The 56,922-nt window shown below is 69.7% G+C and carries 52 protein-coding genes (2 of these 52 only partly in view); 22 read left to right on the forward strand and 30 right to left on the reverse strand.

What is annotated here, in order from left to right:
- Both BWO91_RS19185 and BWO91_RS19190 read right to left on the reverse strand, forming a co-directional pair.
- Window positions 1–783: the 5' portion of an SDR family oxidoreductase gene (locus BWO91_RS19185; RefSeq protein ID WP_079003717.1), read on the reverse strand. It extends 297 nt beyond the left edge of the window; 783 of the gene's 1,080 nt are visible here — the first part of the coding sequence; it begins with the start codon at window positions 781–783; the stop codon falls past the left edge of the window.
- 130 nt (window positions 784–913) lie between these two features.
- Window positions 914–1,852 (reverse strand): phosphodiesterase, encoded by a 939-nt coding sequence (locus BWO91_RS19190; protein ID WP_240555602.1) that lies wholly within the window; start codon window positions 1,850–1,852, stop codon window positions 914–916.
- A gap of 179 nt (window positions 1,853–2,031) precedes the next feature.
- Here BWO91_RS19190 and BWO91_RS19195 point away from each other — a divergent pair, with 179 nt between their 5' ends.
- Window positions 2,032–2,799: a DUF1353 domain-containing protein gene (locus BWO91_RS19195; RefSeq protein ID WP_079003720.1), complete on the forward strand. Its 768-nt coding sequence runs from the start codon at window positions 2,032–2,034 to the stop codon at window positions 2,797–2,799.
- 94 nt (window positions 2,800–2,893) lie between these two features.
- Here BWO91_RS19195 and BWO91_RS19200 read toward each other — a convergent pair whose 3' ends face one another.
- The 5 genes from BWO91_RS19200 to BWO91_RS19220 are packed head-to-tail and all read right to left on the reverse strand — an operon-like array spanning window position 2,894 to window position 8,045.
- Complete coding sequence (locus BWO91_RS19200; protein ID WP_079003721.1) at window positions 2,894–3,673, reverse strand: ABC transporter ATP-binding protein; 780 nt, start codon at window positions 3,671–3,673, stop codon at window positions 2,894–2,896.
- Window positions 3,670–4,488, reverse strand: coding sequence for an ABC transporter ATP-binding protein (locus BWO91_RS19205; RefSeq protein WP_064294086.1), 819 nt, complete (start codon window positions 4,486–4,488; stop codon window positions 3,670–3,672). The genes BWO91_RS19200 and BWO91_RS19205 overlap by 4 nt, the downstream gene beginning before the upstream one ends.
- 38 nt (window positions 4,489–4,526) lie before the next feature.
- A complete protein-coding gene (locus BWO91_RS19210) occupies window positions 4,527–5,408 on the reverse strand; it encodes an ABC transporter permease (protein WP_064294085.1) in 882 nt (293 codons plus the stop codon).
- Window positions 5,405–6,478 carry an ABC transporter permease gene (locus BWO91_RS19215; protein WP_240555603.1) on the reverse strand — a complete coding sequence of 358 codons (1,074 nt, stop codon included), beginning with the start codon at window positions 6,476–6,478 and terminating at the stop codon, window positions 5,405–5,407. Before BWO91_RS19215 ends, BWO91_RS19210 begins: the two co-directional genes overlap by 4 nt.
- Window positions 6,462–8,045 carry an ABC transporter substrate-binding protein gene (locus BWO91_RS19220; protein ID WP_205847554.1) on the reverse strand — a complete coding sequence of 528 codons (1,584 nt, stop codon included), beginning with the start codon at window positions 8,043–8,045 and terminating at the stop codon, window positions 6,462–6,464. Before BWO91_RS19220 ends, BWO91_RS19215 begins: the two co-directional genes overlap by 17 nt.
- 174 nt (window positions 8,046–8,219) lie before the next feature.
- Between BWO91_RS19220 and BWO91_RS19225 the strand changes: the two genes are divergently transcribed.
- Window positions 8,220–8,780, forward strand: a complete 561-nt coding sequence (locus BWO91_RS19225; protein ID WP_079003723.1) for an Lrp/AsnC family transcriptional regulator — start codon at window positions 8,220–8,222, stop codon at window positions 8,778–8,780.
- Window positions 8,781–8,813: 33 nt separating this feature from the next.
- Here the strand turns inward: BWO91_RS19225 and BWO91_RS19230 are convergent, their stop codons facing one another.
- Window positions 8,814–9,197, reverse strand: a complete 384-nt coding sequence (locus tag BWO91_RS19230) for a hypothetical protein (RefSeq protein WP_079003725.1) — start codon at window positions 9,195–9,197, stop codon at window positions 8,814–8,816.
- Window positions 9,198–9,372: 175 nt separating this feature from the next.
- On the opposite strand from BWO91_RS19230, the gene BWO91_RS19235 reads away from it, so the two are divergent.
- Both BWO91_RS19235 and BWO91_RS19240 read left to right on the forward strand, forming a co-directional pair.
- On the forward strand, window positions 9,373–10,791 hold the full coding sequence (locus BWO91_RS19235) for an aminopeptidase P family protein (protein WP_079003726.1): 1,419 nt from the start codon (window positions 9,373–9,375) through the stop codon (window positions 10,789–10,791).
- A 131-nt stretch (window positions 10,792–10,922) separates the two neighbouring features.
- Window positions 10,923–12,401, forward strand: coding sequence for a SulP family inorganic anion transporter (locus BWO91_RS19240; RefSeq protein WP_079003727.1), 1,479 nt, complete (start codon window positions 10,923–10,925; stop codon window positions 12,399–12,401).
- A gap of 21 nt (window positions 12,402–12,422) precedes the next feature.
- Here BWO91_RS19240 and BWO91_RS19245 read toward each other — a convergent pair whose 3' ends face one another.
- On the reverse strand, window positions 12,423–12,767 hold the full coding sequence (locus tag BWO91_RS19245; RefSeq protein WP_276207382.1) for a type II toxin-antitoxin system PemK/MazF family toxin: 345 nt from the start codon (window positions 12,765–12,767) through the stop codon (window positions 12,423–12,425).
- Window positions 12,764–13,021 carry a CopG family ribbon-helix-helix protein gene (locus BWO91_RS19250; RefSeq protein ID WP_079003729.1) on the reverse strand — a complete coding sequence of 86 codons (258 nt, stop codon included), beginning with the start codon at window positions 13,019–13,021 and terminating at the stop codon, window positions 12,764–12,766. The genes BWO91_RS19245 and BWO91_RS19250 overlap by 4 nt, the downstream gene beginning before the upstream one ends.
- 201 nt (window positions 13,022–13,222) lie before the next feature.
- On the opposite strand from BWO91_RS19250, the gene BWO91_RS19255 reads away from it, so the two are divergent.
- A complete protein-coding gene (locus BWO91_RS19255; RefSeq protein ID WP_079003730.1) occupies window positions 13,223–14,305 on the forward strand; it encodes an NYN domain-containing protein in 1,083 nt (360 codons plus the stop codon).
- A gap of 91 nt (window positions 14,306–14,396) precedes the next feature.
- Here BWO91_RS19255 and BWO91_RS19260 read toward each other — a convergent pair whose 3' ends face one another.
- A complete protein-coding gene (locus tag BWO91_RS19260; RefSeq protein ID WP_079003731.1) occupies window positions 14,397–15,680 on the reverse strand; it encodes a M18 family aminopeptidase in 1,284 nt (427 codons plus the stop codon).
- A 63-nt stretch (window positions 15,681–15,743) separates the two neighbouring features.
- On the opposite strand from BWO91_RS19260, the gene BWO91_RS19265 reads away from it, so the two are divergent.
- Window positions 15,744–17,108: an LssY C-terminal domain-containing protein gene (locus BWO91_RS19265; RefSeq protein ID WP_240555605.1), complete on the forward strand. Its 1,365-nt coding sequence runs from the start codon at window positions 15,744–15,746 to the stop codon at window positions 17,106–17,108.
- Window positions 17,105–17,602, forward strand: a complete 498-nt coding sequence (locus BWO91_RS19270; RefSeq protein ID WP_079003732.1) for a DUF2809 domain-containing protein — start codon at window positions 17,105–17,107, stop codon at window positions 17,600–17,602. The genes BWO91_RS19265 and BWO91_RS19270 overlap by 4 nt, the downstream gene beginning before the upstream one ends.
- An 8-nt stretch (window positions 17,603–17,610) precedes the next feature.
- On the opposite strand, the gene BWO91_RS19275 is transcribed toward BWO91_RS19270, so the two are convergent.
- The 3 genes from BWO91_RS19275 to BWO91_RS19285 form a co-directional block, all read right to left on the reverse strand.
- Entirely contained in the window at window positions 17,611–18,828 is a 1,218-nt protein-coding gene (locus tag BWO91_RS19275; RefSeq protein WP_079004074.1) for a DUF429 domain-containing protein, read from the reverse strand.
- Between the two features lie 125 nt (window positions 18,829–18,953).
- Entirely contained in the window at window positions 18,954–20,501 is a 1,548-nt protein-coding gene (locus tag BWO91_RS20360; RefSeq protein WP_240555607.1) for a trypsin-like peptidase domain-containing protein, read from the reverse strand.
- Between the two features lie 143 nt (window positions 20,502–20,644).
- Window positions 20,645–21,226: a TetR/AcrR family transcriptional regulator gene (locus BWO91_RS19285; protein ID WP_079003734.1), complete on the reverse strand. Its 582-nt coding sequence runs from the start codon at window positions 21,224–21,226 to the stop codon at window positions 20,645–20,647.
- A gap of 93 nt (window positions 21,227–21,319) precedes the next feature.
- Between BWO91_RS19285 and BWO91_RS19290 the strand changes: the two genes are divergently transcribed.
- Window positions 21,320–21,943, forward strand: coding sequence for an NAD(P)H-dependent oxidoreductase (locus BWO91_RS19290; protein WP_079003735.1), 624 nt, complete (start codon window positions 21,320–21,322; stop codon window positions 21,941–21,943).
- Here BWO91_RS19290 and BWO91_RS19295 read toward each other — a convergent pair.
- Window positions 21,918–25,451 carry a TM0106 family RecB-like putative nuclease gene (locus BWO91_RS19295; protein WP_079003736.1) on the reverse strand — a complete coding sequence of 1,178 codons (3,534 nt, stop codon included), beginning with the start codon at window positions 25,449–25,451 and terminating at the stop codon, window positions 21,918–21,920. The two genes, BWO91_RS19290 and BWO91_RS19295, sit on opposite strands and share 26 nt — an antisense overlap.
- 212 nt (window positions 25,452–25,663) lie before the next feature.
- On the opposite strand from BWO91_RS19295, the gene BWO91_RS19300 reads away from it, so the two are divergent.
- Window positions 25,664–26,056, forward strand: a complete 393-nt coding sequence (locus tag BWO91_RS19300) for a (deoxy)nucleoside triphosphate pyrophosphohydrolase (protein ID WP_079004075.1) — start codon at window positions 25,664–25,666, stop codon at window positions 26,054–26,056.
- Window positions 26,057–26,074: 18 nt separating this feature from the next.
- Here BWO91_RS19300 and BWO91_RS19305 read toward each other — a convergent pair whose 3' ends face one another.
- From BWO91_RS19305 to BWO91_RS19315, 3 genes are all read right to left on the reverse strand, one after another.
- Complete coding sequence (locus BWO91_RS19305; RefSeq protein WP_079003737.1) at window positions 26,075–26,950, reverse strand: hypothetical protein; 876 nt, start codon at window positions 26,948–26,950, stop codon at window positions 26,075–26,077.
- A gap of 109 nt (window positions 26,951–27,059) precedes the next feature.
- On the reverse strand, window positions 27,060–27,893 hold the full coding sequence (locus BWO91_RS19310) for a siderophore-interacting protein (protein WP_079003738.1): 834 nt from the start codon (window positions 27,891–27,893) through the stop codon (window positions 27,060–27,062).
- Between the two features lie 63 nt (window positions 27,894–27,956).
- Window positions 27,957–29,435, reverse strand: coding sequence for an MFS transporter (locus tag BWO91_RS19315; protein ID WP_079003739.1), 1,479 nt, complete (start codon window positions 29,433–29,435; stop codon window positions 27,957–27,959).
- Between the two features lie 136 nt (window positions 29,436–29,571).
- Here BWO91_RS19315 and BWO91_RS19320 point away from each other — a divergent pair, with 136 nt between their 5' ends.
- On the forward strand, window positions 29,572–30,207 hold the full coding sequence (locus BWO91_RS19320; protein ID WP_158596626.1) for a uracil-DNA glycosylase: 636 nt from the start codon (window positions 29,572–29,574) through the stop codon (window positions 30,205–30,207).
- 98 nt (window positions 30,208–30,305) lie between these two features.
- Entirely contained in the window at window positions 30,306–30,518 is a 213-nt protein-coding gene (locus BWO91_RS19325; RefSeq protein WP_079003740.1) for a hypothetical protein, read from the forward strand.
- Window positions 30,519–30,590: 72 nt separating this feature from the next.
- Here BWO91_RS19325 and BWO91_RS19330 read toward each other — a convergent pair whose 3' ends face one another.
- The 3 genes from BWO91_RS19330 to BWO91_RS19340 form a co-directional block, all read right to left on the reverse strand.
- Window positions 30,591–32,048, reverse strand: a complete 1,458-nt coding sequence (locus BWO91_RS19330) for a catalase (RefSeq protein WP_079003741.1) — start codon at window positions 32,046–32,048, stop codon at window positions 30,591–30,593.
- A 115-nt stretch (window positions 32,049–32,163) separates the two neighbouring features.
- Window positions 32,164–32,610: a Fur family transcriptional regulator gene (locus BWO91_RS19335; RefSeq protein ID WP_079003742.1), complete on the reverse strand. Its 447-nt coding sequence runs from the start codon at window positions 32,608–32,610 to the stop codon at window positions 32,164–32,166.
- A gap of 157 nt (window positions 32,611–32,767) precedes the next feature.
- The gene (locus tag BWO91_RS19340; RefSeq protein ID WP_153303561.1) at window positions 32,768–33,379 is read right to left on the reverse strand and encodes a TetR/AcrR family transcriptional regulator; all 612 of its coding nucleotides are present in this window, start codon (window positions 33,377–33,379) and stop codon (window positions 32,768–32,770) included.
- A gap of 94 nt (window positions 33,380–33,473) precedes the next feature.
- Here BWO91_RS19340 and BWO91_RS19345 point away from each other — a divergent pair, with 94 nt between their 5' ends.
- Window positions 33,474–34,247, forward strand: a complete 774-nt coding sequence (locus BWO91_RS19345) for a lysophospholipid acyltransferase family protein (RefSeq protein ID WP_079003744.1) — start codon at window positions 33,474–33,476, stop codon at window positions 34,245–34,247.
- Window positions 34,248–34,358: 111 nt separating this feature from the next.
- A complete protein-coding gene (locus BWO91_RS19350; protein ID WP_079003745.1) occupies window positions 34,359–35,279 on the forward strand; it encodes a hypothetical protein in 921 nt (306 codons plus the stop codon).
- Between the two features lie 10 nt (window positions 35,280–35,289).
- Here the strand turns inward: BWO91_RS19350 and BWO91_RS19355 are convergent, their stop codons facing one another.
- Window positions 35,290–36,372 (reverse strand): alpha/beta hydrolase, encoded by a 1,083-nt coding sequence (locus tag BWO91_RS19355; protein WP_167620532.1) that lies wholly within the window; start codon window positions 36,370–36,372, stop codon window positions 35,290–35,292.
- Window positions 36,373–36,566: 194 nt separating this feature from the next.
- On the opposite strand from BWO91_RS19355, the gene BWO91_RS19360 reads away from it, so the two are divergent.
- Together BWO91_RS19360 and BWO91_RS19365 are read left to right on the forward strand one after the other, a co-directional pair.
- Window positions 36,567–36,740, forward strand: coding sequence for a CsbD family protein (locus BWO91_RS19360; protein ID WP_064294062.1), 174 nt, complete (start codon window positions 36,567–36,569; stop codon window positions 36,738–36,740).
- A 96-nt stretch (window positions 36,741–36,836) separates the two neighbouring features.
- A complete protein-coding gene (locus BWO91_RS19365) occupies window positions 36,837–37,100 on the forward strand; it encodes a GlsB/YeaQ/YmgE family stress response membrane protein (protein WP_079003747.1) in 264 nt (87 codons plus the stop codon).
- A gap of 295 nt (window positions 37,101–37,395) precedes the next feature.
- On the opposite strand, the gene BWO91_RS19370 is transcribed toward BWO91_RS19365, so the two are convergent.
- The 3 genes from BWO91_RS19370 to BWO91_RS19385 all read right to left on the reverse strand — a co-directional run bounded on the left by BWO91_RS19370 (window position 37,396) and on the right by BWO91_RS19385 (window position 40,031).
- Entirely contained in the window at window positions 37,396–37,947 is a 552-nt protein-coding gene (locus tag BWO91_RS19370; protein ID WP_079003748.1) for a type 1 glutamine amidotransferase domain-containing protein, read from the reverse strand.
- 109 nt (window positions 37,948–38,056) lie between these two features.
- On the reverse strand, window positions 38,057–38,998 hold the full coding sequence (locus BWO91_RS19845) for a G5 domain-containing protein (protein WP_153303562.1): 942 nt from the start codon (window positions 38,996–38,998) through the stop codon (window positions 38,057–38,059).
- Between the two features lie 88 nt (window positions 38,999–39,086).
- Complete coding sequence (locus BWO91_RS19385) at window positions 39,087–40,031, reverse strand: J domain-containing protein (RefSeq protein ID WP_079003749.1); 945 nt, start codon at window positions 40,029–40,031, stop codon at window positions 39,087–39,089.
- A 150-nt stretch (window positions 40,032–40,181) separates the two neighbouring features.
- Between BWO91_RS19385 and BWO91_RS19390 the strand changes: the two genes are divergently transcribed.
- Window positions 40,182–40,433 carry a type II toxin-antitoxin system Phd/YefM family antitoxin gene (locus BWO91_RS19390; protein WP_064294058.1) on the forward strand — a complete coding sequence of 84 codons (252 nt, stop codon included), beginning with the start codon at window positions 40,182–40,184 and terminating at the stop codon, window positions 40,431–40,433.
- Window positions 40,434–40,438: 5 nt separating this feature from the next.
- Window positions 40,439–40,696, forward strand: a complete 258-nt coding sequence (locus BWO91_RS19395) for a Txe/YoeB family addiction module toxin (protein WP_064294057.1) — start codon at window positions 40,439–40,441, stop codon at window positions 40,694–40,696.
- A gap of 20 nt (window positions 40,697–40,716) precedes the next feature.
- Here the strand turns inward: BWO91_RS19395 and BWO91_RS19400 are convergent, their stop codons facing one another.
- Together BWO91_RS19400 and BWO91_RS20365 are read right to left on the reverse strand one after the other, a co-directional pair.
- Window positions 40,717–42,342 (reverse strand): DUF7059 domain-containing protein, encoded by a 1,626-nt coding sequence (locus tag BWO91_RS19400; protein ID WP_079003750.1) that lies wholly within the window; start codon window positions 42,340–42,342, stop codon window positions 40,717–40,719.
- A complete protein-coding gene (locus BWO91_RS20365) occupies window positions 42,305–45,901 on the reverse strand; it encodes an efflux RND transporter permease subunit (protein ID WP_079003751.1) in 3,597 nt (1,198 codons plus the stop codon). The genes BWO91_RS19400 and BWO91_RS20365 overlap by 38 nt, the downstream gene beginning before the upstream one ends.
- 256 nt (window positions 45,902–46,157) lie before the next feature.
- Here BWO91_RS20365 and BWO91_RS19410 point away from each other — a divergent pair, with 256 nt between their 5' ends.
- Window positions 46,158–46,538, forward strand: coding sequence for a hypothetical protein (locus BWO91_RS19410; RefSeq protein ID WP_064294055.1), 381 nt, complete (start codon window positions 46,158–46,160; stop codon window positions 46,536–46,538).
- Window positions 46,539–46,557: 19 nt separating this feature from the next.
- On the opposite strand, the gene BWO91_RS19415 is transcribed toward BWO91_RS19410, so the two are convergent.
- The 3 genes from BWO91_RS19415 to BWO91_RS19425 form a co-directional block, all read right to left on the reverse strand.
- Window positions 46,558–47,130, reverse strand: coding sequence for a hypothetical protein (locus tag BWO91_RS19415; RefSeq protein WP_079003752.1), 573 nt, complete (start codon window positions 47,128–47,130; stop codon window positions 46,558–46,560).
- Window positions 47,131–47,139: 9 nt separating this feature from the next.
- Entirely contained in the window at window positions 47,140–49,182 is a 2,043-nt protein-coding gene (locus BWO91_RS19420; protein ID WP_079003753.1) for a primary-amine oxidase, read from the reverse strand.
- A gap of 61 nt (window positions 49,183–49,243) precedes the next feature.
- Entirely contained in the window at window positions 49,244–50,722 is a 1,479-nt protein-coding gene (locus tag BWO91_RS19425) for an APC family permease (RefSeq protein WP_079003754.1), read from the reverse strand.
- Between the two features lie 212 nt (window positions 50,723–50,934).
- Between BWO91_RS19425 and BWO91_RS19430 the strand changes: the two genes are divergently transcribed.
- From BWO91_RS19430 to BWO91_RS19445, 4 genes are all read left to right on the forward strand, one after another.
- Window positions 50,935–52,425: an APC family permease gene (locus tag BWO91_RS19430; protein ID WP_079003755.1), complete on the forward strand. Its 1,491-nt coding sequence runs from the start codon at window positions 50,935–50,937 to the stop codon at window positions 52,423–52,425.
- Window positions 52,422–53,147 (forward strand): IclR family transcriptional regulator, encoded by a 726-nt coding sequence (locus BWO91_RS19435; protein ID WP_071262006.1) that lies wholly within the window; start codon window positions 52,422–52,424, stop codon window positions 53,145–53,147. The genes BWO91_RS19430 and BWO91_RS19435 overlap by 4 nt, the downstream gene beginning before the upstream one ends.
- A gap of 76 nt (window positions 53,148–53,223) precedes the next feature.
- A complete protein-coding gene (locus BWO91_RS19440; RefSeq protein WP_079003756.1) occupies window positions 53,224–54,903 on the forward strand; it encodes a DHA2 family efflux MFS transporter permease subunit in 1,680 nt (559 codons plus the stop codon).
- Between the two features lie 134 nt (window positions 54,904–55,037).
- A protein-coding gene (locus tag BWO91_RS19445) for a DUF6049 family protein (protein ID WP_079003757.1) crosses the window boundary here: on the forward strand, window positions 55,038–56,922 show its 5' portion. The gene runs 455 nt beyond the window's last position; the window shows 1,885 of its 2,340 coding nt (coding positions 1–1,885); its start codon is at window positions 55,038–55,040; its stop codon lies beyond the right edge, outside the window.

A 56,922-nucleotide genomic window follows, 5' to 3' on the forward strand; every position in this document is an offset into this window, starting at 1 on the left:
CAGGCGCGGCCACATCCAGCGCCAGCGGAAGACGTCGCCGTTGACGATGTTGAACGCCTCGTCCGCACCGGCCGGTGAAGTCGCCGCCCACAGCATCTGCTCGGCGAGGAGTCCGGCGTCGGTCATGTCGGTGAGGCCGTTCCACTGGGTCTCGGAACCGGGGAACACGAACGGTCGGTCGAGTCGCTTGCAGAGCGCCGCCTGCACCGCGAGCGTGGACGCCATGTTCATCGCGTTGCCCACCGCATGTCCGATCACGGTGTGGGAACGGTGCACCGACCAGGTGAAGCCCGCTCGCGCAGCCGCGGCGAAGAGCTCGTCCTCCTGCTCGTAGTAGAAGTTGGGCGTGTCGAGTCGCTCCTCGTCCTCGTGGAACGGGGTGTCGGGCATCTCTCCCGCCGCGTAGGCCTCGAACGGGCCGAGGTAGTGCTTGAGGCCGGTGACCAGGGCGACGTGCTGAACGGGCTCGGCGGCGAGGGCGGCGAGCAGGTCGCGGACCATGCCGCCGTTGACCCGGATGTTCTCGGCCTCGGTGTCCTGACGCGACCAGGCGGTGAAGAAGACGTGGGTGACACCGGTGCCGCCGAGGGCGTGCGCGAGGTCGTCCGCGTCCCGGAGGTCGGCCGCGACGTGTTCGACCTGCGGGTGGGCCGCGGGCGCGCGGCGAGAGAGGGCGAGGATCCGCCAGCCGCCGTCCTCGAGGAGCTGCGACACGATCGCGGAACCGGTGATGCCGCTGGCGCCGACGACGAGTGCGGTGCGGGGTGCTTCTGGGGAGGTCATCCGTCCACGATAGGCGCGTCCGACCGGGGAGGCTCCCGGAACGGCGGACCCGCCGGGTTGCGGTACCCTGCCGCGGTGCGGCCCTTCGACAGGCTCAGGGACCCGAAGCAAGCTCAGGGATCGGTCGTCGTCAGACGAGGACGCCGATCGGCATCGTCAGCGGCGGCTCCGGCTGCACCGGCACCGTGTCCGACACGGGCAGCTCGATGCCGTCGCGAGCGAGCAGGCGCGCACTCTCCTCGGCGTCGATGTAGTGCAGCGGCGGGGTCTCCCCCAGCGGCACCACCGAGTGCAGGACCGTCTTGCCGTAGACGTGGACGAGGTTGAACGCCCGCGCGCCGTCGCGACCACGCGTCCCGCCGACGGGCACGTTGAGGTCCTGCGTGTAGCACGTGGCCGACGCGACCGACACCGGGATGCCCGCGAAGGTCGCGGTCGACGAGTAGTGCAGGTGCCCGGCGATGATGCTCCGGACGTCGGACCCCTCGAGCACTTCGGCGAGCTTCGCCTGGTCGCGCAGCTCGACGCTCACGGCGAGGTCGAGCACGCTCGGGACGGGCGGGTGGTGCATCGCGAGGATCGTGCCGTGAGGCGCCTTCGTCGAAAGCTCCTCGGCGAGCCAGTCGAGCTGCTCGTCCGACACCTCACCGTGGTGGCGCCCGGGGACGCTCGAGTCGAGGGTGATGACGCGGAGGCCGTTGACGTCGTAGACGCGGTCGACCGGTCGGGTGGTCGGCACCTCACCGAACAGCCCGGCCCGGAACGCCTGGCGGTCGTCGTGGTTGCCCATCACCCAGATGATCTGCGATCCGAGGCGCTCGGCGACCGGCTCGACGATCGAGCGGATGCGGTCGTACGCGTCGGGTTCGCCCTTGTCGGCGAGGTCACCCGTGAAGACGATCGCTTCGGGCCGACCGCCGGACGCCTCGAACTCGGCGAACAGGTGACGCAGGTGCGTCTCGCTGTCGACACTGTCGTAGAGGCTCCCCCCGCCGGCGAGGAGGTGCGTGTCGCTCACATGGAGCAGGAAGTGATCGGGCCTCGGGTACTCGGCCGTGCGAAGACTCACGTGACAACTCTCGTTCGAGCGATGCTCTCCGAACCGCATCGCAGCTGTTTGACCATCTGACCAGACTCGGTTGAACGGCGACGGAACGCCACGCTACGACGCGGGAAACTCGTGAGCAAGGTCAGGAGCCGACATCCAGGGGACTCACACCTGACGGTGGGCTGCGGGAGGATGTCCGCATGCCCTACCTCGACGACGATGAGCAGCCGCTGCAGCGGATCGATCTGGCGCAGATCCCCCCGACCGGACGCCGGTTCCGACTCGAGCGGCGGATCGGGTTCCAGGAGCACGCCCCTGACGGTCCCGTCGTGTGGGCACCGGCGTCCGACGACGGGCACGACGGCGACCGCGCGGAGGGATGGACCGACCTCGCGTCCGTCCCGGGCGTCCTGTGGAGCTTCATCGGCAGCTACGGCCGACAGTCCGCGCCGGCCGTCGTGCACGACCACCGCGCGCTCCTCGCACTCGGGCTCCCGGCGGACCAGGCACTCGAGCAGCGGTTCGAGGACGATCGACAGTTCCGCGTCGGACTCCGCCAGCAGCGGGTGCCGCTCCTCCGGGCCTGGCTCATGTGGGCCGTCGTGTCGGTCGAGCGGTACGTCAGGCACGCTCCAGGCGTCGCCGCCGTGCTGATCGGGCAGTCGGTCCTCGGGGTCCTGGCCGTCTGGGTCGCGACGATCGGACTCGTCACGCCCGTGCTCGGCGCTCCGACGCCCGGGTGGCTCGGCCTCGCGATGGCACCCGCGGTCCTCGCCGTGTGCTGGCGGGAGGAACGGAGACTCCTCGTCTGGCTGCCGTACGCCGGTGCGCTCCTCGGTCCCCTGCTCCTCGTCCAACTCGCAGCGGTCGGGGCGTTCCGCCTCATCGAACTCCTCGTGCGGGAGACCATCGACCGCCCGTTCATCGACGACTCCCCCGGCCCCGTCGGCCCGCCGACCCTCCGCTGACCGGTTCCCTGTCTCAGGAACGCCTCGGCGTGTCGAGCGCGGGGGACCCGACACGCCGAGACGCTCCTGAGACAGGGACGGAGCAGGGGTCCGGTCAGGCGCCGGGGAGGGTGCCGAGTCCGTCGACGACCGGGATCGCCGCGAGCAGCCGCTGCGTGTAGGCGTCCTGCGGGTCGGACCAGACGCGGTCGACCGGACCGTGCTCGACGATGCGACCGGCGCTCATGACCGCCACGTCGTCCGCGATGACCCGGACGACGGACAGGTCGTGGCTGATGAAGAGGAGCGCCGCACCCGTCTCGACCGCGAGCTTCCGCATGAGCTTCGCCACCCGTGCCTGCAGGGAGGCGTCGAGCGACGCGATCGGCTCGTCACCGATGAGCAGCTCGGGACCCGCCGCGATCGCCCGGGCGATCGCGATGCGCTGCCGCTGGCCGCCCGAGAACTGGTGCGGATAGCGGGTGCGGCTGGCTGCGTCGAGCTCGACGTGCTCGAGCAGCTGACCGACATCCCACGCGTCGCGCACCGGGTTGACCCGGAGGCCGTCCTCGATCTGACTCCCGACCGTGCGGCGCGGGTTCAGCGAGGCGTACGGGTTCTGGAAGACCATCTGGATCCGCAGCAGCTCGGGTGCGCGCTTCCGGAGACCCAGCTTGCCGATGGGTGTCCCGTTGAACGTGATCGCGCCACCCGAGGTCGGTTCCAGCCCACAGACCGCTCGTGCGAGGGTCGACTTGCCGCAGCCCGACTCCCCCACCAGGCCGAGCACCTGTCGCGGCTCGAGGTCGAAGCTCACGCCGTCGACCGCGTTCAGCGTGCCGCGACCGGGCAGCTTGTACGTCACATGGACGTCGTCGAGGTGCAGCAGCGTCATGACGCCGCCTCCGTTCCCGTGTCGGGCAGCGCGTCGATGAGCGCCTTGGTGTACTCGTGCTGCGGAGCGGTGATGACCTGGTACCGGCTGCCGTGCTCGACGATCTCGCCGAGCCGCATGACCGCGATCGTGTCGGCGAGCGCCGACATCACCCCGAGGTCGTGGGTGACGAGGATGATCGCGATCCCGAGCTCGTCGCACAGCTTCCGCAGCAGGCGGAGGATGCCGGCCTGGACCGTGACGTCGAGGGCCGTGGTCGGTTCGTCGGCGATGAGCACGGAGGGCTCGCACATCAGCGCCGAGGCGATCGCGATGCGCTGCAGCTGTCCCCCCGAGAACTGGTGCGGGTACTTGCGCAGCGCCGCCTCCGGGTTCGGGACGGCGACGAGGCCGAGCATCTCGAGCGCCCGCGCGTGGGCGGCCGCCTTCGAGGCTCCCGTGTGGTGCCGGTAGTGGTCGACGAGTTGGGCCTCGACCGTGAGCATGGGGTGCAGGCTCGCGGTCGGGTCCTGGAAGATCATCGCGATCTCCGTGCCGCGGTACCGGTTCATGGTGCGCTGCTTGAGCCCCACGAGTTCGGTGCCGTCGAAGCGGATGCTGCCGCCGAGGTCCGCTCCGGCCGGCAGGAGCCCGCAGATGGCGAGCCCGGTCATGGTCTTGCCGGACCCCGACTCACCGGCCAGCCCGGTGATGCGACCGGCGGGGACCTCGAGGTCGATGCCGCGGAGGATCTGCTTGGTGGCGGCGCCGCGACCGAAGCCGAGCGTGAGCCCCTCGATGACGATCCCGCCGCCACCGCCTGCTGCCTGCGTCATGTCGCGTCCTTTCGGGTCGCCCGCACCGCGTGCGCCGCTCACAGTGCGCGCCCCTGCACGGCTTCCTGCGACCGGGGGTCGAGGGCGTCGCGAAGGGCGTCGCCGAGGAAGTTGAAGGCGAGCACCACCGTGAGGATGGCGAGTCCCGGGAAGACGGCGATCCACCAAGACGAGAAGTTCTGCACCCCGTCGGACACCATCGCACCCCAGTCCGGCGTCGGCGGGACGGCACCGAGACCGAGGAACGAGAGACCCGACAGCAGCAGGATGGCCGTGCCGACGTCGAGCGTGGCGAGCACGACGACCGGCGACACGACGTTCGGCAGGATGTCCTTGCCGAGCGAGGTGAACGGCCCGTTGCCGAGCAGACGACCGGCGATGACGTACTCGGCTCCCCTGGCTCCGATGACGAGTGAACGCGTCACGCGGGCGTACGCCGGCCACGACACGATGAGCATCGCGATGACGGCGTTCGTGAGGCTCGGGCCGAGCGCTGCGGCGATGACCATCGCGAGGATGATCGTCGGGAACGCGAACACGAGGTCGGCGATCCGCATGATGGTCTCGTCGAGTGCCTTGCCGAAGTAGCCCGCGATCGCGCCGAGCAGCGAACCGATGAGCATCGCGAAGATCACGAGCATGAGGGCGAGCGGAATCGAGACCTGCGCGCCGCTGACGACCCGGGACAGGACGTCGCGGCCCACCTGGTCGGTGCCGAACCAGTGCGCGGCACTCGGGGCCTGCAGCCGGTCGAAGTCCTGGGCGAGCGGGTCGAACGGCCGGATCCACGGCGCGAGCAGCGCGACGAGCAGCCAGAAGAGCACGATGACACCACCCGCGACGGCGAGCGGAGTGCGCAACTGCTTCGAGATGCGGAGGCGGCCCCTGCGCTTGGTCTGGACGGCGAGGACGTCGGTCATGCCACCCTCACTCTCGGGTCGATGAAGCCGTACAGCACGTCGACCAGGAAGTTCAGGCCGATGTACACGAAGCCGACGATGAGCCCGACGCCCATGATCGCGGGCAGGTCGAGCTTGGTCGCCGCGGAGTACGCGTACTCGCCGAGGCCGTGCCACGAGTACACCTTCTCGACGAGGACCGTTCCGGACAGCAGCGATCCGAAGGCGACGCCGAGCACGGTGATGATGGGGACGAGCGCACCGCGGAGCACGTACCGGGTCACGACGACGTGGCCGGGAAGGCCTTTCGCCCGCGCTGCCCGGACGTAGTCGAGGTCGAGCACCTCCAGGATCGCCGACCGCGCGAACCGGGTGAGCAGGCCGATCGTGTAGAGCGCCAGGACGGAGGCGGGCAGGATCAGGTGGGCGATGGCGTCGCCGAAGGTCGACCACTGGCCGGCGAGCAATGCGTCGACCGTGTACATCCCGGTGACCTTCGGTGGCGGGATCGCCGCGGGCGAGAGCCGCCCGGAGCCCGGGAACCAGTGCAGCTGGGAGAAGAACACGAAGTAGACGACGAGTGCGAGCCAGAACGACGGCACCGAGATGCCGATGAGACTCACGACCCGGATGACCTGGTCGGTGATCGTCTTCCGGCGCAGCGCGGCCCACATGCCGAGACCGACGCCGATGACGATCGAGATGACGATGGCGGTGAGCGCCAGTTCGGCCGTGGCCGGGAAGGCGCGACCGAGTTCGTCCGCGACGGCGCCCCGGGTCTGCTGCGAGGTCCCGAGGTCACCCTGGAACAGGTTCGCGACGTAGGTGACGTACTGGACGGGCAATGGCTTGTCGAGGCCGGCGTTCTCGCGGAACTGCGCGACGATCGTCGGGTCCGCCGCGGCCTGCTCACCGAGCGCCGCCTGCACGGGGTCCGCGGGCACGAGGTTGGTCAGCGTGAAGGTGACGAGCGTCACCCCGAACATCAGGAGGACCGTGAGTCCGAGCCGGATGCCGAGGTAGCGCGCGAGCGGGTGGAGACCCGCTCGCGCGCTGGACGTCGTCGGCGCGACGCTACTTGATTCCGGCAAGGTCGACGGTCCACGTCGGGTTCAGCGGAACCTCGGTGATCGTGGTCGCGGTGACCACGTTCTGCGCCGGCTGCAGGAGCGGGATGAACGGTCCGCTCGCGTTCTGCGCCTTCTGGAGGTCCTGGTACGCGGCGGCACGGGCGTCCGTGTCGGTCGCGGCGAGCGCAGCGTTCGCGAGGTCGGTCACGGTCGGGTCGGCGCCTGCCGGCCAGCCAGCGCGGAGGCCGACGAGCTCACCCGGCGTGAACGCGAGGTAGTTCGACGGGTCCGGGAAGTCCGGGCCCCAGTACCAGAGACCCACGGTCTCCTTGCCGTCGCGGTAGGCGTCCAGCTCGGTGGCGACCGGAGCCGGGGCCAGCGTGATGGTGATGCCGACCGACTTCAGCTGCGCCTGGACCGACTCGGCGATGCTCTGGAGCGACAGCCCCTGCACCGTGATGTCGTTCGGGAAGTTCAGGGTGACGGCTTCGCCGGCGTACCCGGACTCCTTGAGCGCAGCCTTCGCCGCATCGGCGTCGAACTGATTGCCGTCGGCGGCGTCGAGCGCCCCGTTGAAGATCGAGGGGATGAAGCCACCGGGACGGACGGAACCGTCGCCCGCGAGGTCGACGATCCTGTCGTAGTCGATGCCGAGCTTGACGGCCTCGAGGAACTTCGGGTTGCTCGTGATGTCGCTGATCGCGGGGTCCTGGTTGAGCATGAGGAAGATCATGTAGCGCGAGGGGTTCGCGATGATCTTCACCTTCGAGTCGTCGAGCTCGGAGACCTGGTCGGGGTTCAGATCGAGGGCGACCTGCGAGTCACCGGCCTCGACGTTGAGCTTCTGCGTCGGGCCCTGCACGTTGCGGAGGACGACGCGCTCGTACGCGGGCTTGGTCCCCGTGTACTCGGGGTTCGCCGTGAAGACGACCTGCGAGGCGGCGTCGAAGGACTCGAGCTTGTACGGGCCGGAGCCCGCGGACGTCGTGTTGAGGAACGACTCGGCCGCATCGTCGGCGGTCGCGCTGCCACCGTTCTCCTCGACGACCTTCTTGTTCACGACACCGAGGGCCGGGTTCGGAAGGATGAACGGGAGGGCGGGGTTCGGCGTCGCCGAGGTGAGCGTGAGCGTCGTGTCCGAGGTCTTCTCGATCGTGACGCCGTCGAGCAGGAAGGACGGGTTGCCCTTCACGCCCTGGACGCGCTGCAGCGAGAACACCGCGTCGTCGACGGTCACGTCGGAGCCGTCGGAGAACTTCTTGCCGTCCTTCATCGTGAGGGTCATCACCGTGTTGTCGGCGTTCATCTCGTAGCTCGCGAGGCCGTCGACGGGCGCGGTGACGTCGTCGTCCTTGAAGGTGAGGAGGGTCTCGTAGAGCGCCTTCGCGACGATCGAGCCGGTGGTCTCGTACTCGCGGTTCGGGTCGGCGGTCTTGAGGTCGAAGGACGCGTCGACGACGAGCGACTTGCCCGCGCTGTCATCGGAGCCGCCTGAGGGGGAACAGGCGCTGAGCGCGAGGCCGGCGGCGAGGGCGAGGCCGAGGGCCGCCATGCCGCGCCGGCTGGTGCGGCTGAAGGATCGTGACAAGGTGGAGCTCCTTATCTGGTTGGAGGGATGAGCTGAAAGTAGTGCGATACGCGATCATTCGTCAATCCACAAGCCGTTATCAAAGAAGAAATATCTCGATTTCGCAGTGAATCTGCCATATCCTCTCAATCGACCGCCAGGACCACCGCCGAATCTGGACGTTTGGAGCAATCGATGCAACTCGACGACACCCACATCCGCATGCTGGAGCTGCTCCGGGAGGACGGGCGGGCTTCGGTCGCCGCTCTCGCGGAGGAGCTCGGGATCTCCCGTTCGAACGCCTACTCGCGGTATGAGGCCATGCTCCGCGCCGGCGTCCTGAAGGGGGTCCACGCGGAGATCGAGCCGGCGACGGTCGGGCTCGGCGTCGCGGCGATGGTCTTCATCACGCTGCGCCAGAGCCAGTGGGCCGACTTCCGCGCGCGGCTGTCCTCGGTCCCGGAGCTCGAGTACTTCGCCGTCACGACCGGCGAGCACGACGCGATGATGCTGATCCGGGCCCCTGACGTGGCGGCGATCCACGAACTGGTCGCCACCCGGCTCGCACAGTGGCCGTCCATCAAGGCGACGACGACCGTGTTCCTCATGGACGAGGAGCGGTCGAACGTGTCGCTCCGCATGACGAGGTCCGAGCGCACGAGCGTCGAGGACTCCGGCGAGCGCTTCGGCATGACCCGGTTCGTCCGGACGAGCGACGAGCGCGCCCAGCGGGTGCCGGAGCGACGCGGACGCTGACCCGCCGGCGGTGGCGTGCCGACCCCGACCGGTTCAGGCGGCGACGATCTCCCGACAGATGCTGACATGAGCCTGTCCGTCCGGACCGATGAAGTCCTCGGTGAGGATGAACGAGCCGTCCTCCGCGCGGGAGATGATCGAGCTCGCCTCGCCGCGCGTCGTCAGGTCGCCGGCACGGTTGCGGTGCACGAACGAGATGTCGATGCGTTCGCCGGTACGCACCCCGCAGAACCGTCCGATGGAGACGGTGTCACCGACGTATTCGCCCCACAGCACGCCGTGCGTCTCGTGGTAGACGAATCGCGTGGGCGCGTCGGCGTCGACGACGCTCGCGGACGACGACACCATGTCGAACACCTTCGCATCGAGGTTGAAGTCGAGCGTCGAGCTGGTGCCGGTGTCGGCGGTTCCTGTCATGCCGTCATTCTGCGGAGGCGTCCGAACGGGTGTCAACCTGCCGACGATCCGTCCATCCCGTCCATCACCTGAGCCGGTCGGGCAGGACGAAACGATGGATCGGACCCCATGGGCGGGATGTTCCGCTGGCTCCGGAGGTCGCAGCTTGACGGCGTCCACCGCGGGTGGCTTACTGATGTCCATGTGTCCAGACAGCCTGCAGTTCCGCGACCCCCGCACCCAGCCACTCCCCCGGGACGACGCGTTCCGCGAGTACCTCGCGACGGGCTGGGGTGCGGTGGATCGCTCCGTCGACCTCGCCGAGGGTGCCGGCGCGGCCGCCGGACGTCACCGCGACGCCATCAGCGCGCAGTTCCCCGGCCACTGGCTCGTGGTCACCGCGGGACGCGCCGTGACGCGCGCGAACGACACCGAGTTCCCGTTCCGTCCGGACAGCGACTTCGTGTGGCTCACCTCCTGTCAGGCGGAGGGCGCGGTCCTGGTGATGCGGCCGACCGCCGGTGGGCACGACGCGACGCTGTACCTCGCCGAGCCCGTCGGTCCCGGTGAGGAGGCGTTCTACGCCGACGCCATGCGCGGCGAGCTCTGGATCGGCCCGTCCGCCGGACTCCCCCAGTGGGCGGAGGCGCTCGGCATCGAGGTCCGCTCCCTCGAGGTGCTGGACGAGTCCCTCGCGCTCCTGCCCGCCGACGCGCTCCGCGCAGGCGCCCCGGAGCCCCGGGTCGACGGTCGATTCGCGGCGTCGCGAGCGCTCCTCATCGCCCTGTCCGCCGCGAAGCTCGTCAAGGACGACTGGGAGATCGCGCAGCTCCGCGCCGCCGTGGACGCGACGGTCGGCGGGTTCCGCTCGGTCGTGCGCGAACTGCCCGCCGCCATCGAGTTCGGCGGAGAGCGCTGGTTGCAGTCGACCTTCGAGCGCCACGCCCGCACGTTCGGCAACGGTGTCGGGTACTCGACCATCATCGGCAGCGGACCACACGCTCCCACGCTGCACTGGACGCGCTGCGACGGTCCGGTCCTCCCCGAGCACCTCATCCTCATGGACGCCGGCGTCGAAGCCCGCTCGCTGTACACCGCCGACGTCACGAGGACCTTCCCGGCGAGCGGGTCGTATTCCGCGGCCCAGCGCGAGGTCCACGACCACGTCGAGCGGGCCCACCGTGCCGCGATGTCGCAGGTCGGCCCCGGCCGCTCGTTCATCGACATGCGGAACACGGCGTACGAGCAGATCGCCACGAGCCTTCGCGACCTCGGCATCCTGCAGGTGTCGGTCGACGAGGCGATGTCGCCGAACGGCCAGCAGCACCGCCGCTACCTGCCGAGCGGCACCGGCCACCACCTCGGACTCGACGTGCACGACTGCGCCCGCATCGGCGACGAGCGGTACCTCGACGAGCCGCTGCAGCCGGGCGCCGTCCTGACGGTCGAACCAGGTCTCTACTTCCACGCGAACGACCTCACCGTGCCGCCGGAGCTGCGCGGCATCGGCGTCCGCATCGAGGACGACCTGCTCGTGACCGCCACCGGACACGAGGTCCTCTCCGCGGCACTCCCGATCAGCGCGGACGGTCTCGAGGCCTGGTTGCGGAGCTGACCGACGGTTCGCAACTCAGGACGGTCGCCGCGTGTCGCGGCCCTTCCGTTCGGTGCTACCAGCGACTCGCCCGGTGCGTCCTGCGTTGCGAACGAGCCTAGGCTTGCACGGTGAGTCAGCCCGACGCCCCCATGCGCACCGCCGTCCGCCCGAGCCCCGGCGTCCTCGCGACCCTGCGGAACCCCAGGGCCTTCAGCGTCGAGATCCTCGCCGGGATCGTCACGACGTTGGCGCTCATCCCCGAGGTCATCTCCTTCTCGATCATCGCCGGCGTCGACCCGAAGGTCAGCCTGATCGCCTCCGTGGTCCTCGCGCTCTCGATGTCGATCCTCGGCGGGCGTCCGGCGATGATCACGGCCGCCGCGGGCGCCGTCGCCCTGGTCGTCGCGCCGCTCGTCAAGGAACACGGCGTGGAGTACCTGCTCCCCGCGGTGATCCTCGCGGGCCTCATCCAGATCGTGTTCGGCGTCACCGGTCTCTCCCGACTCATGCGGTTCATCCCCCGCTCGGTGATGATCGGCTTCGTCAACGCGCTCGGCATCCTCATCTTCGTCGCCCAGGTCCCCCACCTGCTCGGTGTCCCGTGGCTCGTCTACCCGCTGTTCGTCATCACGGTCCTGATCGTCCTCCTGCTCCCCAAGCTCACCACCGCGGTGCCGGCGCCGCTCGTCGCCATCGTCGTCGTCACCGCGATCACGATGATCGCGCACGCCGCCGTGCCGACCGTCGGCGACCAGGGCGACGTCTCCGGCGGCCTCCCCGGGTTGACCGCGCTGCTCGTGCCGCTGAACCTCGAGACGCTCGGCATCATCTGGCCGACCGCGCTGAGCGTCGCGTTCGTGGGGCTCATGGAGACCCTCCTCACGGCGAAACTCGTCGACGACATCACCGACACGACGTCGTCGAAGGGGCGCGAGTCGTGGGCCCTCGGCGTCGCCAACATCCTGGCCGGGTGGTACGGCGGGATCGCCGGCTGCGCGATGATCGGTCAGACGGTCGTGAACGTCAAATTGGGGCGCGCTCGGACGAGGATCTCCACCTTCGTCGCCGGCGTCTTCCTCCTGCTGCTCGTGACCGCGCTCAGCCCGGTGATGGCGCAGATCCCGATGGTCGCGCTGGCCGCCGTGATGATGATCGTCGCCATCAAGACCGTCGACTGGCACAGCGTGCGCCCGGCGACCCTGCGACGGATGCCGATCCCCGAGACCGTCGTGATGGTGTTGACCGTCGCGGTGGTCGTCATCACGCACAACCTCGCGATCGGCGTCGCTGCAGGAGCCGTCCTCGCGATGGTGCTCTTCGCGCGGCGCGTGGCCCACGTGATCCGCGTCCGTCGGGTCCTCGCGGAGGACGCTACCTCCGTCCGGTACAGCGTCATCGGCCCCCTGTTCTTCGGCAGCAGCAACGACCTCGTCGAGCAGTTCGACTACGCGGCCGATCCTGCGGACGTCGTCGTCGACTTCACCGCCTCGCAGATCTGGGACGCCTCGAGCGTCGCCGTCCTCGACGCCGTGCAGGAGAAGTACGCCGCGCACGGCAAGCAGGTCGTGTTCACCGGACTCGACGAACGCAGCTCGGCCTTCCACGGAAAGCTCACCGGCCACCTCTGAGCCGATCGCTCCGGCACCACCTCAGAGGTGCAGCACTCGACGGAGCCCCGCGTCCAGATCCAGTGACAGGGTGAAGGGCACCCTTCCGGCGGCCGGACCGAGGTCCTCCTCATCGAGGGTGAGCAGCTGCGTGGTGTTCACGACGGAGTCCTTCGGCAGACCGGAAGCCGTCGCAGGGAGGAAGACGTTGCCCGGGAGCTCGGCGAGCGCCGTGTTCGACGTGACGACCGCGACGATCACGGTCCGGAGTGCGCTCCGCGTGTAAGCATCATGTTGGACGACCACGACCGGCCGGCGGCCGGCGGGCGCACTCCCCCGCTCACGAGGACCGAGATCGACCCACCGGATGTCGCCGCGGCGGATCACCAATCGTCTCCCACGGTGACTGCGGCAAGGCGGTCGCGCCCGGCCGAGGCGACGACCCGTGCTTCCTCCGCCGAAGCGACTCCCGCATGCCGCAGCGCGGTGTCCACTGCGGCCGTGACGCCGGCGGCTCCGGTCTCGTCGAGATACCGACTCGCCGCCGCCGCGAAGAACTCGGACCGGTTGACACCGAGCTCGGCGGCGCGAGCTTCGACGCGGGTGAACAGTTCATCGGGCAATGAGATGGCGGTCTTCACAGGAGAAAGTATAACTGGGTATAACCCCGTGCGCGACCGTGAATCGCTGATGGTGTGTGCGTGGCTGAGCATGCGGCCACGGTACGCGGACCCCGTCGTCCCAGGCCGTGTCGCTGCAGAGGTGGGGGAAGGCGCCTCCGCAAGCCGGGCTGTGGAGGACTGAAGTCGCGGATTCGCAGGCCGCCAGAGGATGATGGAGCCATGGCAGAAACCGGAACGCCCAGAGTCGCGGTCTACATCGACTTCGACAACATCGTCATCTCGCGCTACAACCAGCTCTACGGGAAGGCGGCGTTCAGCCGGGATCGCGCCCGTTCACATGTGCCGTCCGCCGCTCCGGAGGGCGACGAGATCTCCGAGCGCCTGCAGGCCGCTCGGGTCGACGTGGGCGCCATCCTCGACTACACCTCGTCGTTCGGGAACATCGTCATCAGCCGTTCCTACGCCGACTGGTCCGAGCCGGTCAACTCCGCGTACCAGAAGGACCTCGTGGACCGCGCGGTCGACCTGACGCAGATGTTCCCCACGACGAAGGCGATGAAGAACGGTGCCGACATCCGCCTCGCCGTCGACGTCGTCGAGGACCTCTTCCGTCTCCCCGACCTCACGCACATCGTGATCGTCGCAGGCGATTCGGATTACATCTCACTCGCCCAGCGCTGCCGACGCCTCGGACGCCACGTCATCGGGATCGGTGTCGCAGGCGCGACGAGTCGTGCGCTCATGGCGGCGTGCGACGAGTTCTCCGACTACGACGACATCCCCGGGATCGTCCGCCCGGTCGTCACGCGCACGCCCCGCACCCCTGCCGCCGTCGAGAGCACGGCGGAGGTGTCCTCTGAGGCACCGAAGTCCGCACCCAAGTCCGGAGGGCGTCGTCGCGCCTCGTCCGGGTCCACGCCGACGGCCGAAGCACCGGCCGCCCAGACACCTCCGCGGATCGGCGGCCTCTTCACCGAGCCGGTGTTCAGCCACCGCGACGCCGACGACCTGGACGACTCCGACGACGAGACCGCGGACCCCTCCGGTCCCGACGCACAGCGCGCGGCGACCGAGCTCCTGGTGCGCGCACTCCGCCTCGTGCACGCCAAGAACGACGACGAGGACTGGCTGCTGAACGCCGAGGTGAAGAACCAGATGATCCGCATGGATCCGGCGTTCAAGGAGAAGCCGCTCGGCTACCGCTCGTTCAGCGACTTCATCAACTCGCGCTCGGACCTCGTCGAGGTGAACCCGGACGCGAGTCCCGACGGACGACGTCTGCGGCTGCGCGAACTGGGTTGAGCCCGGGCCCGCCGCAGGAGATCAGCCTCGCAGCAGGACCGTCCGCCTTCGGGCGTCCTGCTCCCGCGAGGATCTCCTGCTGCGGCGGTGCTCAGGCGCCCCGGAAGAACGCCTGGACCGCCGCGCTCAGAGCGGTCGGATCGTCGATGTGGCACAGCTCGCGGGCGGAGTGCATCGACAGCAGCGGCGTCCCGACGTCGACCGTCCGGATGCCGAGTCGCGTCGCGGTGAGCGGGCCGATGGTCGAGCCGCACGGCACCGTGTTGTTCGACACGAAGTCCTGCGAGGGCACACCTGCGGCGGCGCAGCTCCGGGCCCACAGCGCGGCCCCAAGGGCGTCGGTCGCGTAGCGCTGATTTGCATTGATCTTGAGGAGCGGACCGCCACCGGCGATCGGCCGGTTGGCGGGGTCGTGGCGTTCCGGGTAGTTCGGGTGGATCGCGTGGCCGGCGTCCGCTGACAGGCACCAGGAGGCCGCATAGGCCTGGAGCCGTTCGGACACCGTCGCCCCCAGCGACGCACCGATGCGGGTGAGGACGTCGTCGAGGAACGGACCGCTGGCGCCGGAGGTCGAGGCCGAACCGAGCTCCTCGTGGTCGAAGGCGGCGAACACCGTGATGTGTGCGGCGTCGTCCGTCGCTCCCCCGTCACTCGCGGCCAGCAGCGCCGCGAGTCCGGCATGGACCGAGGTCAGGTTGTCCATGCGTCCGGCGGCGAACAGCTGCCCGTCGAGACCGAATCGCCGGGGCTCCTGGGTGTCGGCCACGAGCACGTCGTACCCGGCGATCGCGGTGGGATCGATGCCTGCGATCGACGCCAGATGCGCGAGCACGTCGGCGTGGCCGAGGTCACCGACCCCGTACACCGGCTGCAGGTGGCGCTGGCGATCGAGGACGAGGCCGTCGTTGGCGCTTCGGTCGAGGTGCACGGCGAGCTGCGGGATGCGCAGGAACGGGCCGGTCCGGACGAGGTGCACGGTCCCGTCGAGCGTCACCAGGCGTCCGGCGAGTTCGAGTTCGCGGTCGAGCCAGGAGTTGAGGAGCGGTCCGCCGTAGACCTCCACCCCGGCCTGCAGCCACCCGTGGGCGCCGGTCGTCGGCTTCGGCTTGAGCTTGAAGCTCGGCGAGTCCGTGTGCGAGCCGAGGATGCGGAACGGCGTCGTGGCGTGCGCCTGCTCGGGCTGCACCCAGGCGATCACCGCACCCTCGCGTTCGACGAAGAACCGGCCGGCGCCACCGTCCCAGGACTCCGTCTCGAGCCGCCGGGTGAAGCCGGCCGCCGTGAGGCGCCGAGCGCTCTCCGCGACCGCGTGATACGAGGTGGGCGAGGCGACGATGAAGTCGGCGAGGTCGGTGATGTGGGCGACGGAGTCCATCCCACCATCCTCCCACCACCCACGCACCCGGCACGTGGATGCACCAGGCCCTACCCTGGACGGGTGACGAAGACCCGCAGCGACCTCATCGGGCCCGCAAGCGGCCTGTCCGAGGATCGTCGCGGACGGATCGCACGCATCGTCGACGGTTGGTTCTTCGCCTTCGGCACGGCTGCGGCCGTCTTCCTGGCCTACGTGCTGCTCACCGAGGCGTTCGCCCGCGGTTGGGCCCAAGCCTGGTTCATCCTCGTCATCTACCTCGTCATCGCCTACCTGATCCTCCCCCGCCTGCACACCGTGCTGTCGCGCGTCTACCTGCCCGACTACTTCATCGGACGCACTCGCACGCGCGAGGGCATCCTCGGTGATCCCGTGAACCTCGGCCTCCGGGGTCGGGAGGAGCAGATCCATATGGCGATGCTCTCGGCGGGCTGGACGCTCGCCGACGACCTCGGCCTGCGCGCGAACCTGCGGATCGTGACCTCGACGCTGACCAGGCGCAGCTACTCGGAGGCGCCCGTCTCGTCGCTCTACCTGTTCGGTCGCCGCCAGGCGTTCTGCTACCAGCAGGAGGTCGACGGCAGTCCGGGGAAGCGGCACCACGTCCGGTTCTGGCCGACACCAGCGGGCTGGCTGCTCCCGGGCGGATACCAGGCGGATTGGTTGGCCGCCGGGACGTACGACCGATCGGTCGGGATCAGCATCTTCACGCTGCAGGTGACCCACCGGATCGCCGACGATGTCGACGACGAGCGCGATCACATCGTCGCGTCGATCGCGGCGGCGGAGGTCGGAGCGACGACGTCCGTGATCGAGAACTTCTCCACCGGCTACCACTCACGGAACGGCGGAGGCGACGCGATCGTCACCGACGGCGACCTGCCGATCATCGATCTCAGCGCGGTGGTCGTCCCGCCGGCGGCGACCTTGCCGGCCGCCGACGCTCCCCCGACGCGCTCCCTCATCCGGGCCGGCGACCCGCGGCCCCTGGACACCACCGTCGGCGTGGTCCTGATGGTCGTCGCGGCACTGTCCACCGTGCTCTCCGGCGTCCTCCTCGTCTCCGATTGGAAGCAGGTCATCTCGGAGGCCCGTGCGACGGCCGCGACGGCTGACGACGTCGTCCTCATCCCGTGGGTCGTCGGGGCCGTGCTGGCCCTGTCGGCCGTGGTGACGCTCTGCTACCTCGTCCTCGCCTGGCGGGTCCATCGGGGAGGCAACCTCGCGCGCCTGCTCGCCATGACCTTCAGCTCGACGTCCATCGCCACCCTCGCCGCGAGCTATGTCGCCGGCGCCGGCGGATTGACGCTGCAGACCAACCTGATCGGCTTCGCGGTCGACTGTTCCATCATCCTCGCCCTCTCCGGAACCGAGGCCCGTGACTGGGCCCGTGGGCGACAACGACGCACCCGGAGGACGAAAGCATGACCGACGCACCCGACCAGACGGACGAGGGGCCACGCCCCGCCACCTCGCTCAAGCGCGCGCTGCTCCTCGGCGCAGCCATCATCACGATCGTCGCCGGGCTGACGGTGCACTGGTCGGTGGCAGCGGCCTGGGCGAACCCCGTGACCAACGCGCTCTACACGGTCCTCGTCGCGCTCCTGCTGGCCTTCGCCGCCCCACGGCGTCCGCTGTGGCAGATCGCCCTCGGCGCGTTCGGCTTCTCGGCGGCGATCGAGTGCTTCCAGGCCACGGGCGTGCCGTCCGCACTCGCGGACCAGTGGCCGCCCTCGGCGCTCGTGCTCGGCACGACGTTCATCCCGACGGACTTCATCTCCTACGCCCTGGGCGCGGCGGCGTTCCTGTTCCTGTCACTCGCCATGTCGCTGGTGATCCGCTGGGTTCGCAACGACATCCTCGAACGACGCGCACGCGCGGACCGGGAGACACGGCGCCGATCGGACTCAGGACCCGCCTGACCAGTCCCCTAGCCGCGAGTCGTCTCCCCGTACTGGACGTGTTCGAGGTCGAAGACGGCCTCGGCCAACGCCGACCTCGCCGCTTCGAACTCGACGTCGTCGGGGTGGCCCACCACCCGGGCATGCTCGAGGTGCCAGGTGGCACTGCGCAGGAGTTCGACGGTGGTCGGAGCGGGGGAGGGCGCTCGCGTCGAGGCCGCGGGTGGGACTTCGGCGTTCGCCGCTCCGCCGGGGACGAACTCGATCGTGTTCGATTCCGCCGGAGTGTCGTCCTGAGCGTATGCCTTCTTCTTCATATGTCCTTCATCGGGGTCGTGAACTGTTGTGGCTTGCCGGGCGATGGGCTCCGATAGCGGCGAAGATGCCAGCGGCGGAGCCGATTTGAAATATGCTGATTTAGGAATGTTCTGCTTGGGGCGCTGTTCAGGTCGCGCCATGGCGAGGAGCGTGGGGACACGCCCACGGTCGTCCGGAGCATCCGAGGCACCGAGGACCTGGAACCGTTCCAGCCCCCAACGGGACCAGGCGGACGCCGTCCACGCGCAGATGGCCGCGTCGATGAGGTCCTCCCGATGCTTGTGCGCCGATTCCTTCAGCGGCGACGGTTCCGCGGCGAGGAGCGCCGTCACCGGGTGGGTGTCGAGGTAGAGTGGCGGCGTCGCCGAGGTCAGCGCCTGCAGGCTCGAGACGAGGTCGTCACAGACCTCCGCGCGGCGTCGCCGTCGCTCGGCGACAGGGAGACCCGGGTCGAGGCGTTTGTACCGGGGCCGCGCATCCGGGTACCCGAACTCCTCGGCACCCACCAACGTGGTGTGGGGATAGGCCTCGAAGAACACGACGGCATCCGCCGCCGGCGTGCTCAGTCCGTCGAAGTACTGGAACCCCGCCGCCTCCAGCGCCGTGAAGAGCGCGACACCACCGAGCGCGGGCAGGCCGAGGTTCGACGGGTAGGCCGAGACCTGCCAGCGCCCGTACCGCTGCCCGACCTCACGTTCACAGAGACGCATGCCGGTCTCGTTCTGGACGAGCAGAGGGGCGTCGACCGCGATCACGGAGCCCGGTGAGGCGGTGGCGACGATCCAGGCGACGACGGCGTCGATCCCCACGGCCCACCCGGCCTCGATGACCGTCCCGGTCTCGTCGATGCACACCAGTCCCGACTCGTTCGCCGCGCGGGAGCCGGTCCCCTCGCCCCAGGCGAGGTCGACTCCGAGGAAGCGGGTCACGAGCGGTTCCTTCCGGTGCATGCGGCGAGGCACCGCCTCCCGAGCCTACTGGGCAGACGTCGACGACTCCTCGGATCCGGCGGCGGGCCGGAAGTGAGGAGCCGTCGAGCGTCCCGAGCGCTCGATCAGCCGACCGGGCCCTCGATCAGCGTCACGTCAGCGGTCTGGGAGGTCCCACTCGCCGTGGTCCAGGTGACGGAGACCGTCTGGCCGGGTTCGAGCGTGGCCATGGTCGCCGTCAGGGTCTGAGCGGAGTCGATGGCGGCACCGTTGATGCCGGTGATGACGTCGCCGGCTGCGAGGCCGATCGACGCCGCGGGCGTGTTCTCGATCACCGAACCGACCACGGCACCCGGCACGGTCTGGGCTGCGCCGGATGCGGCCAGACCGATCCCGATGAAGGCCGGGTAGCCGATCGAGACGGTGTCGGTCTCGACGCCGGTGCGGATCTGGTCGACGATGGACAACGCGTCGTCGATCGGGATGGCGAATCCGTCGATGTCGGTCCCACCGGAGGAGGCAGCGGTGTCGACGCCGACGACCTCGCCCTCCGAGTCGTAGAGCGGCCCGCCGGAGTCGCCGGACTGGATGTCCGCGTCCGTCTGGATCAATCCGGTCAGCTGCTTGCCCGCCCCGGTCGTCTCATCCTGGACCGTGATGTCCTGCTCGAGGGCGGTCACGGACCCGTCCGCAGCGCTGGGGGTCCCACCCGTGCCGCCGGCGTTCCCGACCCCGGTGACGGCGTCACCGACGGCTGCGCCGCCGTCGTCGTCGATCGTGACGGTGTCCAGCCCCGAGGCGCCGTCGAGCTGCAGGAGCGCGACGTCGTTCGTGGCATCGGTCCCGACGACGCGCGCGTCGTACTGCTCTCCGGTCGCCACGACGGTGACGACGATGCTCGTCGCTCCCGCGACGACGTGGTTGTTGGTCAGGATCTGGCCGTCCGCGGTGAGGATCATCCCGGTTCCTGCGGCGGCGGCCCCCTGGTAGGCCAGCTCGGTGTCGATGTCGACGACACCCACGGACTCCGCGGCGGTGGCGCTCCGGGTGTTCGCCGTCGCGGCATCCGGCGTCGCCTGCTGTGGCCCTGGCCCACCGGGAGCGCGGAAGCTCTGACCGCCCTCGTCCGGCACCGTCTCCGTCACCTGTGAGGAGGCGGCGACACTCTGGAACGCGCCGGCCGCCAGCGAAGCGAGGCCGAGACCACCGGTCACGAGGGACACGACCGTGGCGGCCGTCGCGGCGGCGATGATCCACCCGATGGGCTGCTTCTTCGCCGGGGTGCCGGTGGTCGACGGCGGCTGGGGGATCGTCTGCTGTCCGTACGGTCGGGGCTGCCAGGTGCCGGAGGGGGCGTACTGGCCCTGGCCGGCGGCGTACGGACCGTACTGACCCTGTGGGCCCTGGCGATGACCGGGCCACGCGTGACCGCTCGTCGCGTGGGGAGCCGTCGCGTAACCGAAGGGCGTCGTGGGCTCGCGTCGCGGACCACCCGCGGCCGTGTTGCCGGGGTAGCCGGCCGGGGGAGTGACGTCCACACCCGGCTGGGGCTGGTACGAGCCGGTGGGCGGCTGGTACGGATCGGGAGCGGGGGACGACTGCGGCGTCTCCGCCGGTCGGGTGCCGTCCGTTGGACGCGGCTCAGGGCGTTCCGGGTCTGGGGTGTTGTTCACGGGGATTCCTCTCGGCGGGGGTGCTGAGATCATCTGACTCCCGCAATCCGAGTGAATCGTCTGGTTCGACCATGAACGACCTTTGAGCTTCCCGACCGTTTCCCGGATGACGATCGTGTAGAGGCTCCATGCGGGACACCACCTCAGGGTCGCGTGAGCAACGCCTCCAGCGCGGGTCGGGCCTCAGCCTCGGAGATGTGTCCGGCGACGACGAGTTCCGCGAGCCCGTGGACCGCGGCCCAGACCGCCGTGGTCAGAGCGGCGATGACCTGCGGCTCGGCACCGGGGGCCAGCGACGCCGTCGTCTCGGCGAGCAGCGCCTCGACGCCACCGATGAGTGGCGCCATAGCCTCGCTGGGTGAGCCGGGGACACAGACTTCGGGGTCGTAGATCAGGCGGAACCGCTCCGGATGCTGCGCCGCGTAGTGCACATAGGTCGAACCGATCCGGACGGCCGTCTCCTGTGGGTCTCGACCCGCCGTCGCCTGCCGCTCCTCGCGCATGGCGTCCAAGAGCTCGGCCATGCCGCGTTCGCTCAACCGTTTCAGGAGCGCGGTCCGGTCGCCGAAGTGGTGGTACGGCGCGTTGTGACTGACTCCGGCGCGACGTGCGACCTCTCGCAGGCTCAGCGTGGCATGGCCGTGCGTCCGCATGAGTTCGAGCGCAGCGTCCTCAAGCGCCGGCCCGAGGTTGCCGTGGTGGTACGCCGTCGTCGATCTTGACACAAGCAACATCGTACCCGTACCGTCGGTTCCGACCAGAAGTGGACAGTGTCCACATTCTTGGCACTGTCCAGACCTACAACTGATGGAGAACTGATGCCCACCCTCGTCATCGACGGACACCCGAACCCCGGGTCTCTGTGCGCCGCCCTCGCCGCGAGCTACGCGGAGGCGCACGGCGACGCGACCGTCCTCGCCGTGCGCGACCTCGCGTTCGACCCGAACCTCCGCCTCGGGTACACCCGCCGTCAAGACCTGGAGCCCGACCTCGAACGAGCGTGGGAGCAGATCCTCGCCGCGGACCACCTCGTGATCGTGGCGCCGGTCTGGTGGGGATCGGTGCCGGCGCTGCTCAAGGGGTTCTTCGATCGCCTGCTGCTTCCCCGTCGCGCCTACCGGACCAAGGACAACGGTCTCCCCGAGGGACTGCTCGCCGGCCGCTCGGGGCGGGTGATGGTCACGACCGACTCGCCGTGGTGGTACCTCCCGCTCGTCGGCGACACGACGGTGAAGCAACTCCGCACCACCACCCTCCGGTTCTGCGGGGTCAAGCCCGTCGCCGTGAACCGGTTCGGTCGGGTGAAGGATTCGACCGTGGAGCAGCGTCGGCGGTGGCTCGCGAAGGCGGCACAGAACGGTCGTGCCGACGCGGCGCGACGGAGTTCTCGTTCCTCCGCTGCGGCCGCAGAGCTGGTCAGTGGCCGTCGACCAACCGGATGAAGGCACTGAGCTCGGCGACGCCCTCCGGCGTGACCGGCAGGTACTCGGTGAGTGCGGGGGAGTGCACGAGGTACGCCGCCCACTGGGCGCGGGAGATACCGACGTTCAGTCGGTTCTTCATCAACAGGAACGACATGCCCCGCGGGACGTCGGCGGGGGAGGACGCGGCCAAAGAGACGATCGCGATGACGGCCTCCTGACCCTGGAACTTGTCGACGGTCCCGACGCGCACCGCGTCGAACCCGGCCGCGTCGAGCGTCGCTCGGACGACGGCGACGTGGGCGTTGTAGGGACAGACGACGATGATGTCGGCCTCGCTCACCGGGTCGTCGATGCGGCCGGCATCCGGATCGGTCCAGCGGAGCCCGATGGTCGACCGGACGAGCTCGGCGACGCGGTCGGCCTCCTCCTGCGAACTCGTCGCGTTTCCGACGTGATGGACCGGGACGACGTGCAGCCCCGGCGCACGACCCTCCAGACGACGCTTCGTCGTGGCCGCCGCTGAGCGCAGCTCGCCACCGTATGACAAGCGCGAGACCGGCTCGGTGACCGCGGCGTCCATCCGCCAGGTCTCGTGGAGGAAGTAGCCGAGTTCCGGAGGGAGGACGTCGCGACCGTCGGCCACGAATCCGAGGGCCGAGGTGTCGATCGGTTCGGGATGCGTCCCCTGGCTCACCTGCGGCAGCTGCTGCGGGTCGCCCAGGAGCAGGAGGTTCCGCGCGGCGACGCTCGCCGCGATCGTGTAGGCGAGCGAGAACTGACCGGCCTCGTCGACGACGAGCAGGTCGAGCGACCTCCGGTCGAACCGGTTGTGGTTGCTGAAGTCCCAGGCCGTCCCGCCGATGACGAAGCCGCCGGTCTGCTCGGCCATGAACGCGCCATGACCATTGGCCGGGAGGACGGTGTAGCCGCGCTCAGCATCCGGGTCGGCACCGGATCGCAGGGTCTTCGCCACGAGCGCGGGGGAGAGCCCCGCCTTCACCACACGCTCGAGGAGGTTCTCGACGACGTCGTGCGACTGCGCCACGACCCCGATTCGCCAGCCGTGCTGCTGCACGAGGGCCGTGATGACGTGCGAGGCGACGTAGGTCTTGCCGGTTCCGGGCGGCCCCTGGACGGCGAGCACCGAGTCGTCGAGGTCGAGCAACGCGGCGGTCACGTCCTCGATCGTCCGCCCGTCTCCGCGGTGGGGGAGCGGCTCACCCGAGCTCGTGCGGGGCGGCCGTCGCCGCAGGACGTCGACGACGCCGTCGTCCGGCCACCCTGGAGCGGCGTCGAGGACCGCCTGCCCCCACTCGGCGATCGCATCGACCTGTGTTCCGGGTCGCGGGGGAGGAGACGGCGTGAGCGCGACCGGCAGCTCCGTGTAGGGCTCACGATCCGTCTTGAGCGTCTCCTGGATGAGCAGGGAGTCGTCGTCGACCTCGAGGACAGTGATCTGCCCGGCCGGTCGCGAGCCGGGCTCGGCGCGGGGGAGCGTGTACGGTCCCGGGTGGTCGTAGACCGCGAACGGGTCGGCGCCGACCTTCACACTGCTGCCGGGGGCCCATCGGCCGCTGAGTCGCATGTGACGGCGGTCGCTGCGCTGCCGTCCCTCGCGGAACCAGTCGCGCTCGACGACTCCCGAGGTGACGGTGAAGACGTTCCGGGTGTCCTCCCATTCGTCGCGCGCGGCGATGAGTCGGGAGAAGTGCTCCTGCCAGAACGACTTGTGCTCGCGCCGGTGGTAGTCGATGGCGGCCGCCGCGAGCGCATACGCGGTGGCGTCGTCGGAGCGTTCGGGGTCGAGGGGGTCGCCGGCCAACGCCGTCAGCGCGTCGTGGAGCGGCGTCGGTTCGTCCACCAGGGGCTCGGGTGCGTCGGTGACGAAGGTGCCCGGCAGCACGCCCCGTTCCGCACCGAGGTCGAGCAACCAGTTCCGCAGCCGACGGGTCGACTCGCAGTCGTACGCGTTGTACTCGGCGATCTCGGCGAGCTTCCGTTCGCCTTCGGCGACGAGCTCCGGGTCGTCGCTCCGACTGAGCTCGCGCGCCTCCGCGTAGGCCGTGATGGATGCCGCGGCGTCGGTGACGTCGCTGTCGCGGTGCTCCTCACCCATGTAGAGCGGCTCGAGCTTCTTGATCGAGTACGACCGCGATCCGACACGCACCGTCTTGCGGACGAACGGGTAGAGGTCGAACAGCACGGCCTCGCGGAGGAGGTCGTCGATCGTGTCCTCCCCGACCCCGTGCCGGGCGGCCAGCGAGAGCAGGTGCGTCCGCTCGTAGGCGGCGTAGTGATACACGTGCATGCCCGGGAACTCGGCACGGCGGGCGGTGAGGTAGGCGAGGAAGTCGATCAGCGCCGTCCGCTCCTCATGGAAGTCGTGCGCCCACCAGGATCGGAACCGGCCGTCGGTGTCGACCAGGCCGAACAGGTAGTCGATGCCCCACCTCGTGCGGTCGCCCCGGCGGGCGTCACCCGGCTCGCCCTCGGTGTACAGCGGGTCGCCCTCGAAGTCGAAGAAGACGTCGCCGGGATCGGGTTGCGGCAGGAGCCCGAGTGCCGTGGCGTCGTGCACACGGAACGCCGGCACGCCGGCGGCTGGTGACGGCTCGAGCTGCAGATGCGCCTGCTCGCGCAGCGCAGCGAGCGTGCTCTCGGCGATGCCGTCGACCGTCCCGCGGGCGCCACCCGACAGCCCGTGCGGCCCTGGTCGCTCGGTCGATCCGGTGAGCGTGAGCGACGCCAGATCGTCGATCGTGGCGATGCCGGCCGCCAGTAGGCGGTCGCGCTGCGTCAACCGGAGCCCGGCCACCAGCAGGACGTCGCGTGAGGCCGTGATCTCGGCGTCGCACCACGCGCATCGTCCGCAGACGCTGTATCGCTGGTCGCCCCAGGCCACCGGGGCGTCGGCTTCGAGCCGTTCGGCGACGATCCGCAGCAGGCGCGCACGACGGCGACGGTACACCGGCAGGATGTCGGCCACCGCGTGGGTGCTGACGGTGCCGTCTCCCAGGATGAGGTCGACGTCGTCGTCGACCGGGATCCCGGCCGTCTCCAGCTGCTCCACGTAGGCGGCGAGCTGGAGGAGGGCGGTGACCTTCGGCGAGCGCGCGAGTTTGGTGTCCTGCACGCGATACCGGCCGTCGGGCCGGCGCACGATGAAGTCGGCGAAGCCGATGAACGATCCGTCGAAGAACGCGGCCTGGAAGACGACCGGGGCTCCGTCGCGGAACGCCGTGATCGTCGACTCGACGGCTGCGGCGAGCGCCACCGTGTCTCGGACGTCGGGGCGGTCGAGCTCGACGACGCCGGTGCCGAACTCGGCGCGGTACGACTCGAGGACCCGCAGCTCGTGCTGGTCGCCGAGCTTGGAGGTCCGTATGAGCATCTCGTCCTCCGGCTCGACGATCGGTTCGATCCGACCGAGCTTCGCGTCGACCGTGCGCAGGAACGCGAACTCGCAGTGGGAGGCGTTGGAGAGGTCGCTGGCGCTCGTGATGGCGGAACCGTCGAGGAGGAACATCGGTGCGGTGGGTGCCTTTCGAGACGACTGCCGGGGGCTGGTCCGCCTCCGATCGCTGTCAGTCTGGCACGCACCACCGACCGCAGCGCCGCCGCGGGACGCAGGGTGACGCCAGCCGCGCGGGAGCCGTCTGTGGAGCGGCGTCGGGCGCGCTCGATCCCACGTCCCCTAGCCTGGAGACGGACCACGACGCCATGGGACGGGAGCGCATCATGACCACCACGATCCGGGTCGTCGCGGGTGTCGCCACGCAGGACGACACCGTGCTCGCCTGCCGGCGGGCACCCGGGCGGGCGTCCGGCGGCCTGTGGGAGTTCCCCGGCGGCAAGGTCGAGGCCGACGAGCGGCCGCAGGACGCGCTAGCACGCGAGCTGTGCGAGGAGCTCGACGCCGACGTCGCTGTGGGGGCGCTGCTGGACCGCTCCACCGTCACCGTGGGCGAGCTCGTGATCGACCTCGCCTGCTACGAAATCACCTTCCTCGGCGCGCCCCCGGTCCACAGCACGGACCACGACGAACTGCGCTGGGTCACCCGCGAACGGCTCCTCGGGCTGGACTGGGCGACGCCCGACCTCCCGATGGTCAGGCGACTCACCGCGAGCTGACCCCGGAGCCCCAGGGCGTCACTCGACCGCGTGGAGCGGGATGCGGGCGAGCGTGCGTCCGCTCAGCACGAGGTCGTCGTTGGTCGAGGTGACCGCCAGCTCGGTGACCGTCCACTCGAACAGGGTGACGTCGCGCCAACGCTCGAGGAATGCGGCGAGCGCCGCGGTCTCGGCGGCGTCGAGCTCATCGCGGAAGTGGTGCAGGCCCACCCCGACGAGCGGTGCTGGACGCCCGCCGACCGCCCGCTGGATGGGGGCGAAGGCGTCCGCGATGGCGGGGAGGTAACAGCGTCCGCGGTTGAAGCCACCGATGACGGGGCCCGCCAGCCTGACCCGGAAGGGCGTGAACGCGCCGACGCTCGTCCGCAGCCAGTCGAGGAACCCGGAGTCCGCGTCGATGGAGGAGAGCGTCGCGTGCAAGCGGTGGGCACGTCGGAGCTCGATGCCTCGGGCGAGTTTGGGTGCGAAGGGTGCCGAGGCGAGATCGGCCTCGTAGCTCAGGAAGATCGGATCGACGAACAGTCGTTCGATCGGGACGGGGACGACGACCGCCAGACGCGCCTCGGCGTATCGCCCGCCACGGTAGACGCCGTCAGGACTCGCGGCGAGCGCGAGCGGGTGGTCGGCGTCGATCAGGGGGAGCTGGGCGTACCGGTAGCGCTCGTCGAAGGTGAGCGCCTCACCTGGTCCGAAGGTGGAGCGGACGACGTCCCAGCTGCGGAGGGCGTCGTGCGAGTCCGACGACGTGTCCACACCGCTCGAGGCCGTTTCGGGGACATCGACCTCGAACGCCCGGTCGGCCGATCCGCCGGTCACCGTCCGGATCAGACCCGTCGCGACGCCGGTCGGCAGCGCACCGATCGTGTTTCCGGACGCACCGGCGGAAGAGGGCATGTCGTGAGGTTAGTGGAGCCGTCAGCGCAGCACGTCGGTGACACCCCGAATTCGGGTGATCGACCCAATTCACCGCATGGCCGACCCGAACGCCGACACCGTCAGCCGATCAGTGCGCCTTGCCGACCTTCCAGTAGCCGCAGAACATGACACGGTCCTTGGGCATGCCACCACGGACCCAGAGCCGACGCACGTTCGCCGCCAGGGACTGCTCTCCGACGACCCACCCGTAGCACGGGGCGGGCGGCACCCCGAGGGCCGTCGCGGCGGCCAGCGCCGCTCGTCCGGGGACGTCGTGCGGATCCTCTCGGACCACCCATCGCAGCTCGACCCCGTCCGGGACACGCACGTCCTGCGCGTCCTCCGCGGAGGGGATCTCGACGATCGCCGTCCCGACGGTCGACGCCGGAAGCGAGGTCAGGATGCCTGCGACGGCGGGGAGCCCGGTCTCGTCGGCGACCAACAGCACTCGATCCACGTCGGCCGGGAGGTTGAACATGCGCCCCTCGTCCAGCAGCCCCACCGCATCGCCCACCTCGCATGACTGGGCCCAGCTCGCCGCTGGCCCCGCGGTCCCCTCGGCGGCCGACCCGTGGATGACGAAGTCGATGTCCAGCTCCGGCCCGTCGGGGCCGTCGCGACGGAAATCCCGCACCGTGTAGTTCCTGAGCACCGGCCGCACGGACTTGGAGATCGCGAGGTACTTGGCGTAGGCCAGCATGTCGAGCCTGGTCGGCAGCCGCTCGAGACCGCCGTCGGAGACCGGGATGAAGAACCGGAACCACTGGTCGTAACCGAGGAAGGTGAAGTCGGCGATGTCACCGCCACCGAGGGTGACCCTGGCGATGTTCGGTGAGACGCGTGAGCGGCGGACGACCCGCAGCGTGAGGAGGGTCGCCGCCTCGGGTTTGATGCGCGCCGTCTCGGCATTCGTGCGAGCCACTCGAGCCCCTTCCTCAGGCGGCTCCGACAGCCGCGACTGAGGCTACCCTAACTCAGGTCACCCTTACTTGGAGGCGTCAGGTTCGGCAGCGGCGACCTTCCGGGAACGGGCGTCGAGCGACGCGAAGACGAGCGCCACGACCACGAAGCCGATCGTGACGAGGGTGCTGTTGCGATACGCGTCGTGATAGACGTCGAGCGACGCACCGGAGGCGCCGCCGTCGTTCTCGGAGTACACCGTCGCGTAGAACGTCGCCGTCGCGGCGGCGAGCCCCACCGCGGTCCCGATGCGCTGGCCGAGCTGGCCGATCGATCCGGCGACACCACCGGAGGCCACGGGGATGTCCGCGAGCATCAGCGTCTGGTTGGGGGAGATGACCGCGCCACCGCCGATACCGGCGAGGAGCATCGCGGCACCCATCGCGTACGGCGTAATCTCCGGGGGCGTGATGAACGCGAGGAGGGAGTTGAGACTGAACCCCACCACGACCAGCACGAGCCCACCGACGACCAGGGGCCGTCCGAGTCGGTCGACGACCCGACCGCTCAACCACGAGCTGACGGCCGAGGCGAGGGCGAAGGGGATCGTGATCATGCCCGCGAAGACCGGCTCGAGCCCGAGCCCCTGCTGTACGAACAGCGTGAGCGTGAGGAAGGTGGCCGGCATCGCCGCGAAGTACGTCGTGGAGATCAGGACGCCGTTGCGGTAGCTGCCGAGCTTGAACAGGGAGAAGTCGACGACGGGTGTCTTCCCGGCGCGTTGATAACGACCCTCCCACCAGGCGAAGAGGCCGGCGAAGACGGCGAACGCGACCAGCAGCCACCAGCGCGCCGGGTCGTCGCCCGGGGAGCCGGTCGTCAGGACGAACGGCAGCATGAGCGACAGCACGGCGAGACCGAGGAACACGATGCCCACCGGGTCGAGCGATCCGGCGCCCGCCTCGTGCGGCTGCTGCTTGGGCAGCAGTCGAGCGGCGATCGGCAACAGGATGATCGCGAGCGGGACGTTCATCCAGAAGAGCAGGCGCCAGCCGTCCTCCGGGCCGCCGATGGCGATGAGCAGGCCGCCGAGCGTCGGTCCGAACGCCGTCGAGAGGCCGATGATGGCTCCGAAGAGACCGAAGGCGCGGCCACGCTCCTTGCCCACGAACAGCTGCTGGATGAGCCCGATGACCTGCGGCATCAGCAGACCCGCGGCGATGCCCTGGAGGATCCGACCGCCGATGAGGATCCCGACGTTCGGTGCTACGGCGCAGGCGAGACTGGCCGCTCCGAACACGCTCAGGCCGATCATGAACATGCGACGCCGGGAGTGCAGGTCGCCGTAGCGCCCGGCGGGCACGAGGATCAGACCGAACGCCAGGGCGTACCCGGCGACGATCAGCTGCAGGGCGGTCGGGCCGGCGTCGAGCGCCTGCTCGATCGACGGCAGTCCGACGTTGACCTTCGAGAGGTCGAGGATCGTGAGGGCGGCGACCGACACGCAGATGGCGAACGCGCGCCATTTCGTCCGGTCGTCGGGGGCGGTTCGCTCGTCAGTCATCCTGGCCAGCCTAGGCCCGCGTCAACCCGGTCCGCCCCGGCTTGACGGGCGCGGATCCACCGTCCTGTGCAGCATCTTCGGGCTCAGAACCGGCGCAGACGATGACGGGGCAGCCGTCACGGGCTACGCTCGGAAGATGCATATGGATGCCCCTCGCGGGCTGCAGGACCCCGACGAACTGGCCGAACGACACCGCATGCTGGCCGAGTCGCCGGCACTCGCGCCGCTGCGCGACTGGTCGGACGCGATGATGACCCGCCGAGGACGGCGGCAGGCGGACCTCGTCCTCCCGCTCGTCGACCCGGCCGATGCGGCCGTCAACGCGAAGACACTGATCCTCCTCGACGCCCCGGGGACCCTGGCCCCCGACAGCCTCGACGCGCCGGGATCCGGGTTCGCCTCGGTCGACAACGACGACCCGATCGCCGAGAGCCTCTGGAATCTGCGGAACGACATCGGCTTCGACGACGTCATGGTGTGGAACATCGTCCCGTGGTACCTGAGCGCCGGGCGGAAGAAGCCGAACGCGCCCGAGGTCGCCCAGGGCGCGATGGAACTGCGCGCCCTCCTGCCGCTCCTCAAGAACCTGCGCGTCGTCGTCCTCTGCGGACCCCACGCTCAGGACGGTTGGTGGAAGCACGTCGAGCCACTGCTCGGCAACACGTACAGCGCCTTCAACGCTCCGCACCCCTCGCCGTTGTCGCTGAAGCAGCCGGGTCGTCGCGAGGAGATCGAGAAGGTCTTCGCCCGCGCCAAACAGGTCGCCGGCTGATCACACACCCCCGTTCGCAACCCCCTCGCCCGTCGGGTGAGGGGGTTGCGTGCATCTGAGGCCTCGTTAGGGTCGATGGACGAGGAGAGGAGCATCACATGGACATCGGCACCATCGTCATCCTCGCCGCGCTCGTCCTCCTGGCGGTCGCGGCCGTCTGGTACGTGTCACGGCGAGACCGCGCCGCGCGCTCGGCCGACGAACACCGCTCGCACGACAACGACGCGGAGGTCGAGCGCGAACGCGCGAGAGGCCTGGCGGAGGGCACCGGCGGCGTGCCCCGTCGTGGCGGTGGCCCGATGGGGTTCTGACCCCGCGAACGCACAGGAACGGTCGCCACCCGCGAGGGATGGCGACCGTTTCCGCACGTTGGGCGCCGGGCTCTAGACGAGCGGCGGGAGGCCTGCTGCGACGCGAGCGCCCAGCGTGCCGTCGACGGCGGTCCAGTAGGCGATGACCCGCTCGCGGAGATCCGCTCGCGTCACCTTCGAGACGTGCCCGATGATGTTGCCGACGAGACGGTCGCGGGCGGCGTCGTCGAGCACCTCGCGCACGAGGGTCCCGGCCTGACCGAAGTCGTCGTCCTCGGCGTGCAGCGTCGCGGCTGCCCGCACGAGCTCGCCGTCGGACTGCCAGCCGTTGGACTCAGCGGCACGCGCAGGGTCGGCGTGGGCGCCACCGACCGAGTTCGGTGCGTAGACCGGCGCGTCCGCGTCGTTGAAGGTGTAGCGCATGGCGCCTTCCTTCGAGTACGTGTGCACCGGCGCGTGCGGGGCGTTCACCGGCAGCTGTGCGTGGTTGGTGCCCACGCGGTAGCGGTGTGCATCCGCGTAGCTGAAGATGCGGGCGAGGAGCATCTTGTCGGGGCTCGCAGCGATCCCGGGGACGAAGTTCGACGGCGCGAAGGTCGCCTGCTCGATCTGCGCGAAGTAGTTCTCCGGGTTGCGGTCGAGGGTCATCTTGCCGACCTCGATGAGCGGGTAGTCGCTGTGCGGCCAGACCTTGGTGAGGTCGAACGGGTTGAAGCGGTAGCCCGCGGCGTCGGCGTACGGCATGACCTGGACGGAGAGCGTCCAGCTCGGGTGCTCGCCGCGGGTGATCGCCTCGGAGAGGTCGCGGATGTGGAAGTCGGCGTCCTCGCCGGCGATCTGGTCGGCCTGGTCCTGCGTGAGGATCTCGATGCCCTGGTCGGTCTTGAAGTGGTACTTCACCCAGAAGCGCTCGCCTGCGGCGTTGACCCACTGGTAGGTGTGCGACCCGAACCCGTCCATGTGCCGCCAGGAGCCCGGAAGACCGCGGTCGCCCATGAGCCAGGTGACCTGGTGTGCGCTCTCGGGGGAGAGCGTCCAGAAGTCCCACTGCATGTCGTGGTCGCGCAGGTGCGAGCCCGGGAGTCGCTTCTGCGAGCGGATGAAGTCGGGGAACTTGATGCCGTCGCGGATGAAGAACACCGGCGTGTTGTTGCCGACGAGGTCGTAGTTGCCCTCGCTCGTGTAGAACTTCAGCGCGAAGCCGCGGGGGTCGCGCCAGGTGTCGGGGCTGCCCTGCTCACCGGCGACGGTGGAGAAGCGTGCGAGCATCTCGGTCTCGACGCCCGGCTGGAACAGTGCGGCACGCGTGAACCGGGAGACGTCGCCGGTCGTGACGAACCGTCCGAACGCACCACCGCCCTTGGCGTGGACGACACGCTCCGGTACCCGTTCGCGGTTGAACTGCGCGAGCTTCTCGACCAGGTAGTGGTCGTGGAGCGCGATCGCTCCGTCTGCGCCGACGCTCTGGGAGTGCTCGTCGCTCGCGACGGGTGCTCCGCTGTTGGTGGTGGTGTAGCTGGTCTCGGACATGTCTCTCCTCGAGGGTGGGGCTGGTCGGACGGTCGGATGGATTCAGCACTGCCACCCTGGCGGTGACAGCTGACGATCGGCATGGAGGTGCCGTCGAGTGGTCTGTGGAACGGTGTCAGGCGGCATCCGCCTGGCACGCGGGGCATACTCCCCAGAACGTGATCTCGGCCGCATCGATCAGGTACCCCGCCGCGTCGTCCGGGTGCATGCACGGCGCCGCGCCCTGCGTACAGTCGACGTCGACCACGGCGCCGCACGAGCTGCACACCAGATGATGGTGGTTGTCGTCGACGCGCAGCTCGTACCGGCCGGGATGGCCGTCCGGTTCGATCCTGCGCACAAGGCCGGCTGCGACGAAGGCGTTGAGCACGCTGTACACAGCCTGTGGGGAGGTCTGCGGTGCTCGCGGCTTCAGGGAAGCGACGACCTGCTCCACGTCGGCGTGCGGTGTCCGGGCGAGGATCTCGAGGACGGCGAGACGTCCCGTGGTCACCCGCAGCCCAGCGGCCCGGATCCTCGTGTGGAAGTCGTTCGTCGCCGACTCCACCTCCGATCCGTTCATGCAGCCACCGTACCGAGTTGTTTTGAATTAGTCAAAATAAGGACTTCCCCTCCGCGTTGTCCCGCAGCCAGCCCAACTCTAATATCAGATATGAGTGATGGACGGATGCGTGACGCCGGATGTGGAGAACTCCCGGTCACGACGGGCGAGCGCCGGGCTAGAGCTCGACCGTCAGCAGAGGTCGAAGCGATCGTCGGGTCTCCTCGGCCATGTCCACGGAGTCACGATCGAGCAGCCACTGCAGCTGGAGACCGTCCATCATCGCGATGAGCATGCGCGCTGCGCTCGCGGGTTCGATGCCGTCCACCAGCTGACCCTCGCGCGCCATCACCTCGAAGGAGACGGTCATCCCGTCGATCAACCAGCTGTACCGCCGGACGAAGTGCTCGTGCGCCGGGTGGTCCGGTGAGGTCGCCTCGGCGGACAGGACGCAGTGGAGCTCGACGAGACCGGGGACGCGCATGTTGTGCTCGACGAGGCGGAGGAGCCCGCGGATGCCTTCGATGCCGCTCCCGATCTCGATGCCCGACTCCTCGCGATCCCGGTCGTCGCGGAAGTCGAGGATCGCGGCGAGCAGATCGTTCTTGGTCGAGAAGTGGTGGAGGAGGCCGGCCTGGCTCATGCCCACGCGCTCCGCGACCTCGCGGAGCGATCCGCTGCGGAAGCCCTGCTCGGCGAAGACGTCCATCCCCGCCTCGAGGATCTCCCGGCGTCGTGCCGCCGTCTTGGCGTAGCTGCCGCGGGAGCGGCCCGTCTGCGTCACCGTCATCCTGCGATCGTATCGGGCGTGCGGTCCGCCGGCGAAGGGTCCCGAGGCACCCCCAGCCCGGTAGTTCCCCAGGTCCCTGTCGTACGGTGTCGCCATGAGACGCCGCAATGAGCCCGTGTACGACACCGCCGTCGGTGTCGGTCGCTCCCTCTTCGGCTTCTGGCGCCTGCGCCGTCACACCAGCGGCATCGAGCACCTGCCCGACGAGGGTGGTGCGGTGATCGCGATGACCCACTTCGGGTACCTCGAGTTCGCACTCGTCGAGTGGGCGACCGTGCTCCACAACCGCCGCCGCATCCGGTTCATGGCCAAGCAGGGCGCCTTCGACCAGCCCATCGTGGGCCGTCTCCTCCGGAGCATGCGGCACATCGCCGTCGACATGCGTGCCGGTGCGGCCGCCTATGCCGACGCCGTCGCAGCGCTCCGCAGCGGCGAGCTGGTCGGGGTCTTCCCCGAGGCCGGCGTCAGCGCCTCGTTCACCGTCCGCGAGCTCAAGTCGGGCGCGGTCCGCCTCGCGCAGGAGGCCGGCGTGCCGATCATCCCCGTCGCGGTCTGGGGTGGTCATCGCCTCCTGACGAAGAACCACCGGGTCGGCTTCCGCGAACGGTTCGGGGTCCCCGTGCACTTCTCGTTCGGCGAGCCGATCACCGTCGCGCCCGGCGCCGATGTGGGCGCGAGCACCGAGCAGCTCCGCGACCGCCTCCAGGGCATGATCGACGAGCTGCAACGCGACTATCCCGTCGACGGCACCGGGGCGTGGTGGCAACCTCGCGCTCTGGGTGGGACGGCTCCGACGCCTGCCGAGGCTGCAGCCGCCGACCTCGAACGCGAGCGCCGACGCGAGGCGCGTCGGCAGACGACGAGCTGAGCGGACGTCCGCCGCGGTCTATCCTGTGGAGGTGCCACCTCTGACCTCGTCGACCCACCCCGCAGGGCGTCGTCGCTCTGCCAGCCCGCGCCCCGAGCGGAGCGTGGCACCGTGAGTCGTGGGTGGAACGGCTTCGTCGCGAAGTCGACGTGGCTCCCGAAGTCCTGGCGCGAACGCGCTGAACGCGCACTGTCGGAGGACCCCGCGGCGCCGGTCGCACCGGACACGAACGACGCCGAGTCCGCAGCCGACCACTCGCCACGGCGCACGCCGGATCCCACGCCTCGGCCGACGCCGACGCCCGAGGAGCTGCAGCCCGACGACTCGGCGCCACTGGACGGCGGTGACGCGCACGCACCTCGGACGCCCGTCGCCGGCACGGACGTCGACGAGGCGACCTCAGGAGACGCGCGGTCCACGACCCGCCTGGTGGACCCGGTCGCCCTCCCCGTCACCGCGTCAGCCCCGGTCGTCCCGCTGAGCGTCGCCATCACCGATTTCGAGCTCGCCGACGACTCCGTCATCGGCCCGGCATCCGTCCTCGACAACCTCGAACTCACGAAGGCCGCCGTGACCCGGGTCGCATCGGCGATCCTCACGACCGAGGGCCCGATCGCCGTCCCTCGCCTCGTGACCATCGTGGCTCGGCGCTTCGGCGTCGACCGACCGTCCGAGGAGTCCCGCACCGAGCTGTCGGCGCTGGTGACGGACGCGTTCGTCGTCCAGAACGGCTTCGCCTGGCCCACCGGACTCGACGTCGTCACGTGGCGAGGCGTCCGCCGGGTCGTGCATCGCGACCACCGCGCGGTCACCGACATCAGTCCCGCGGAGATCTGCAACGCCATGGAGCTCGTGATCACCGCGAGCCCCGATCACGAGGTCGACCGCGAGCAGCTGCCGATGCAGGCGGCGTCCGTGCTCGGCTACGGTCGCCTCGGTGAGACCGCTCGACGCTGGCTCGACCTGACACTCGCCCAGGCGGTGCTCCACGGTCGTCTCATCGAGGACGGCGAACGCATCCGCCTCCCCTGACACAGGTCGTTCAGCGGACGGGCGGACCCTGCTGGCCGAACGGCAGGCTCGTGTCGGTGACGCCGTCGATGAAGGCGTCCATGCGCTGGAGGTTGAACCGACCCTGGTCGTTGAGCAGGAACTGGTACTCGTGCTCGAGCCCTGGCCGGAAGTCCGGGTTGAAGATCATCGATTGCACATCCACACCGAGGCCCTGGAGCCTCGCCTTGAACTCGACCGACTGCGGGTAGAGCGGATCCCAGTTGCCCACCGTGATGTACGTCGGCGGATACTTCGCGGTCAGGTAGTCGACGACGGACGCGGACGCCACCTCCGGTCGGGTCTTGTAGTCGCGCGCACCGAAATACGACCAGAGCACCGTGTCGAGGAACCACCCGAAGCTGCCCTCGGCGTTGACCAGGCTGAGGTCGTACGCCCCGCATGCGAGGACCACCCCGGCGAGCTGCTCCGGCTCGATCGGCGATTCGACCTTGATGGAGCTGGCGTACTCGGAGCTCGTGACCACGTTCGCGACCTGGGCGGCGATCTGGGCACCGGCGGAGTCGCCGGCGAGGATGAGCTTGGACGAATCCACGTTGAGCGCGCGTGCGTTGGCGTCGAGGTAGCCGAGTGAGTCGGCGACCTGCTCGATGGGCAACGGGTACTGGCCCTCCGGCGCGATCGTGTACTCGACCGCGACCGCCGTGTACCCCTCTCCGGCCAGCACGCGCATGTAGTTGGAGATGAGTTCCTTGCTGCCGGAGATCCAGGCTCCGCCGTGCACCCACACGATCGTCGGGAGGGCCGCGCCACTCCCGCGGACGCCATCGGGCGTGTAGACGTCGAGCAGCGCGTCCGCGTCGCCGGAGCGGTACGGGATGTCCTGTCGGACGTCGACACCGTCTGGGACGTACTTCACGAGGTCCGATTGCACGACCTTCGCCCGCTCGTCGAAGGCCATGCGGATGACCATCGAGCCGGGCCACGGGGTCAGCTGCAACCAGACGAGGATCACCAGCGCGATGGCGAGGATCACGCCGATGATCCAGAACATCGTGTTGCGGACGACACGGAGGAAGCGCGCGAAGCCCGAGCGAGGGGGTGCTGTCCTCAAGCGATTCACCTCCTGGCGGGTCTGGACGGCGGCGCTGCCTGGCGGAACACGAACGTCCAGTCTCGCATTCGATCGGACACCCACTGCGCCCCGGAAGTTTTTCGACGGATTTCGTGACGAATGCCCACTGAGCTGCGTCTTACCCGATGACCGGACATCATCACCGGTTTCCAACGCAGACGAAGGAGAACGCCATGAGTGCATCGGACAAGATCCAGAACGCCGCTGAGGACCTCGCGGGCAAGGCGAAGGAAGCCCTGGGCAAGGTCACCGGCGACGACAGCAAGGTCGCAGAGGGCAAGGCCGACCAGACGAAGGCCGACGCCAAGAAGGCCGGCGAGAATGTCAAGGACGCGTTCAAGCACTAGTCCTCGCGGTACAGTGGCTGCCCCCGCCCACCGGCGGGGGCGGTAACACGGTCGACCGGCACCCCGTTCGATCCAGCGATCACATTTGGAGACATCATGAGTTTTCTCGGCTTCCTGCTGCTCGGCCTCATCGCCGGCGCCATCGCCAAAGCAATCCTTCCGGGCCGTCAGGGTGGCGGTTGGTTGATCACGCTGCTGCTCGGCGTCGTCGGCGCACTGCTCGGCGGATGGCTCGGCGGCATCCTCTTCGGCGCGAACCTGCAGGAGTTCTTCTCGCTGCAGACGTGGCTCCTCGCCATCGGCGGATCCATCGTCGTGCTCCTCATCTACGGTGCGCTGACCCGCAACAAGAAGGCGTAACCGCCCCCACACAGCACTCGAACGCCCGGCCCCTCCAGGGGGCCGGGCGTTCGTGCGTGTGGAGGTCATCGCCGGCAGCACGGTGTCCGCCGTTTCGGGGACTGTGTGGCGTCCCAAGTGCTGTCAGAATGTCTGATGTTCGATATCAGCATCTGATATGAGAGGAGGGGGTCTCATGGACTTCTACCGGAAGCTGCTCGAGCTGCTGCGCGCGATCTGCGGCTGGTTCTGACCCGCACGCATGAACGCCCGGTCCACCAGGACCGGGCGTTCGTGCGTCACGCTGCGACCGGAGTCAGGCGTGCTGGCCCTCGTGCTCGCCTTCGCCGATCTCCTCGACGAGCTTCGCATTGAAGGCCGGGAGGTCATCGGGCGTGCGGCTCGACACGAGTCCCTGGTCGACGACGACCTCCTCGTCCACCCAGGATGCACCCGCGTTGCGCAGATCCGTCTTCAGGCTCGGGTAGCTCGTGAGTTCGCGACCGCGGACGACGTCCGCCTCGATGAGGATCCATGCGCCGTGGCAGATCACCCCGACCGGCTTGCCCTGCTCGAAGAAGGCCTTCGCGAAGGCGACCGAGCTCTCGTCCACGCGGAGGTCGTCCGCATTGACGACACCGCCGGGCAGCACCAGTGCGTGGTAGTCGTCGGAGGAGGCCTCGGCGACCGCGACGTCGACGGGCTGGACGTGTCCGTTCTTCCCGGTCACATCCTGGGTGGCGGGCGACACCAGTCGGGCGGTCGCTCCGGCTCCGGTGACCGCCTCCCAGGGGCTCGTCAGTTCACTGTCCTCGTAGCCGTCCGTGAGCAGGAAGGCCACCTGCTTGCCGTTGAGTTCTGCGCTCATCGTCGCTCCAATCCGTCAGCGTCGAGACACCGTCCGGCGCCTCGCCAGCGACGATACGCTCGGCCCCACCGCTCGGACCCGGGCTTCCGCCGAGCGCGAACGGGGTTGCTCAGGCGTCGCAGGCGATGCCGTCACCGTCCCGATCGAGGTCGTAGACGTCGCTCCCGACGACGTACACCGGGCCGGGCGTGTACGCCGGGCCGTTGCCGCTCCCGCCGGCGCAGTCGACGTCGCTGGCGATCGGAACGCACTGCCCCTCGTAGTTCGGGTCGCACCCTCCACCGGCCGGCTCGGCGACGGGCGCAGGAGGCGGCGGCGGAGCGGGTTGCCGCGTCCCGACGGACGTCACCTGCGCGATCGGTTGGACCGACACGAGCTGCGCGACGAGCTCTCGAGCGATCTCGATCCCGGCTCGCGTGGTGACGCGGTAGGTGTTCGTCTGCTGCCCGGGGACGCCCGCCGTCGTCACGACGACCTGACCGACGTCGAGGTCCGGGTCCTGGACCTCGGTCACCGCGAACGGGATCTCCACCACCTCAGTCACCTCGGTGACGACGTCGGTCGGGGTGGGGGTCGGCGTGGCACTCGGTTCGGCGGCGGACGTCCCCTCCGGAGCCGACAACAGCGCCGCCGGCCGGGGCGCGACCGGGTGGATGGCCGCGTTGGCGCCACCACCCACGACGACCAGGCACAGGGCGGCACCGATCACCGCGGCCGCCATCCCGCGGTTGCGGATCCCGAGGGAGGAGACGCGACCACGGACGAGCGCGACCGCACCGATCACCACGGCCACCAGGGCGACGAGTGCGAGCATCGCCCAGAACGCGCCACCGACGGCGCTGACGAGCAACAGTGCTCCGACCAGGCTGAGCAGGACGATGTGGAGCGGACCGAGGTGGCGCGTCCGGGACGCCCCAGCAGCAGGAGGGACGGTGGCCGGGGGAGCGGGCACGGCCGCCGGCACGCGTTGCCCACCCCAGCCGACTCCGGTCCACCATCGTTGCTGGCCGGGCTGCTCGGGATCGGGATACCAGCCTGCGGGAGAAGTCATGCCCTGATGCTGGGGCCTGGAGCAGGACGGCACAAGGTCCCCGAGTGGGGCGAGAGGGGATTCCTCCCGCGCCGTGTCACGGCGCGTGTCAGAGGCCGACGAAGCGGATGGTCTGTTGCAGGCGCGTGCGGATGTCGAACAGCTGGTTGCCACCCATACGGTCGACGCCCGGGAGACCGGTGCGGAGGAGGTCGGCCAGGCGGGAGCGCTCGACGAGCACCGTCACCGGATGCTTGCGACCGATGAACTCCACCGACTCCGGGGTCGCACCGTCCGGCACGACGATGACGGAAGCCGTGAACTTCACCCGGGCCGCCTTCGCGACGGTCCGGGCCGAGCGCACGATCGACCGGACGGGCTCCTCGCGAGGATCGAGCGTCTCCCCGACGACCTCGCCGCGGTGAACCCGGACCGGCCCACCCCAGTCCTCCGACTTGACCGCGAACAGGCCGGTCGGGCCGAGGACGACATGGTCGAGCTTCGCTTCGCCCGGCGCCAGGACGTCGTGCCAGACCGTGTATCCGATGCCGAGCGTCGCCACGGTGCGCGCCGTCTGCTCCTCGGCGAGCGCGTTGGCCAACTGGTGCCGGATCTCGCGCGGAGCCGAACGGACGAGCTTCGGGTCGTAGGGGTCGTCGAGCGGGACACCACGGCCGACCCACTCCCGGATGAGCCCGAGGTAGGCCTCGCGCGAGTCTCCGCCGGGGTGCCCGTAGGCGCGAGCGCGGGGTCGCGAGTCGGCGCGCTGCGTACCCGACCGACCCGTGCTCGACGCCGACCAGGTCGGAGCGTCGTCGTCGCCCGCGTCGGAGGACGGCACGTTGCGCCCGCGGTCGTAGGCGGCCCGGTCCTGTTCGGTTCCGACGCGCTCCCAGGCGAGCTGGACGGCGTTGAACTGTCGCGCGCTCCCGCCGAGGTCGGGGTGGGTCTCGCGCATGAGCCGTCGGTAGGCCCTCCGGAGCTCGTCCTGCGTCGCCGTCGTGCTCACACCGAGCACCTCGTACGGGCTGGCTGAGAGTGGGCTCTCCGGCATGGAGGGTGGTCGCTTTCGTCGGCGGCGTCGGTCGGTCCGACACGGCAGACTATCGCCATCACCTGGAAGACCGCCCGAACCGGCGCCCGGTCGGCGCTGTGGACTACTCCAGCGAGCCAACGTACAGTTTGTTGTACTTGGAGGATGTTGATGCGTACCCTCAGTTATTCGGAATCCCGCGCGAACTACGCGGCCACCCTCGATTCGGTCCTCGACGACCGCGAGGAGGTGATCATCACCAGAGCGGGGCGCGACCCGGTCGTGATCGTCGCGCTCGACGACTACGAGTCCTTGAAGGAATCGGCGTATCTGCTGCGGACGCCGTCGAACGCACGTCGGCTCCTTCAGGCCATCGACGACCTCGAGGCCGGCGCGGGCACCGAGCACGATCTGGTCGAGTAGTCGGCGTGCGGCTCATCTGGTCCGACGCCGCCTGGGAGGACTACTGCCACTGGCAGCAACAGGATCGGCGCATCGTCAAACGGATCAATCTCCTCCTGAAGGACATCATCCGGAACGGCAACGAGGGCATCGGCAAACCCGAGGCGCTCAAGCACGGCTTCCAGGGATTCTGGTCACGACGGATCACCGACGAACATCGACTGGTCTACCGCCTCACGGACGACGGCGTCCTCATCGCCCAGGCGCGCTTCCACTACGAGTAGGGCCGGGGACCCGGAACACCTCAGGAGCTCGGTAGGAGGATGCCGTCGTCCAGCAGTGCGCGGACCCGGGGGAGGAGTTCGGCGCGGAGTTCCGCCGCATCGACCTCGACGAGCTGGGCGATCGCGTCGATGATGGCTCCCAGGGTCAACTCGCCGTCGCAGGCGCCGACGAGCCCCGCCAGGCCCGTGTCGATTCCCACCGAGCGGGCCAGGCCGCCACCCTGCCGCAGGGTCATCGCCGTCGGATCCTCGTCACCGGGCCAGTAGTGGCGCTCCTCGGTGACGTCGCCCGCGAGGATGACGCGTTCGCCGAGCAGCTGCTCGTCGTCGAGCGCGACCTGCCAGTCGTGTGCGAGGAGACACACGGCGAGGTGCGCACCGAGCCCGGCGGCGTTCGAACCCGCCTGCCCGTGCAGCCGCTCGAAACGGCGCAGCGGCGTGGACGGGTCCGATCGACGGAGCAGGACATAACCGAAGCCGACGCCGGTCACAGCCCGAGCCGCGAAGTCGTCGAGCCAGGCTCCCGCGAGGCGCTCGAACTCCGGCGTCCCGAGGCGGGTGCCACCGTCCCTGATCCAGGTCTCCGCGTATTCGGCCGGATCCTGCACCTCGCGCTCGATGACCCAGGCGTCGACCGGTTCCGGACTGCGCTCCACCCATCCGGCCACGCGGTCGAGCCCGTCGGCACCGTCTCGGTACTCCCAGTTCCCGAGGAATTGCGCGACTCCGCCGGGCGTCAGATGCCGGGCGGCCTCGAGGAACACCGACTCCACGAGCGCATCGCCGACCAGACCGCCGTCGCGGTATTCGTAGCTCGGCACGCCCTCGGCGCGCGGGGTGATGACGAACGGCGGGTTGGAGACGATGCGGTCGAACCGTTCACCGGCGACGGGTTCGAACATGCTGCCGTGGCGGAATTCGATCGAGTCGATGCCGTTCAGGCGCGCGTTGAGTGCGGCGAGCTCGAGTGCTCGTTCGGAGATGTCCGTCGCGACCACGTGATCCGCGATCCGCGACAGGTGGAGCGCCTGGATGCCGCACCCGGTCCCGAGGTCGAGTGCCGTTCCGATCCGCTCGGGCAGGATGATGCCGCTCAGGGTCATCGACGCGCCGCCGACGCCGAGGACGTGCTCTTCGCCGAGCTCGTGACCCAGCGCGAGCTCGCCGAGGTCGGAGGCGATCCACCACGCACCGCTCCCGTTGGCGTCGACCCAGGCGTACGGACGCAGGTCTATGGTCGGGGCGACCGATCCGTCGTCGCTCAGGCCGACGAGACCGAGCGCCACCGCGCCGTCGAGGCCGAGCGACGGCAGTGCACGCGCCGCGTCATCGGCTCCCACGGAGACGCCGAGCACGAACAGCGTCGCCAGCGTCGCGATCGGTTCAGTGCCGGCCGTCCGGCGGCGTTCGTCGAGCGAACGGATCGCCACGACCCGGTTCGAGCGGTGCAGGGCGGCCTCGGCCGTCTCACCCCAGAGACCGCGCACCCGTTCCACCGTGTACCCGGCCGCGTCGAGGTCGGAACGGAGGAGGTCGATCAGTCGCTGGTCCACGCCCACCAGTGTGCCAGCTGCGGGGTGGGCCGGATCGCCCACCCTGCAGCCGCCGTCAGCGATCCGTGGTGAGGATCGCGTCGAGGTCCTCATCGGTCTGCTCGTCGTGCTCCTCGACCTCACGCTGCGCGGCCTTCGCCGTGCGCTTCCGCTCACGCTTCTCCAGACGGCGCTCGGTCCGGCGCTCCAAGAGCAGGTACAGCACGGGCACGAGGATGAGCGTCAGGAGCGTCGACGACACCAGGCCACCGATCACGACGATCGCGAGCGACTGCGAGATGAACACCCCACCGCCGGTGAGTCCGAGCGACATGGGCACGAGCGCGAAGATGGTCGCGCAGGCGGTCATGATAATCGGCCGCAAGCGGAGTCGAGCTCCGTGCAGGACCGCGTCGTCGATGCCGTCGCCCCGAGCCCGGTACGAGTTGACCAGGTCGATGAGGACGATCGCGTTCGTGACGACGATGCCGATGAGCATGAGGAGGCCGATCATCGACGGGATGCCGAGCGGGGTCCCCGTGATGAGCAGGGCCGCGATCGCGCCGGTCGCCGCGAAGGGCACGGAGACCAGCAGGATGAGCGGCTGCAGGAGGCTCCGGAACGTCGCCACCATGACGATGAAGACGAGCACGATCGCGATGAGCATCGCGAGGCCGAGCTGCGCGAACGACTCCTCCTGCTCCTGGGCGACACCACCGACCGAGGCGGTGACCCCGCTCGGCAGGTCCAGGCCGTCGAGGCCCTCCCGGACGGCGAGCGTCGTCGCGCTGAGGTCGTCACCCGTCGGCGTCGCGGACACGGTCACGGTCCGGACGCCGTCGATACGCGTGATCGCCGCTGCGGCACGTTCCTCGCCCACCTGCGCGACGGCGCTGACCGGGATCGGGACGGCGCTGACGTTGGCGAGGTCCTTCTGCGCCTGGGTGAGGCGGTCCGCCTCCGCCTGCTGTTCGGCGGCCTCGCTCTCGGCGTCCCGCATCGCTTCCAGCTGCTCGTCGATGGTCGTGATCGAGCCTTGGAGTTGGGAGATGGCGTCGCTCAGTCCGGCGAGTTGGGCGGCGCGTGCCTCGTAGGCCTGTCGTGCCGCCTCCTCCTCCGGTGTCGTGGGCGTGACCGGCGGCACCTCGACGGGAGCCGCTTGCAACGCGCTCAGCTGAGCCCGCAGGGCGTCGAGCTGCGAGGCCGCGGTCGAGCGGGCGTCCTGGAGTTCCGAGCGCTGGGTCGCGGCCTGGGATGCCGCCTCGTCCTTCGCGCGCTGGGTGGCCTCGTCCTGCTCGGCCGTGAGGGCGTCGGTCGCGGCCTTCTGAGCCGCGGCCTGCTGCAAGGCACTGACGGGGAGGGGGAGTGCGGCGATCTCGGCCGGCGTCGTGCCGACCCGCTGCGAGCGGACGATGATGTCGCGAGACGCTCCCTCGAGGATGACCGACCCCATCGGGGTGCCGCGGAGCGCACTGGCGATGGCCTGGCCGATCTGTTCCTGCGTGAAGCCGTACCGGGCGGCGGCGGCGCGGTCGACGTTCACTTTGAGCAGGCCCTGCTCGTCGGCGAGGTCGCTCGTCGCATCGCGGAGGCCGTCCGTACCGCCGAGCATGTCCTGTACCGCGGCCGCCGCCGTGGCGAGCGCCGCGGGGTCCTCACCCTGCAGTGTGACCTCCATGCCGCCTCCGCCACCGGTGAATCCGCCCCCGGCGTCGCCGACGGTGACCTCGCCGACGTCGTCGAGCTTCGCCACGGCGTCCCGGATGGTGTCGGCGACGCCCTCGCGCGAGCTCTCCTCACCGACGGTCACGCTGATCTGTGCCGTGTTGCTCGAACCGTTCCCACCGACGGTGGTCAGGTATCCGGAGACGCCGGCGGTCTTCGCGAGGACCGCTTCGACGGCCGCGGCCGCGTCGCTGGTGACGTCGAGGCTTGTCCCCTCCGGGAGTTCCTGCGTGACCGTGACGGTGTTCTCGCCCCCGATGTCGCCGAGGTAGTCGGTCTTCAGGAACCCCGCCGAGACGATCGTCCCCGCGAACACGACCGCCGCCACGAGCAGGGTCACGAACGGACGCTTCAGGGCGGTGCGCAGGACCGGCAGGTAGGCGCGCTGGAGCTTCGAGTACGCCTCGGACTCGTCCTCGACGACGGACGCCGCTTCGGTGGCCGCATCGTCGGTGGCCTTGCCGACAGCCGGGGCGGAGGAGCCTCGCATGAACCAGTAGGCGAGCACCGGCACGATCGTGAGCGAGACCACGAGGGATGCGATGAGCGCGACCGACACGGTGACGGCGAACGGTCGGAACAGCTCGCCGACCGTCCCGCCGACGAAGGCGACCGGGAGGAACACGGCCACGGTCGTGATCGTCGACGCGGTCACGGCCCCGGCGACCTCGCGGACCGCCTCGACGACGCTCGTGGTCGTCATCGCCCGCCCGGTGTGCCGACGCTTGATGTTCTCGATCACCACGATGGAGTCGTCGACCACCCGCCCCACGGCGACGGTCAGCGCCGCGAGCGTGAAGATGTTGAGCGAGTAGTCGCCGATCCACAGACCGATCATCGCGATGAGGAGCGAGAGCGGGATCGACACGGCCGTGATGATCGTGGACCGGATCGACAGCAGGAACACCAGGATCACGATGATCGCGAACAACAGCCCGAGCCCGCCCTCGACGGAGAGGTCGTGGATGGACTGCTCGACCATCGGCGACTGGTCGAAGACGACGGTGAAGGCCGCACCCGAGCCGAGCTCCTGCTCCAGCCCGGGGAGGGCGTCACGGATGGTGTGGGCGAGTTGGACGGCGTTGGCCGACGGGTCCTTGAGGATCGTGAGCGACAGCGACGGGAGACCGTCCGCCCGGGCGATGGAGGTCTCGGCTGCGGGCACGAGCTCCACGTCCGCGACGGCGGAGAGCGCGAAGGGCCCGTCCTCGTGCTGGATGGGGAGCGCCTGCACCTCGGCCAGCGAGCCGACGGCCGAGCCGACCTCGATCGAGAGCTCCTTGCCGGCGTCGACACTCGTCCCGGCAGCCGTGATGACGCCGCTCGCCTGGACGGCCGCCATGACCTCCTCCGCCGTCACTTTCTTGGCCGCGAGGTCGGCCGGACGCATCGTGATGACGAGCTGCGTGGCGTTCTCGCCCGCGAGATCGACCTGGCGCACGCCGGCGATGCCGCGGAGCGCGGGGAGCACGGTGGTCTCGACCCTGCCCGCGAACTCACCGGACTCGTCCTCGGACGCGACCGCGAGCTGCAGCACGGGGATGTCGTCGCTGCCGCCCGCGTAGACCTCGGTGGTCGTGTCGCTCGGAAGCGTGCTCTTCAAGCCGGCGAGGGCGCTGCGGATGTCACCGACGATCTTCTCGTCGTCCTGCCCGAAGTCCCAGCTCACCTGCACGGACGTGGAACCGCTGACCGACGTCGAGGTGACGCCGGTGACGCCCTTGACCCCCTGCACCGCCTGCTCGACGGGCTTCGTGACCTCGCGCTCCACCGACGACGGCGAGGCGCCGGGGTACGTCGCGGCCACGACGGCACCCGGCTGCTGCACGGACGGCAGCAGTTCCTGCTTCAGGGAACCGACCGCGAAGAGTCCGAAGGCCACGATCGCCGCGGTGATGAGGCCGACGATCAGTCGATTGGCGAGGCTGAGCCTCGTGAGGAATGACATGGAAGGACGGGCCTCTCGGTCGCGGAGTGGGCGCCATCCGCCCCACTCCACGCTATGGAGCGGCGCCCCTGATCACATCCGCACGAGGATGGACCTGAAACGGCACCGGCATCCGCCGATCGGACGACATCGGTGGTCCCGCGGTACCAGCCTCGACCGCGAGGGAGCTGCGCCTTGACGGCACCGTCCTCCGATACCGGGCGTACCCTTGATACCCGAGTGCGCGCCGCGGGGTGCGCCGGAGCGAGGAGGGTACGTGGATCTGCAGGCCGTCGACCTCCCCAGGTTGCGCCGCGACGCGCAGCTCGAGCGCGAGGTGATCATCGAGCACCGCGCTCGCGACGGTGAGGACCCCTGGGACTTCCTGCCCTCGATGCCGACAGTCGACGAGCTCGTCGTCGCCGTCCTCCGGGACGACGCGCTGCACGCCCGGGGTCTGGCCGCCCAGCACGCGATGGCGCGGCTCGCCGGGTACTCGTCGCTCGACGACGCCCAGGACCATCGCGACAACGCGGACCACTTGGAGTACGAGGTACTCCGTGAGATCGCCCGCGTGCACCCCGAGTTGACCCGAGCGGTATGGCGGATGTCCGGCAAGGTCGCCCGGCCGCCGTGGGAAGGCGACGACGCCGAGTAGATCGACGCCGCCGCCCAGGTCACAGCGCCGCGGCGAGCGCCATGGCGACGACCGAGACCGTCATGCTCACCACCTCGATGACCACGACCCGCTCGCGCCGGCGAGCCGCCTCGACCGCGATCCGCGTGGATAGGGCGACGAACCCGGCCATGCCGCCCGCCAGGAGCACGGCGGGGAGGGCACTGATTCCGAACTGATGTCCTGCCGGGTGTATACCCGATCCGGCATATATACTCCCGGCGGCATGACCCGCCATGGTGCACACGAGCGCCGCCATGATGACGAGACCGCCTGAGGTGTGCACGGTCATCGCCGCACGGTGGCGCTTGACGGCGAGCGCCACCGCGTCGTCGACCGGAGCCGGCAGCCCGGCGACGGACCGAAGACGGACCGCCGAGGCGACGGCGAGGACGATCAGGACGACGACCCAGAGCAACGGATGCAGCATCCCGACACCGGTCGCCAGGTCGAGCATCGCCGCGAGCATGACGATCGCGGCCACGAGGTCGAGGGGTCCGCGTCGGCCGCCGACGGTGCAACAGGCGCCGACGGCGGCCGGGACGAGCGCCCCGAGGTGGAGGACCTCGCTCATCGCCGCGGCCTAGTGCCCGTGGCCACAGTGCTCCTCGGCACCCTCGTCGTGACCGCCGTGTCCCACATGCGCGGCGCCGGTGTCGTGCGAACAGTGCCCGGCCGCTTCGTTCGGCGGGACGTTCAGGGTCGGGTTCTTGCCGAAGAAGCCGTAGGGCTTGAGCGTGAACCGGGCGTAGTCCACCGGCATGACCGGCCAGTCCTCCGGACGGGGGAAGTGCGTCGGTCCGAAGGTGTGCCAGAGCACGATGTCCTCGCCGTCGATCGACTCGTCGCCCTCGATGAACCGCGTGATCCCGTCGCCACCCGGGTTCTGGTGGACGAAGTCGCCCGCCGCGTATCGTTCAGCCGGGTCGTACTTCGTGACGAAGAGGTGCTTCGTCGCGAACTCCGCCCGCTTGGCGATCGACGACGACGCGTCGGCCATGAGCGTCGGCGACTCCTGCGGGTACAGCACGTACCCCGTCGGGCGTCCCATCCGGTTCGTCTTCTCCGTGTTGACGATGTGCCAGGCTCGAGCGGCCGAGCCGTCCGCCACGCGTCCGGACCCCGCTTCCGTGCTGAGCCGCGTGACCCGCTTCGTGAAGGCGTTGCCGTGCTCGTTCCCCGGCCCGATCGGCACCCGGACCGCGTCCACCTCCTCGACCGCGTTCGACAGACCGTCGACCATCATGTCCAGTCGGGCCGAGAAGAGGTGCTGGTGGTACGGCCCACCGAGCCCGGGCGCGACCTCCGAGGCGTACGGGTAGTCGGCGCCCTCCGCGTCGAGCCCGGGGTACGCGGAGGTGAAGAGGATGCCCGTCAGCTTCGACTCGCACTCGATGGTGCCGTCGAGGTACAGGTACCAGTAGAACCCGTAGTCGTAGTTGCCGACGGTCGTGAAGAAGGAGATGACCAGCCGACGCGACCGCCGGACCTCGTTGGAGCCGGTGTACAGGTCTGAGTGCTTCCAGAGGGTGCCGAAGTCCTCCTCGTGCATGCAGATCCCGTTCTCGATCGTGAACGGGTTGCCGAGTTCATCGGCGAGCACCGCGTCGAAGTACTTGATCTCGCCCACACAGTCGCACCCGAGCGCCAAGGAGTTCGTGAACCGGCCGAACAGGTACTCGCCGGTGTCGAAGTAGTTCTGCCAGAAGCGCACGGGGGAGGGGTCGCCGTAGGGCACCAGCATCTCGTTGATCGACGCCCGGTAGATGATCGGTCGTTCCTCGCCGGCATCGTCGAACGAGAGCTGACGGAGGACGAGGCCCTCACGGACGTCGAACCCGACCTGGAACCGCCAGTTGCCCCACTCGACGAACTCGCCGTCGACCTGGAAGCTCGGACCCTCCGGCTGGGTGATGACGATCGGCTTGAGCGAGGAGAGCGGAGCGCCCTGGACCGCCGGGTCGTCGAAGTTCCCGGGCTCCGCCGGAATCGCCAGGGCTGTCGCGTCGATCAGGCGGGTGATCCGTCGTGCCGCGGTGTCGACATAGGCGCTCAGTCCGTCGACGGGGTGGGCCCACGGGTGGTCGGCCGGGTAGTCCTGGCGGAACGCGAGGACCCGGACGATCCGACGCCCGACCTCCTCGGGATAGTCGTAGAAGCCGGCCGACAGCGGGACGACCTTCACCTCGTCGACCGTGCAGCCACGGGCGGCGAGGGCGGCGACCCACCCCTCGTCCTCCGCCACGATCTCCGCGATGGCGTCGAACTCCTCAATGAGGATCGGCAGCTGGCCGCGGGAACCGTCCAGGACGACCGTGCTGAGCAGGGACCCGCTGTCGATGGACACCACGTTGTCCGTCGATCGACCCGTGGCCATGTCGAGCAGCATCACGCGGGCGAGGCGTTCCGGCAGGGGACCGTCGCCGGCCTGCCAGGCGAGCACCGCCCGCTTGTGGGGCTCCTCGAGGCCGACGTAGGCGAACCGGGTCGTCTCGGTGAAGTCGTCGAAGCCGGTGACGATGTCGCGGATGCGGTCGAACTCCGGCGCGGACAGGCTGGCGAGCGGGTGCTGGACGGGCGTGTCGCCGCCGGTGCTGCGCAGGGTGGTGGGGTCGGTGATGGTCATCGTGAGGCTCCTGGTTCGGTGATGCGGCTGGTCTCGGAAGGTGAGGGGAAGGGTCGGATGGTCAACCGCCGATGGCGTCCATGACGTCGGCGTAGGCGGCCGGGCGACGACGACGCAGGTACGCGGCCTGCACGAGGCCGACGACGGGGCAGACCACGATGAGGGCGAGGAGGACGGCGCTCACGGTTCCGAACACGGGGTTGCCGCCCGCATCCACGTCTCCGACGAGCATCGGGAAGTAGACGACGATCACGACGGCCGAACCGACGAGTCCGATGAACCCGAGGCCGGGTGCGACGACCGTGTTCCACACCCGCCGATCCTGCTTCGTGCGGGCGAAGTACACGATCACCGCGAGGCTCGTGACCGCCATCAGGATCGCGATCGCGAGGGTCGCGACGCCGGCGAACCACGTGAACACCTGCAGGACGGGGTCGAGACCGAGCACGGCGAAGACGACGATCAGGATCGCCGCGGTGGCGCTTTGGACGAGCGACGAGGTGTGCGGCGAGAGGTGCCTGGGGTGGACGCCGCCGAGCCGGCCCGGCAGGACGCCGGCGTTCGACATCGTGTGCTGGTACCGGGTGATGACGTTGTGGAAGGAGAGGACGCAGGCGAACATGCTCGTGATGAGGAGGACGTTGATGACGAGCTCTCCCACCGGGCCGAGGTAGAGCAGGGTGGTGCGGAGGATCATCGCGCCGGGATCCTCACCGGCCACGGCGAGGACGTCGTCCGGGCCCCAGGCCATGACGAGCGCCCAGGAGGCCAGGGTGTAGAACAGGCCGATCCCGATGACCGCGATGTAGGTCGCCCGTGGGATCGTGCGGGACGGGTCCTTCGCCTCGTCGCGGAAGATCGCGGTCGCCTCGAACCCGATGAACGCAGCGATCGCGAACATCAGTCCGACACCGGGCGACCCGGAGAACACCTGCTCTGGCACGAACGGCTCGGCCGACAGCCCGTCGGCACCGCCGGTCACGATGACCGCCCCGGCGAGGACGAGGACGATCCCGACCTCCGCCACGAGCAGGACGCCGAGGACCTTCGAGCTGAGGTCGATGTGGCGGTAGCCGAGCAGACCGACCACGGCGATCGACGCGAGCGAGTAGAGGTACCAGGGGATCTCCGGAGCGCCGAGACCGGCGAAGGTCACGCTCAACAGGTAGCCGATGTAGCCGTACACCGACACCTGGATGGTCGTGTAGGTCAGGAGGGCGAGGAACGCCGACGCGAGGCCGGCCGGTTTGCCGAGCCCGTATCCGACGAAGGTGAAGAAGGCACCCGGCTTGGGCACATGCCGGGTCATGGCCGAGAGTCCGACGGCGAACAGCAGGAGGATCACCGCGGACACGACATACATGCTCGGGAAGCCGACCCCGTTGCCGAGCAGGATGCCGAGCGGTGCGGCTCCACCGACGACGGTCAACGGCGACGCCGCGGCGACGACCATGAAGACGATGGCGGTGACGCCGAGCGATCCCTTCAGGGACCGGGTGGGCTGTCCGGCATCGGTGGCCGGACCTTTCGTGACGGTCATGGACACTCCTCGAGCAATGCGGCGGTATCGGGACGAGGCCAGCATCCCGGTCTCCTGTTGCCGCCTCGTCTCGTCGCCGTAACACCTGCTCGGCACCGAATGAGACCGGTCGACACCGCTGTCTCATTTGACGGTCATGAAGCCGAAACACGCCCGCCACGCCGGTGCAACGGGACGCGCCTAGCCTGAACGACGAGGAGGAGGTGAGGGACGTGACGGCTCTGGAACGCGCGATCAGCAATCCTCCGAGCGTCCGTGGTCTCGAGTCCCGGTCACCGGTCGACGGCCTCCAGCGGCGCAGTGTCGGGTTCATCGACGTGTTCGCCCAGTCCGTCTCGGCGGTGGCGCCGTCCGCCGCTGCGACGACGATCCCGTTGATCGTCACCGTGACCGCGGGCGGGGCGACCATGTGGTCGCTCGCCATCGCGATGCTGCTGTCGTTGCTCGTCGCCACCACCGTGAACGTGTTCGCGAAGCGCATCGCCGCGACAGGCTCGCTGTACACCTTCGTCTCCAAAGGGCTTGGAACGGGTGCAGCCTTCGTCACGGGCGTCGCGCTGCTCATCGGGTACGGCTTCATCGCCATGTTCGCCCTGGCCGGTGCCGGGTACTACCTGTCGATCCTGCTGCACCGGTTCTGGCCCGGCATGCCGAGTTCGACGGGTGTCGTGTCCGCACTCCTCGTGTGTATGGCCGTCGTCTGCGTCGTCGTGCTCGTCCGCGGGATCCACCTGTCCACCCGGGTGACCCTGATCGTGGAGAGCGCCTCGGTCGCGACCATCCTCATCCTCGTGGGCGTGCTCCTGTCGCAGCTCGGACCGACGCCCGATTGGGCCGTGCTCGGGCTGGACGCCTCCCCGGAGCACCTCGCGGTCGGATCGGTCCTCGCCGTCACCGCCTTCGTCGGATTCGAGAGCTCCTCGACGCTCGGCGTCGAAGCCCGTCGGCCGTTCGCAAGCATCCCCCGGTCCCTGGTCTGGACCGTCGTCGGTGCGGGTCTCCTCTTCCTCGTCACCTCGTACAGTCAGCTGGCGGGCTTCGCGGCGTTGGGGGAGGACATCACCGCGACGCGGACGCCCATCAACGATCTGGCGCTGGCCTTCGGCGTCGAATGGATGGGGCTGCTGCTCGACCTGTCCGTCGCGGCGTCGTTCCTCGCCTGTGCGATCGCCTCCATCACGGCGTTCTCGCGGGTCGTGTTCTCGATGGGTCGAGAGGGCGTCCTCCCGTCGCGCCTCGGGACCACGCACGGCCGGTTCCGTACGCCCCATGTGGCGATCATCGCGGCTCTGGCGATCGTCACGCCCGTCTCGGTGCTCGCGCTCGTGCTGACCGGAGGAGCCTGGGCGGCGATGCAGGTCCTCATCGTCGTGGCCGCGGCCGGGTACATCACCGCCTACGTCCTCGTCTGCATCGCAGCCCCGGCCTTCCTCTGGCGGATCGGAGAACTGACGCTCTGGCCGCTCCTGCGAGCGGTGGTGGCCGGGGTGTTGCTGTCCGTCGCGCTCGTCGTCTACCTGGTCGTCGAGAGCGCCGGCGAGCGGGGCGTCGGCGTCTGGGTGTTCCTCGTCACGATGGCGCTCGGCATCTCGATCTGGGCGATCCGGCATCGACGCCGACCGTGGCTGAGTTCGACCGTGGGGGTCTACGACGAGACGGTGAGCGCCGACGTGCTCGGCGGACCGTCCGCGGAGCACCGGTGAGCGGCGCGGGCGAGCTCCGCGCCCGACAACCGAAGGCCGTGCACAGCGCGCTCACCGTACTCGAAGAGGTCGCGCGATGCGGTGCCGGTGTGACGGCGCAGGAGGTCTCGGCCGGACTCGACATGCCGAGGGCGACCACCTACCGGCTCCTCAACCTCCTCGTCCAGGACGAATACCTCGTCCGCATGCCCGACCTGCGTGGATTCGCGCTCGGGCGGAAGGTCGTCGAGCTCGCCCACCTCGTCGCTCCGGCACCACCCCCGCTCGCTGCGCGCGAGGTGATCGGACGATTGCGGTCGAGCGTGCGAGGCGGGGTGCACCTCGTGCGGTACGAGGGCGAACGCATCAGGATCGCGGATGCGGATCCCGACTTCCCGTTGAGTGACGAGCAGCGGATCGTCAGGCGCCTCGACACCTCCGCGATCGGGCGTCTGCTCCTGCACGAGCTCGCTCACGGTGGATACGACTGGTCAGGACTCGTCCAGCGGCCGTTCCGGGACGCCGAGCCCTTGATCCACGACGTCGAACGACTCGGGTACGCACGACAGGTGGGTGAGGTGACGCCAGGTCACGGTTGCCTCGTGGTCCCGATCCGGGACGACCGCGGCGGTCTCGTCGCGGGGCTGTCGCTCTCGGCACCGAGTGAGCGGATCGAGCGCCCCGCCGCACTCCTCGACCTCTTGATCGACGGCTCGCGCCAGCTGCAGCCGCTCCTGGTCTGACCGCCGGACGTCCGTGTGACATCAGCCTCGAGAAGGCGCATAATCAGAATATGCAGCCAGCTGATCGTTTCCGCGCATGACGGAGTCCACGCCCTCCGCGACGCCTGAGCGCTCGCCATCGGACCGTCGCAAATGGTTCGGCCTCGTCGTCATCAGCATCGCCGTGGCCCTCATCATCGTCGACTCGACGATCGTCAACGTGGCGATCCCGTCGATCGTCGACGACCTCGGGATCTCCTCGACCCAGGTGCAGTGGGTCCAGGAGTCCTACACGCTCGTCTTCGCCGCCCTGCTCATCGTGTTCGGTACGCTCGCCGACCGGTTCGGCCGTCGTCGGATGCTGTTCGTCGGCGTCGTGGTCTTCGGCGGAGCCTCCGTCTTCGCCGCCGTCGCGCCGACGGGCGACCTCCTGATCCTGTCCCGGGTCATCCAAGGCGTCGGCGGCGCGATGATCCTGCCGACGACCCTCTCGATCATCAACGCGACCTTCCGAGGCCGCGACCGTGCGATCGCCTTCGCGGTGTGGGGCTCCACGATCGGGGGCATGGTGGCGGTCGGTCCGCTCCTCGGCGGCTGGCTCACCACCGACTTCTCCTGGCGCTGGGCGTTCGGGATCAACGTGCCGCTCGGTGTCCTCATCATCGTCGGACTCCTCCTGTTCGTGGGGGAGTCACGGGAACCCGCGACCGACCGCATCGACGTGGTCGGTGCCGTCCTGTCCATCCTGACGAGCGCGTCCCTCGTCTACGGACTCATCGAGGGCCGGAGTCTCGGGTGGTGGCTCACGGAGAACCCGCTCGTCATTGGGGACTGGACCTGGCCGTTCAGGCTCTCCCCGGTACCCGTGGCCCTCATGGTCACGGTCGTCGCAGGCGTCGCGTTCGTCCTCTGGGGACGCCACCGGATGCGGCAGGGGCGCAGCACGATCATCGCGTTCTCCCTGTTCTCGCTGCCGTCGTTCCGGAACGGCAACATCGCCGCCCTCATCGTCTCGCTGGGGGAGTTCGGCATCATCCTCTCGCTGCCGATCTGGCTTCAGTTCGTCCTCGGCTACAGCGCACTGCAGACCGGTCTGATCCTCCTGGCCCTCGCGATCGGCTCCTTCGTTGCGAGCGGGTTCGCCGGCGCGTTCGGCAACCGGGTCGCGCCCGTCCTCATCGTCCGCGTCGGCATCGCCGCGGAGATCATCGGCGTCGCGGGCATCGGGCTGGTCGTCGGGCCGGCGACCGAATGGTTCGCGATCGTGCCGTTCCTGTTCGTCTACGGCTTCGGCGTCGGTCTCGCCACCGCACAGCTGACGGGCGTCGTCCTGAAGGACGTACCCGTCGAGCAGAGCGGCCAGGGCTCCGGGACGCAGAGCACGGCGAGACAGATCGGCTCGGCACTCGGTATCGCCGTCCTCGGGACCATCCTCTTCGTCAGCACGGCGTCGGTCCTCGACGGACGACTCGAGGACGCCGGTGTACCGACCGAACAGCGCGACGCCCTCGTGACGAGCGTCGTCGACAGCTCGGGCGCCGCCATCGCCGGTCTCGACGCGAACCCGGCGACCGCGACGGTGGCCGAGGACGCCAGGATCGCCCTGTCGGGCGGCACCCGCTCCGCGGCGTTCGCCGCCGCAGGATTCCTGGCGGTCGGCTTCCTCGCCACCCTGTCGCTCGGGTCCGGGCGCCGAGAGGATCGACCGGGCGACGCCGGAGCACGAGCAGGCGGGACGGACTCGTCCGAGACGTCCGACCCGGCCCCGCGGGCGTAGGGCGCGAGGCCCCCTCACACCTCCGCCGGCGGCGCAACGGCGTCTCCCAGGACACCAGCACCCAGGTTCGACTGGGAGGCCCCCGTACAATCGTCACCGGACGGCTCCGCCCGAGCGGACCGTCCCCACCGCCCATGACACGCCACCGCCACCGCCCACGCCTCCTCAGCGCCCTCGCAGCAGCCGCGCTGTCGTTCGCCGTGGTGTCCGCCGGCGGTTGGTCCACGGGTTCCAGTGCGATCGCCTCGCCCGAGCTGAGCGCGAACACGGCATCGACTCCCGACGGCCTCGTGTCCGTCGAGGTGAGCCCGAGCGACGGGGGAGCGGTCGAACCCTCGTCCCTCACCTCGTTCGGCATCACGCTCACGAACGGCACCGACGCCGATCTCCCCGCCGGCTCCGTGTCCGTGGCGGTCACCACTGCGAGGATCACCGGCACGGCGGCGCTCGACGCGTGGCTCGACACGACCGGGGCGGACGCGGCCGCGACCCCCGCCGGTACCACCGTGGTGCGGACGATCGACATCCCCGAGCTCATCGCCGGACAGCAGTACGTCGTCAGCGGGCTCGACTTCACTCCTCCGGCGCTGGGCTTCGACGACACCGACGCGTGGGGCTCCTACGGCGTCTCAGCCGGCTACGTCGCGGGCGACACGGCGGCCGGAGGTCGGACGGCGCTCGTCTGGCGGGCGCAGGGCCAGCCCACGTCCGCCACCGTCGCGCTCGTGGCCCCGCTCACCGTGCCGCTCAGCTACGGCGGACTCCTCGATGCGGACGAACTCACCGAGCTCACGGCCGACGACGGTGCGCTCACGACGCAGCTCGACGCACTCTTCGGCGAGCAGATCGCGCTCGGGATCGACCCTCGCATCATCGCGTCCGTCCGCGCGCTCGGCACGCGTGCCCCGGAGAGCGCCGTCGCCTGGCTCGCCCGCCTCGAGGCCGCACCCAACGAGACCTTCGCGCTCCAGTACGGCGACGCCGAACCCGCCGTGCAGGCCGAGGCCGGCCTCGATCGACTACTGACCCCGAGCTCGTTCTCCTTCGCCCTGAACGTCGCCGACTTCCCCGTCGTGCAGCCGACCGAGACGCCCACCCCGACCGGGTCGCCGACCACCGGGCCCGACGACGTCCAGCCGACGCCGCAGGCCGGCTCCCCGACGGCCACGTCCTCCGACTCATCGGCGGCAGCCACTCCCTCGGAGGAACCGACACCCACACCGAGCCCGTCCGAGACGCCCGGCCAGGCGGTGCCGACCGTTCCGACGATGGACGAACTCCTCAGGTGGAGTTACTCGCTCCCCAGCATCGTGTGGGCGGGAGGCGCGGTGACCGATGCGGATCTCGCCGTCTTCGCCGCGTCGGGCGGAACGGTCACGATGCTCGACTCCGCGAACACGACCGACACCGGACAGTCCGTGCGCGCCTCGGCGACGGTCGGCACAGCGCGGACGCTGCTGGCCGACCACGGCCTCGCCGAGTCGCTGGGCGACGCCGCCGCCGCCACGACGGACGCCGCGTTCGAGAGCGCCATCGCCGACGTGAACGCCCGGGCGGCCGCCATCGGCACGGAGGGTTCGTCCGGCGGAACGGTCGTCGCCGTGCTGCCTCGGGGAGTGGACGCGACCCTGCCGGCCCTCGCCGACACCGTGAACGCGCTCCGCTCCCTGCCGGCCACGGCGCAGACCTCCCTGGCGGCGACGCTCGCCGAACCCCCGGCGGCGGCGACGCTCGGGGCGATGACACCCGACAGCGAACGCGTGTCCGACGTACAGGTCCTCCTCGACGAGGAACAGGACGTCACCGCCTTCTCCTCGGTGCTCGACGAACCCGAGCTGCTGACCGGACGGGAACGCGCCACCCTGCTCTCCAGCCTCGCGGCCGGCTGGCTGCGTGCGGAGGACGCCTGGGGATCGGCGGTCACCGCGCAGCAGGAACGGACGGACGCGGTCCTCGCGTCGGTGCGCGTCACCGACAGCAGTCGCATCAACATGGTCGGCGGCGAGGTGTCCCTGCCGT

It is taken from the genome of Plantibacter flavus, from assembly GCF_002024505.1.
Taxonomy (GTDB): domain Bacteria; phylum Actinomycetota; class Actinomycetes; order Actinomycetales; family Microbacteriaceae; genus Plantibacter; species Plantibacter flavus_A.

Excerpts from the sequence above, each read along its gene's own strand:
- BWO91_RS19260 (WP_079003731.1), bottom strand. The coding sequence starts at position 15,680 with ATGGACTCCGTCGCCCACATCACCGACCTCGCCGACTTCATCGTCGCC.
- BWO91_RS19240 (WP_079003727.1), top strand. The coding sequence starts at position 10,923 with ATGCGCACCGCCGTCCGCCCGAGCCCCGGCGTCCTCGCGACCCTGCGG.
- BWO91_RS19845 (WP_153303562.1), bottom strand. The coding sequence starts at position 38,998 with ATGACTTCTCCCGCAGGCTGGTATCCCGATCCCGAGCAGCCCGGCCAG.
- BWO91_RS19235 (WP_079003726.1), top strand. The coding sequence starts at position 9,373 with ATGTCCATGTGTCCAGACAGCCTGCAGTTCCGCGACCCCCGCACCCAG.
- BWO91_RS19255 (WP_079003730.1), top strand. The coding sequence starts at position 13,223 with ATGGCAGAAACCGGAACGCCCAGAGTCGCGGTCTACATCGACTTCGAC.
- BWO91_RS19205 (WP_064294086.1), bottom strand. The coding sequence starts at position 4,488 with ATGACGCAGGCAGCAGGCGGTGGCGGCGGGATCGTCATCGAGGGGCTC.
- BWO91_RS19370 (WP_079003748.1), bottom strand. The coding sequence starts at position 37,947 with ATGAGCGCAGAACTCAACGGCAAGCAGGTGGCCTTCCTGCTCACGGAC.
- BWO91_RS19320 (WP_158596626.1), top strand. The coding sequence starts at position 29,572 with ATGCATATGGATGCCCCTCGCGGGCTGCAGGACCCCGACGAACTGGCC.
- BWO91_RS19225 (WP_079003723.1), top strand. The coding sequence starts at position 8,220 with ATGCAACTCGACGACACCCACATCCGCATGCTGGAGCTGCTCCGGGAG.
- BWO91_RS19390 (WP_064294058.1), top strand. The coding sequence starts at position 40,182 with ATGCGTACCCTCAGTTATTCGGAATCCCGCGCGAACTACGCGGCCACC.
- BWO91_RS19385 (WP_079003749.1), bottom strand. The coding sequence starts at position 40,031 with ATGCCGGAGAGCCCACTCTCAGCCAGCCCGTACGAGGTGCTCGGTGTG.
- BWO91_RS19335 (WP_079003742.1), bottom strand. The coding sequence starts at position 32,610 with ATGAACGGATCGGAGGTGGAGTCGGCGACGAACGACTTCCACACGAGG.
- BWO91_RS19195 (WP_079003720.1), top strand. The coding sequence starts at position 2,032 with ATGCCCTACCTCGACGACGATGAGCAGCCGCTGCAGCGGATCGATCTG.
- BWO91_RS19365 (WP_079003747.1), top strand. The coding sequence starts at position 36,837 with ATGAGTTTTCTCGGCTTCCTGCTGCTCGGCCTCATCGCCGGCGCCATC.
- BWO91_RS19360 (WP_064294062.1), top strand. The coding sequence starts at position 36,567 with ATGAGTGCATCGGACAAGATCCAGAACGCCGCTGAGGACCTCGCGGGC.
- BWO91_RS19315 (WP_079003739.1), bottom strand. The coding sequence starts at position 29,435 with ATGACTGACGAGCGAACCGCCCCCGACGACCGGACGAAATGGCGCGCG.
- BWO91_RS19340 (WP_153303561.1), bottom strand. The coding sequence starts at position 33,379 with ATGACGGTGACGCAGACGGGCCGCTCCCGCGGCAGCTACGCCAAGACG.
- BWO91_RS19330 (WP_079003741.1), bottom strand. The coding sequence starts at position 32,048 with ATGTCCGAGACCAGCTACACCACCACCAACAGCGGAGCACCCGTCGCG.
- BWO91_RS19415 (WP_079003752.1), bottom strand. The coding sequence starts at position 47,130 with ATGAGCGAGGTCCTCCACCTCGGGGCGCTCGTCCCGGCCGCCGTCGGC.
- BWO91_RS19425 (WP_079003754.1), bottom strand. The coding sequence starts at position 50,722 with ATGACCGTCACGAAAGGTCCGGCCACCGATGCCGGACAGCCCACCCGG.
- BWO91_RS19420 (WP_079003753.1), bottom strand. The coding sequence starts at position 49,182 with ATGACCATCACCGACCCCACCACCCTGCGCAGCACCGGCGGCGACACG.
- BWO91_RS19345 (WP_079003744.1), top strand. The coding sequence starts at position 33,474 with ATGAGACGCCGCAATGAGCCCGTGTACGACACCGCCGTCGGTGTCGGT.
- BWO91_RS20365 (WP_079003751.1), bottom strand. The coding sequence starts at position 45,901 with ATGTCATTCCTCACGAGGCTCAGCCTCGCCAATCGACTGATCGTCGGC.
- BWO91_RS19325 (WP_079003740.1), top strand. The coding sequence starts at position 30,306 with ATGGACATCGGCACCATCGTCATCCTCGCCGCGCTCGTCCTCCTGGCG.
- BWO91_RS19440 (WP_079003756.1), top strand. The coding sequence starts at position 53,224 with ATGACGGAGTCCACGCCCTCCGCGACGCCTGAGCGCTCGCCATCGGAC.
- BWO91_RS19230 (WP_079003725.1), bottom strand. The coding sequence starts at position 9,197 with ATGACAGGAACCGCCGACACCGGCACCAGCTCGACGCTCGACTTCAAC.
- BWO91_RS19295 (WP_079003736.1), bottom strand. The coding sequence starts at position 25,451 with ATGTTCCTCCTCGACGGTTCCGCCATCACGAGCGCCAGCGACCTCTCC.
- BWO91_RS19270 (WP_079003732.1), top strand. The coding sequence starts at position 17,105 with ATGACCGACGCACCCGACCAGACGGACGAGGGGCCACGCCCCGCCACC.
- BWO91_RS19305 (WP_079003737.1), bottom strand. The coding sequence starts at position 26,950 with ATGCCCTCTTCCGCCGGTGCGTCCGGAAACACGATCGGTGCGCTGCCG.
- BWO91_RS19300 (WP_079004075.1), top strand. The coding sequence starts at position 25,664 with ATGACCACCACGATCCGGGTCGTCGCGGGTGTCGCCACGCAGGACGAC.
- BWO91_RS19200 (WP_079003721.1), bottom strand. The coding sequence starts at position 3,673 with ATGACGCTGCTGCACCTCGACGACGTCCATGTGACGTACAAGCTGCCC.
- BWO91_RS19210 (WP_064294085.1), bottom strand. The coding sequence starts at position 5,408 with ATGACCGACGTCCTCGCCGTCCAGACCAAGCGCAGGGGCCGCCTCCGC.
- BWO91_RS19400 (WP_079003750.1), bottom strand. The coding sequence starts at position 42,342 with ATGAGGACCTCGACGCGATCCTCACCACGGATCGCTGACGGCGGCTGC.
- BWO91_RS19290 (WP_079003735.1), top strand. The coding sequence starts at position 21,320 with ATGCCCACCCTCGTCATCGACGGACACCCGAACCCCGGGTCTCTGTGC.